The following is a 56,305-nucleotide window of genomic DNA, read 5'->3' on the forward strand; positions in this document are numbered from 1 at the left end:
TACGTGGGCAAGGAGCTCGAGGCGAAGATCATCGAGCTGGACAAGAACCGCAACAACGTGGTCCTGTCCCGCCGTGCCTGGCTGGAGCAGACCCAGTCCGAGGTCCGCCAGACGTTCCTCACGACCCTCCAGAAGGGTCAGGTCCGCTCCGGTGTGGTCTCCTCGATCGTCAACTTCGGTGCCTTCGTGGACCTCGGTGGCGTCGACGGTCTGGTCCACGTCTCCGAGCTGTCCTGGAAGCACATCGACCACCCCTCCGAGGTCGTCGAGGTCGGCCAGGAGGTCACGGTCGAGGTCCTGGACGTCGACATGGACCGCGAGCGCGTCTCCCTGTCGCTGAAGGCGACCCAGGAAGACCCGTGGCAGCAGTTCGCCCGCACCCACCAGATCGGCCAGGTCGTGCCCGGCAAGGTCACGAAGCTGGTTCCGTTCGGTGCGTTCGTCCGCGTGGACGAGGGCATCGAGGGCCTGGTCCACATCTCCGAGCTGGCCGAGCGCCACGTGGAGATCCCGGAGCAGGTCGTCCAGGTCAACGACGAGATCTTCGTCAAGGTCATCGACATCGACCTGGAGCGTCGCCGGATCTCGCTGTCCCTCAAGCAGGCCAACGAGTCCTTCGGTGCCGACCCGGCGTCGGTCGAGTTCGACCCGACCCTGTACGGCATGGCCGCGTCCTACGACGACCAGGGCAACTACATCTACCCCGAGGGCTTCGACCCCGAGACCAACGACTGGCTCGAGGGCTTCGAGGCTCAGCGCGAGGTGTGGGAGAACCAGTACGCCGAGGCGCAGTCCCGCTTCGAGCAGCACCAGCAGCAGGTCATCAAGAGCCGCGAGGCCGACGCCGCTGCCGCTGCCGAGGGTGGCGACGCCGCGGGCGCGGCTCCGGCCGCGGGTGGTGGCTCGTACTCCTCCGAGGGCGCGGACACCTCCGGCGCGCTCGCGTCGGACGAGGCGCTTGCCGCCCTGCGCGAGAAGCTGGCCGGCGGCCAGAGCTGAGCTCACCGCACGACCGGCGCTCACTGAGCGGTAGTCGATGACTGAGGGGCCGTACCTTTTCAGGTGCGGCCCCTCAGTCTTTTCGCGTATCCGGCCGCTTACGGGAATGCCGGTGCCCGCTTGGTCGTTGTGCTGTACGAACACGAGGAGGAGCGGTCCAAGTGCTTGATCCGCAGGGTTTGTACGCATGGGAGCCGAAGGGGCTGGCGGTCGTCGACATGGCGCTGGCCCAGGAGTCGGCCGGACTTGTCATGCTCTACCACTTCGACGGATACATCGACGCCGGCGAGACCGGCGACCAGATCGTGGAGGGCCTGCTCGACACGCTGCCCAACCAGGTGGTGGCCCGCTTCGACCACGACCGCCTGGTCGACTACCGCGCGCGGCGCCCGCTGCTCACGTTCAAGCGCGACCGCTGGCAGGACTACGAGGAGCCGTCGATCGACGTCCGCCTCGTCCAGGACGCCACCGGGGCGCCCTTCCTGCTGCTGTCCGGGCCCGAGCCGGACGTCGAGTGGGAACGGTTCGCCGCGGCCGTCAAGCAGATCGTGGAACGCCTCGGCGTACGCCTGTCGGTGACGTTCCACGGCATCCCGATGGGCGTTCCGCACACCCGCCCCGTCGGCCTCACCCCGCACGGCAACCGCACCGACCTCGTCCCCGGTCACCGCAGCCCCTTCGACGAGGCACAGGTCCCCGGCAGCGCCGAAGCGCTCGTCGAGTACCGCCTCATGGAGGCCGGCCACGACGTCCTGGGCGTCGCCGCGCACGTCCCGCACTACATCGCCCGCTCCGCGTACCCGGACGCCTCCCTGACCGTCCTGGAGGCCATCACGGGCGCCACCGGCCTCGTCCTGCCCTCCCTCGCGCACACCCTGCGCACCGAGGCGCACCGCACCCAGACCGAGATCGACCGCCAGATCCGCGAGGGCGACGAGGAGCTGACCGCCCTCGTCGAGGGCCTGGAGCACCAGTACGACGCCGTCGCGGGCGCCGAGACCCGCGGCAACATGCTCGCCGAACCCGTCGACATCCCCTCGGCCGACGAGATCGGCCGGGAGTTCGAGAAGTTCCTCGCCGAACGCGAGGGCGAAGGCTGAGCGGCCCGCTGTCAGTGCCGGGTTCTAAGCTGGCCGCATGCTGACAGTGGGCCTGACCGGCGGGATCGGTGCCGGCAAGAGTGAGGTGTCGCGGCTGCTCGTGGAGTCCGGCGCCGTCCTGGTCGACGCGGACCGTATCGCGCGCGAGGTCGTCGAGCCGGGGACGCCCGGACTCGCGGCGGTCGTCGAGGCGTTCGGGCCCGGGGTCCTGGGCGCGGACGGCGCCCTGGACCGGCCGAAGCTGGGCGCGATCGTCTTCGCCGACCCCGACAAGCTCGCGCTCCTCAATTCGATCGTGCACCCCCTGGTCGGCGCCCGCTCCCGCGAGCTGGAGGCGGCGGCGCCGGCCGACGCCGTCGTCGTCCACGACGTCCCCCTCCTCACCGAGAACGGGCTGAGCTCGCTCTACGACCTCGTGATCGTCGTCGACGTCGCCCCCGAGACCCAGCTCGACCGCCTCGTGCGGCTGCGCGGGATGAGCGAGGACGACGCCCGCGCGCGGATGGCCGCGCAGGCGACGCGGGACAAGCGGCGGGCGATCGCCGACATCGTGATCGACAACGACGTACCGCTGGCGGAGCTGGAGCGGCGCGTACGGGAGGTGTGGGAGGAACTGGCGCGGCGGGCGCGGGACTCGGCGCCGTAGGAAGAGCGGGCCCCGGGCGGGGCGTTGAACGCTCTCAGTGAGGGAAGGACTTTATCCGTGCCCGAAACCAGCGGTTCGACCGGACGCTCTCCGGAGACGCATGTCATCGACTTCCGCGCCGCCGAGCAGTTGCTCGCCGCGCGGGACCCGCGGGGTGCGGTGAAGCTGCTCGACGGGGTCATCGCCGCGCACCCCGAGAACACCGCCGCCCGCCTCCTGCGCGCGCGAGCCTTCTTCGCGGCGGCGCAACTGCGCCCGGCCGAGCTGGAGTTCACGATCGTCCTGGAGCGCGAGCCGGACAACGCCTTCGCCCACTTCGCGCTCGCGCGCACGTACGAGCGGCAGGGGCGCCGGGATCAGGCCACCCGGCACTTCCGGCTGGCCGCCGCGCTGGACCCGAACCCGGAGTATCTGAAGGCGGCGCGGTTCGACACGTAGGCGCTTCGCGGGGGTTGGGGGCTCTGCGGCTCTGCGGGCGGCTGGATCGGGCCGGGGTGGTCGGCCAGGGCTTGGAGGGGTGTGGAGGGGCGGCCGGGGCGTGCGCGGGGCCGCATGCGGCCGGGGGCGGTCGGGCGGGCGTGCGCGGGGTCTCTGGCGGCCGGGGCGGCCGGCCGGGTGCGCTCGGGCGGGCCGGTGCGGTCGGCCGGTGCGGTCCGGGGCCTGTCGCGGTGCGGGAGCTGTTGCCTCGCGGCGGGGGCCTGGCGCTCTGTGGGGTCTAGGGTCCCTCCGGTGGGCGGTAGGGCGGTATGTCGCGGCCCGGCTGGTAGTGGGGGCCCTGGTGGAGGTGGCGGACGATCTGGGTGAGGTCGACGGCGATCAGCAGCGTGAGCGCGCCGCATGCCGAGGCCCAGCCGGGGCGGCCCGCGACGGCGAACGCGACCGTGCCGAAGACGGCCCAGGCCAGGCCCCACAAGCTCAGCCACAGTCGCATCCGCAGCGCACTGCGCGCGGTCGTCGGCTCACTGCCCGTACGCATCGGGATCATCACTCCTTCCTGAAACGTACTCTTCGGGAGAGACGTTCTCCAGAGGTGCGTCCGTCCTGAACCGCAGGGGGTGTGTCCGTGGGATTCGACGACGGCGTGGCCGTGCTCGGCGAGGCCGACGCGCTGGTGGAGGTGCTGCTCGACCTCGGGGTGTCGCACCAGGACATCGAGGAGCCGCTGCGGCTCGCCCGGCAGGTCCTCGACGACCGTACGACCCGCGAGGCACTTGAGCGGGCCGTGGCGGAACTCGTGCGGGACATGGGCGAGATCACCGGCGGCATCGACCTCCCGCGCTACCCGGGCGCCTCACGGGCCGTCGCCCGCTGGTTCCCGCTGTACGTCTTCGCCGGCGCGCTGCCCCACGTGCGCGCGTACCACCGCGCGCGAGGCGTCTCCGACGACGTCAGCCGGCGCACCCTCGTCGACATCGGGCGCGGCGTCGCCGTCCACCGCCGCTGGCACGGCACCGGCGGGATCATGACCGCGCGCTGGCTGTCGCTGCATCTGCGCGGGGAGATCTACCAGTTGGGGCGGTTGCAGTTCCAGCGGGGGACGATTCCGCAGGGGCTGGGCGAGTCGGTCGCCCCGGCCGGGCTGCGGGCCGGTGATCCCGCGCTCTGGCTGCATGTCCCCGACTTCATGGGGCCGTTGACGCCGGACCGCTGCGACCGCTCCCTCGCGCGCGCCCGTGAGTTCTTCGCGGCGCACTATCCCGAGGAGCCGTACCGGGCCGTGCTGTGCGGGTCCTGGCTGCTCGATCCGCAGCTGAAGCGGTACCTGCCCGCCGAGTCGAACATCGTGCGCTTCCAGGAGCGGTTCGTCGTGCGTCCGCTGGAGGAGCCGAACGACATGACGCCCGTGCGGTTCGTCTTCGGGTCGACGCAGGTGGAGTTGGCGGAGCTGCCCCGGCGGAACGCGGTGGAGCGGGCGGTGGTGGAGCACCTTGAGGGGGGTGGGCACTGGTACGGCGGGGAGGGGTGGTTCCTGTGGGAGGGCGCAGGCGAGGGTGTGGGTGAGGTCGAGGGTGTCGGTGAGGGGCGGTCGGGGCGGTGAGGCCGTGGTGCTGAGGGGGGCCGGAGGGGACGCGCTCATGGGGCTGGGGGTTGAGCGCGGGGCGGGGGTTCGCTCGAACGAGTGGTGGTGTGGGGGAGGGGAACTGGTGTGTGGAGGCGGGGAGTTGGAGGGGCATGGAGATGAGGATGCGAGAGGGATACGAGGGCACGGGGCCCGGCGCGATCACGCCGGACGGCTGTGCGGTGGAGCTGTACTCACGGCTGCCGGCGGGGCCGGAGCCCGACGTGATCGCGGGCGCGGTCCCCGCCGGCGCGCGGATCCTGGAACTGGGCTGCGGCGTGGGGCGGATGACGCACCCGCTGCTGGAGCGGGGGTTCCAGGTCACCGCGGTCGACGAGTCGGCGGAGATGCTGGAGCGGGTGCGCGGGGCGCGTACGGTCCTGAGCCCCATCGAGGAACTGGACCTGGGTGAGACGTACGACGTGGTGCTGCTCGCCTCGTTCCTGGTGCACGCGGGGGACGCGGAGGTGCGGCGCGGGATGCTGCGGACCTGCGTCCGCCATCTCGCGCCGGGCGGCAGCGTCCTGATCCAGCGGGAGGGCGCCGACTACCACACGAACGTGCCCCGGCAGCGGGTCGATCCCAGCGGCTTCACCATCCACATCCGCGCCTCGACGCCGGTCGGGGACGGGGTCCGCTCGGTACACGTCGAGTACGACTTCCCGGACGCGGTGTGGACGCAGACGTTCTTGGCGCGGCCGTTCGGCGAGGAGCAGTTCGAGGAGGCGCTGGCGGAGGCCGGGCTGAGAGTGGAGGAGGTGCTGACCGAGGACGGGACGTGGGTGCGGGCGGGGGTGGTGTAGGGGTGGTGCGGGAGGGCGAGGGGGGACGGAGGTGCGAGCGGCAGGGCTGGGGCCGGAGTTCTACGGTGGAGGGATGGCGGTAGTGGAGCAGGAGGGTGTGAGTGCGCGGGGCGGCCGTAAGGGAAGAGACGCTGAGCTGTCGGCGTCCACCGAGTCCGTCGCCTCTGCTGCCTCCGACGCCGCCGCGCAGGCCCTCGTCGATCTCGACACGCGTGTCGCCGGCTGTCGGCTCTGTCCCCGGCTCGTGGAGTGGCGGGAGGAGGTGGCGCGGGTCAAACGGGCGGCGTTCGCGGAGTGGGAGTACTGGGGGCGGGCGGTGCCCGGGTTCGGTGCGGCGGACGCGCGGCTCGTGATCGTCGGACTGGCGCCCGCCGCGTACGGGGGCAACCGGACGGGGCGGATGTTCACCGGGGACCGGTCGGGGGACGTCCTGTACCGGGCCCTGTACGACGTGGGGCTCGCCTCGCAGCCGGAGTCGGTGCGGGCCGGGGACGGGCTTGAGCTGTACGGCGTCCGGATCACCGCGCCCGTGCACTGCGCGCCGCCCGAGAACAAGCCGACGCCGGGGGAGCGGGACGCGTGCAGGCCCTGGCTGGTGGAGGAGCTGAGGGTGTTGCGGCCGGGGCTGCGGGCGATGGTCGTGCTGGGGGCGTTCGGCTGGCAGGCGGTGTGGCCGGCGCTGGGGGCGGCCGGGTGGGAGGTGCCGAGACCTCGGCCGGCGTTCGGGCACGGGGCGCGGGTGCGGCTGGCCGGGCTGGACGTGTTCGGCTGCTTCCATGTCAGCCAGCGCAACACCTTCACCGGCAAGCTCACGCCGGAGATGCTGCGGGAGGTGCTGGTGACAGCCGCGCAGGCGGCCGGGCTCCGGACCGAAATGAGGTGAGGGAGGCGGCGTCCGGAACTTACGGTGCGGGGATGGGACTTTATCCGGAGACCGAACCGTACGACCACGGCATGCTCGACGTCGGGGACGGCAACCACGTGTACTGGGAGACGTGCGGGAACCCCCGGGGGAAACCGGCGGTGGTGCTGCACGGCGGGCCGGGGAGCGGATGCGGCCCCTACTTCCGGCGGTTGTTCGACCCCGAGAGGTACCGGATCGTCCTCCTGGACCAGCGCGGTTGCGGGCGCTCCACCCCGCACGCGAGTGAGTACGGCACCGACATGAGCGTCAACACCACCGAGCGGCTGATCGGCGACCTGGAGCTGCTGCGCCGGGAGTTGGGGGTCGAGCGGTGGCTGGTGTGGGGCGTGTCGTGGGGGTCGGTGCTGGGGCTGCGGTACGCGCAGACGTGCCCCGGCGTGGTCTCCGAGCTGGTGCTGACCTGCGTGGCCACCGGCTCCGACGCGGAGGTGGCGCTGCTCACGCGGGGGCTCGGGCGGATCTTCCCCGAGGCGTTCGCGGAGTTCCTGGCGGGCCTGCCCGAGGACGACCGCGAGGGCAACCTCGCCGTCGCCTACAACCGCCTCCTCGAATCCCCCGACCCCGGGGTACGGGAGCGGGCCGCGCGCGCCTGGACCGACTGGGAGACGGCGATGGCCCCGGCCCCGCCGCGTTCCGTCGAGCGGTACGAGGACGCGAGGTTCCGCATGGGCTTCGCCCGTACGGTCACCCACTACTTCGGCAACGACCACTTCATGGAGACCGACGCCGTTCTCCGTGACGCCCCCCTGCTCGTCGGCATCCCCGGCACCCTCGTCCAGGGCAGCCTCGACCTCGGCAACCTCACGGGCGTCGTCTGGCGCCTCCATCACGCCTGGGCCGACAGCGAGTTGGTGATCGTCGACGAGGTGGGGCATTCGATCGGGCCGACGACGATGGTGGACGCGCTGGTGGGGGCCACGGACAAGTACGCGGGGGTGTGAGGCTGGGGTGTGAGGCGGGGGTGGGGTGAGCCGGGCCGTACGGAACTCGCGCCCCGCACCTCGGACGCGCGCCCCGCACCTCGAACTCGCGCCCTGTGCCTCGGAGTTGTGCCGCGCCCGTGCCGACGCCCCGGCGCCCCGGCGCTGTACGGGGCTCGCGATCTGCCCCTCGCCGCCGTGCTGAGCCCGCCCCCCGCGCCCGGTGTCGTCCCGAATCCGCCCCCTACGCCCCTGCTTCCTGCGCCCCCGCCCCCTACGCCCCCGTGTTCACATCCGTGCCGAAGAGTCTGCGGGCCGTGGAGCGGTAGTTCGTGCGGACGTGGGTGAGGGCGTGGGCGCGGGCCTCGGCGGGGGCGCCGGAGGCGATCGCGTCGTAGAGGTCCTGGTGTTCGGCGAGGAGCTGGGTCCAGTCCTCGTTCTGGCGGGTGAGCCAGCGCAGGCGGCCGTCGACGGGTTCCATCACGGAGCTGAGGAGGCTGTTGCCGGCCAGCGCGAGGATGCGGTCGTGGAAGCGGGTGTTGACGTCGGTGATGGCTTCCGCGTCGGCCTCCTTCGTCGCCGTGGCCGCCTCGTCGAGCAGGGCGCGCAGCTCGGCCAGCGCCTCCGGCGTCGCACGGGACGCGGCGAGTCCGGCCGCGTACACCTCCAACGCCTCGCGCAGCTCGAAGAGTTCCCGCACGTCGTCGGGGGTGAGCCGGCGGACGACGGCGCGGCGCGCGGACGCGAAGTGGACGAAGCCCTCGGCGACCAGCGCGCGCACCGCCTCGCGGACCGGGACGCGGGAGACGCCGAACCGCTCGGCCAGTTCCCGTTCGACCAGCCGGTCGCCGGGGGCCAGCCGGCCCGCGATGATGTCCTGCCGCAGCGTCGCCAGGACGCGTTCACGGACCGCGCCGAGGGGTTCGCCGCCCGCGCTGTCCCTCGGCGTGGTCTTCGTCGTGGAGCCCATGGGGCCATTTTCTCCGACGCGAGGGGTCTTTTACCGGGCTGTAACCGCAGGGATATCGACAGGGGTGCTCGGCAGCGCGACCATGTCCGCACTTTGGTATACCAAAATACGCCGCGCGTCCCCGAGTTGCCCTCCCTGGAGCCCCTTTGTCCCTCACCGACCGCGCCGAAGCACCCGCGTTCACCCCCGATCCCCGGCTCGTCAACGAAGACCTCGCGCCTGCCGAGAAGCGCAACTGGAAGGTCTTCGACCTCTTCGCGATGTGGATGTCGGACGTCCACAACCTCGGCAACTACACGTTCGCGGCGGGCCTGCTGGTCCTCGGCATGAACGTCTGGCAGGTCTTCACCGCCCTCCTCGTCGGCTTCGTGCTCATCTACGTCGGCATGAACTGGATGGGGAAGATCGGCCAGCGCCACGGCGTGCCGTTCCCCGTCGTCAGCCGGATCAGCTTCGGCGTCTGGGGCGCCAACATCCCCGCGCTGATCAGGGCCGTCATCGCGATCATGTGGTACGGCATCCAGACCTACCTGGCCTCCGTCGCCGTCAACGTCATGCTCCTCGCGGCCTGGCCCGGCCTGGAGTCCTGGACCCGCCACTCCTTCCTCGGGCTCGACGCGCTCGGCTGGGTCTCCTTCGTCTCCCTCTGGCTGATCCAGGCGCTGATCATCCGCCAGGGCATGGAGGCGGTCCGCAAGTTCCAGGACTTCTGCGGCCCGGCGATCTGGCTCGTGATGATCGCGCTGGCCGTGTGGGTCCTCTCCAAGGCCGGCTGGACGATCTCCCTCACCACCACCCCGCACCCCGTCTCCGTCGGCGAGCAGTGGCGGCAGTGGTTCGGCGCGATCGGCCTGATCCTCGCCACGTACGGCACGCTGATGCTGAACTTCTGCGACTTCTCCCGCTTCGCGCCGGACTACAGGACCGTCCGCCGCGGCAACTTCTGGGGCCTGCCGATCAACTCGACCGCCTTCGTCGTCGTCTCCGTGATCGTGACGGCCGGCTCGCTGGAGGTCTACGGCCAGGCCATCACCGACCCCGCCGAACTGGTCGCCAAGGTCGGCAACACCTGGGCGCTGGTCGTGGGCGCGCTCACCTTCGCCATCGCGACCATGGGCGTCAACATCGTCGCCAACTTCGTCTCCCCGGCGTACGACCTCGCCAACGTGTGGCCGCAGAAGATCACCTTCAAGGTCGGCGGCATGATCAGCACCGTCGCGGCGCTGCTCGTCACGCCCTGGAACCTCTTCTCCAACCCGACCGTCGTCAACTACTTCCTCGGCGGCCTCGGCGCCTTCCTCGGCCCGCTGTTCGGCGTGATCATGGTCGACTACTACTGGGTCAAGCGCGGCAAGGTCGACGTCGACCAGCTCTTCGACGCGACGCCCGGCTCCCGCTACTACTACCGCCACGGCGTCAACCCCAAGGCCCTGTGGGCGTTCCTGCCCTCCGCCGCCGTCGCCGCCGTCCTCGCGCTGGTCAAGACGTTCAGCGACGTCGCCCCGTACTCCTGGTTCATCGGGACGGCGCTGGCGGCCGGCCTGTACGCCGCGATCTGCCGCGCCGAGCGCACGGCCCAGGAGGTCTGACGGACGTGCGGATCGTCGTCACCAACTGCAACACCACGCAGGAGATGACCGCCGAGATCGTCCGGGGTGCCCGCGCTGCCGCAGCGCCGGGCACCCTCGTCGACGGTCTCACCCCCGGCTGGGGGCCCGAGTCCGCGGAGGGCTGGCTCGACAGCTACCTCTCCGCGGCGGCGGTCATCGACACCCTGCGCACCTACGACGGGCCTGCCTACGACGCCGTCGTCATGGCCGGGTTCGGCGAGCACGGCCGCGAAGGCGTCCGTGAACTCGTCGACGTGCCCGTCGTCGACATCACCGAGGCCGCCGCGCACCTCGCGTGTCTCCTCGGGCGCCGCTACGGGGTCGTCACGACCCTGGAGCGCACCTGCGGTCAGATCGAGGACAGCCTGGAGCTGGCGGGGGTCGCCCGCAACTGCGCCGCCGTCGTCTCCACCGGCCTCGGCGTCCTCGAACTCACCGATCCCGCGCGCACGGAGGCCGCTTTCCTCAACGCCGCCGAGCACGCGCGCGCCGCCGGCGCCGAAGTCCTCGTCCTCGGCTGCGCCGGTATGACCGGCCTGCAACAGGTCGTCGCCGAGAAGCTGGGCATGCCGGTCGTCGACGGGGTCGGGGCCGCCGTCAAACTGGCCGAGTCCCTGGTGGCGCTCGGGCTGAGCACCAGCCGCGCGGGCAGCTACGCGAAGCCGATCCCGAAGGGCAGGGCGTGGGGGAGGGGCGGGTAGGGACTGGTCGTCTGCGGGGAGGGAGCGGGCGGTGCGTGGGGCAGGGGGCGGCTGTCGGAGTTGTGGGAGGGAGTTGTGGGGCGCGGTGAGCGCGGTACGGGGGGCGGTGCTGGGGGTTGCGGGCCTCCGGTGGCGCGTGCCCGCGCGGGCGCCTACTCCGGTACCACCGCCGTCGCCGTGATCTCCACCAGCTGGCCCGGATAGCCGAGGCAGGCGACGCCGAGGAGGGTCGAGGAGTGCGGGCCGATGGCGAGCCCGGACGACTGGACGACCTTCCAGACCTCCGCCAGGACGCCGGGCTCGGTGCTCACCACGTACACGTCCGTCACCACGACGTGCGCCAAGTCGCTCCCGGCCGCCCTCAGTTGCTCCTCCAGGTTGGCGAGAACCTGTTCCGCCTGCCGCACCGGGTCCCCCGCCCCCACGAGGTTCCCCTCGGCGTCGAGCGGCACCGCGCCGGCGAGGAACGCGAGTCTCGTGCCGGCCTCGACGATCGAGGCGTGGGAGTAGACGGGCGGGCGGAAGAGGTCCGGAGAGGTGACGCGGCGGATCATCGGGGCTCCATGGAGGTGGGGTGAACTCCCCATCTTGCGGAGGAGCTTGGTTCCCCGCACCTGATTTCTCCGCACGCGACTTCCGCGGACCCGACCCCTCCGGACCGTTCCCGACGCGCCCCCTCCGTCCCGCCCGAGCCCTCCGCGCCAGCACCACCCGCCGCCTGCGCCGCGCCTCGGCCCGCCCCGCCGCCGACCGCCGCAGGGCGGCCCGCCGCACCGCCCTGAACCGCCCACCCCGCTCGGCGGCCTCGACCCGTACGAGGCTGTAGAGACGGCCCGAGTCGGGATCTCCCAGCAGCTCCCGGACCAGTTCCCCGGGCCAGCCCCGGGCCCGCAGACCCGCGACCGACACCAGCCGTTCCTCGTGTGACGCCATCTCGAATCCCCCGTCGTCGTTACTCAGCGTGACGACTTCATTGATAGCGCACCCCACTGACAACGGCCCCTCCGCCGGTCGCCGCACGGCTCGCAGGCCAGACATGACGGGGCAGCCGGGTGAGGAGAGCGAAGTGCGGTTCGGCACCCCAGCTCTCCTGATGCCCGATGACGAAGAGCCGCCGCCGGGCCCGGCCGACGACGCCGTTGAGCAGGTTCGGACTCCCGGCGGCCCAGGCCCGCGCACGGGCACCGTCACGCGGGTGCGTGCCGAGGACGAGGACGACGACGTCGGACGCCCCACCCCGCACGGTGCGGACGGTCCCGATGTGCTCGGCGAGGAAGGCGGCGACCTGCCGCCGATGGGCGTCGGACGGCACCCCCGGCGGCACCGACGACTCCAGCTGCATCTCACGCACGGTACGCACGCACCCGGAGACCACCTCACGGAACGGACTGAGGATCCGCACCCGGTCGAGACCGACCCGCCACTCACGGTGCAGCAGCGTCAGCACCCGCTCCAGCGCGACGCCCTCCTCCGGCACCCACGCCCCGACCGCCCCGCCCGGCAGCACGTCCACCCAGCAGCTCAGCGGATACACACAGTCCCGGCACCCGTCCCGCCCGGCGCCCACGCACGCGTGACACAGCCGCCCGCCGGGAAACGGCCGCTCCTGCGTCCCGTAGACCAACAGGCCGTCGTACGCGATGTCGTTGCTCAGCTCGAACATCGTCCGCTCGCACCGCCGGTGCACCCGCAGCGGAGCACCCACCCACACGGCCCCGGCCGCCTCACCCGGCCGCCGCACGCGCACGGTCGTCCCCCGGACGCTCACCCGGTCCGCCACCGCCTGCGCGGACGTACGCGCGGGCAGCCACGCCCCGTCGACGCCGTACGCCTCGCGCAGCCGCCCGCGCACGGACAACGACAGCGGGACGACGGGCTCCGGCTGGAGCGGATCGCCGACCAGCACGGCACGGCGGGCCCGCCACAGCGCCCCGACGGCGGCCTGCGGGACGGCCTGCCCGGCCCCGTCGGCCAGGACCCAGCCCAGCGAACCGGCGCCCAGCGGCCCGAACAGCCGCCCGCAGGACGCGAACGTGGTGGACACCACCGGGACGGCCAGGAACAGCGACTGCCACACCGCGAGCGCCACGTCCGGCGGCGCGGCGCCCGCAAGCACCTCCTCCAGGGGCAGCAGATTCAGCCGTACGGTCCGGGCGTTGGCCGCGACGAACGCGCGGTGCAGGTTCAGCGCCGCCAGGAACACCCGGGTCCGCGCCGAGCAGAACTCCTCGTCCGCCCAGGGCGACGACAACTCCCGCTCCGCGTCGGTGAGATGGTCCTCGGGGACGTGCGCACCCCACGCGGTACGCGCGCGTGCGACGCGCCCCCGGACGTCCGAGACCGCCTCCCCGGCCCGCGCCAGCCGCTCACGCGCGTGCCGGTACAGCCCGGCGGCCTCGTCCCGCGCGCGTTCGGCCCTCATCGCCTCGCTCAGCGCCGCCCCGCGCGCGAGGTGCGCGCGGTTCAGCTCGCCCTGGAGCCACCGGTCGCCGTCCTGCCACTCCGTGAACACGCGCCCGGTGCCGAGCGCGCCGCGCAGCCCGCCGGGCCGGTTCCCACGGTGCCGTTCGGCCCGCTCGCGCGCGTTCTCGTACGCCGCCGTCGCCTGCCGCAGCTCCGCGCGTGCGGCGGACAGCGCGGCCGAGGCGTCGGCCTCGTTCTCCCGCGCGGTGACGACGGCCGCCTCCGCGTCCGCCACGCCCGCGTCGAGCCGGCCGAGGTCCCGCAGCGCGCGGGCGGCCGACGCGCGGTCGTCCCGCAGCGCACGCGCGTGGCGCACGGCCCGCAGGAACTCGGCCTTGGCGGCACCCCAGCCGGGCTCGGGCTCGGGCGCGGGTGAGAGCGAGGCTGGGGCTGGGGCGTCTGTGTCGCCCTCTGAGCGCTCGCCCCGCCACCAGCGGTCCAGGAACTCCCGGCGCTCGTCCGCGTCGCCCAGCGGCGCCGCCACGGCGCCCCACACCGGTGCCCCGCCGGGCAGCGAGACCGCCTGGCCGGCGCAGTACGACGCCTCGGCGTGCCACTCCTCGCCGAGTGCGGCCGGCGCGGACAGTTCGGCGGTGATGTCCCGCGCGGCGCCGTCGTCGGACGACACGACGACGATCTCGTGGCCCGTCAGCTCCGGGCGCAGCCGCGCCACACCGCGCGCGACCCCCTCCCGCCGCCACTCCACCCGTCCCGCGAACCCGTCCGCCGGGCGCGCGAGCGCCGCCAGCCGGGTCGCCCGCTCCACCACGACCGCCGCGATCAGGTCCCGCAGCATCGTCGTCGCCCCGGTCCCCGGCGGCCCGTGCACGGAGAACAGCCCTCCACCGTCCGCCAGTTCGGCCAGCACCGTGTTCACCGCGAACTGCTGGCCCAGCACGAGCGGCTGCCGCGCGGGCGCGGGCCAGCGCCCCAGGGGCGTCGACCCGGGGGCAACGGCCTCCAGGACGACGTCCGGGTTCTCGCGCACGTCGATCCGCGCGGACACGGGGACGTCCTGCGGGGCGGTCAGATACGCCGTCAGCGGCGCCCCGTGGTCGTCCGCCGCCGCGACCCGCTCCAGGTCCTGCGCCAACGGGCTGTTCAGGAGCGCCGGTTCGGCGTCCGGCAGGGTGCCGTCCGCGCGCCTGCGCACGCGCCGGCTGTGCACGCGGATGCTCGTGGGCGACACGAGGTCCGCGACACCGCACAGGTCGGCCACGTGCGCGGCGAAGGCGATCAGATCGGGGAGTTCCAGCGGGCGGGCGGGCCCTTCCCGGACGTCGAGAGCGGGGCTCTGGGCGAGCGCGACCCCGGCCGTCCGGTGGGCCGCCGGTCCGTCGGCCTGGGCGGCGCCTTGGCGTGCGAGGCGGGGTGGCGGGATCTCGTCGCGCGCGGGGACGACGGCCAGGGCGTCCGCGCGGGGGCGCGCGTCCTCGCCCCGGGGGCTCGTCGCCTCGTCCACCCGCTGTCCCGGCACCCCGGCCCGCGGTGTTCCGGCGGTGGTGTCCCCGGTCAGCGTGTCCAGGGCGTCGACCGCCGCCGAGCCGAGGAGGTCCAGCAGGAGCGCGCGCCAGCCGTCCGGAGCGTCGTCCACGCACGCGTAGGGCATGTGATGCCGGCTCAGCCTGCCGATCGCCCCGGTGCACGCGGACTCCGTCGCCGTGAACCCGTCGAGCCACCCCGCCCCGCTGCCCGGCCCCGGATGCCGGACGCGTCCGGTGGCCCACGCGCACGTGGAGAGCACCGCCGTCCCGTCCAGGAGCACCCCGTCGGCGTCCACGGTGAGGGCGAACACCGCCGTCTCGTCCCGTTGCCCGCGCACGCCGGAGTGGTCCTCACCGACGTGTGCTCCGAGCGCCCCGCGCGCGGCGGCCGGCGGGAACACGCCGCCGTACACGGTGTGCCGCCACACCTCCCGGCCGGCGTCGACCCGCCCGTCCGCGAGGGGATGCCCCTCCTGCCAGGGCAGCGGTGGCCACGGCTCTCCGGGACGGACGTCCACCCGCTGCACCCGCTCGCGCGTGGAGCCCCGGGAGCCGTTCGGGGGCGCGGACGGCAGCGGGGGCGGGCAGAACAGCTCCACGGCCCGCCAGTAGCCCACGACCTCCGCGCGCCGCCGCCGCTCAGAGCGCATCGGCCCCCCGATCTCGTACATGCCTACACAGAGTGAGCCAATGTACTCATTCGGGTACGGCACTCCCAGCCGCTCGCGCGTACGGGGCGCACAGCGGAAAGCCCCCGGCGGGTGGGAAACCTGCCGGGGGCTCTCTCAGTCGCTGCTGCCGTCACTGTCCCTCTGACCTGCGGGGGGGGGTGCCCCAATCCTGGGGAGCGGGGCGCCGGAAGGTCGATCAGGTCGCTGACGTCGGCGACCTTCTGGAGCGTGCGCGCGAGGGACGCGAGCGTACGGCGCACCTCGTTCAGCTGATCGCGCAGCGCCTCCGCGTGCTCCCAGGAACGCTCCCAGTCGACCGGATCGCGGCCTTCGGGACGCCGGGACTCGTAGGCGGCCAGGCGGGGGTGCCAGGAGGCCAGCAGGGGGCGCAGGACGCGGTTGAGGACGGTCACCGCGAGGACGCCGAAGCTGACGTGTCCCGGGGCCAGCGGCGGGGCCACGTCGGGCCCGTAGCGGCGCAGGATGTCACGCGTGGTGCCGAAGAACGTGTAGAGCGAGGTCAGCGCCTCGCGCAGGAACCCCTCGTCGGGACGCAGGTCCTCGACCGAGACCCGGGTCACCAGCTCCAGGTACAGCTCCCAGGCCGCGCTGCGCTCCGCGTCGGCCGGCTGCCAGGTGCCGGAGATCTCGCCCACGAACGGTATCGACAGGGTTGCCGTGATCTGCGACGGTCCGCCCGGTCCCCGTCGCCTGCGCTGTCTGTGTCCCATGATCGCCTCCCCGGTGACCACAGTAGGGTAAGGCGCCGTGTGGGACGTCTTCCTCAGCTACAGCCGCGCGGACGTGGAATCGGTCCGTCCCCTCGCGCGGGCGCTGCGCGAAGGCGGCCTGCGGGTGTTCACCGACGAGACCGGTGTCGCCCCCTTCGAGGGCATCAGCGACACGATCCGCCGTGAACTCGCCCGCTCGAAGGCCCTGCTGGCGTACTACTCCGCCGGCTACCCCGCGCGCGAGGCATGCCAGTGGGAGCTGACCTGCGCCTACCTCGCGGGCCTTGCCGAGGGCGACCCGAGGCGCCGGGTCATGGTCGTCAACCCCGAGCCGGCCGCCGCCCACATCCACCCCGTGGAGCTGCGCGACGCCCGGCACGCGGACCCGGCGGACCCCGCGGGGCTCGTCGCCGACGTCCGGGCCCACGTCGCCCGTCTGGACGGTCCCATGGGGCTGCCGGAGCCCGCCGAGGGGCGTTCCCGGCCCGGCCCGCACCCCGAGTTCGTGGGGCGCCTGCCGGAGCTGTGGCAGGTCCACTCCGCCCTGCACGCGCACGCCGCGCCCCTCACCGCCGGTCGCGCCGCCGCGCGGACCGTCCAGATCCGCGGCATGGCCGGCATCGGCAAGACCCTCCTCGCGCGCGAGTACGCCCTGCGGTTCGAGGCCGCCTACCCCGGCGGCGTCCACTGGCTCGACGGCCGCGCGTACGACGCCTCCGCGCGCGCCCTGGACGTCGACCCCCGCCGTTTCGACCGCCCGTTCCTGTGGATCGTCGACGGTGTCCCCACGGGACGCCTCACCGTCCAGGAGATCGTCGCGATGACCGCCCCACACCCCCTGGGGCACACGCTCTTCACCCTCCGCAGCCGCGCGTACGACGCCCTGGGCGCCGTCGTCGACCTGGAACCGCTCGACGCACCCCACGCGCGCGTGCTGCTCGGCGACGGGGACGACGCCACGGACACCCTCGCGGAAGCGGTCGACGGCCACCCCCTCGCGCTCGCGCTCCTGGGCCGCGCCATCCGCGCGGGACACCACCCGCGCACCCTCTACGACCACCTGCACGCGCGCGGCAGATCACTCCTCGACACCCTGGCCGAGGACGACGTCACCGCGGACGTCGTCGCGGACGTGGCCGGAGAGGAGGCCACCGACGTCCTGCGCTGCGCCGCCGCCCTCCACCCGCTGCCGCTCACCGTGCGGGACGCCGCCGGCGTCCTGGCCGCCGTGGACCGCGTGCCCCCGGCGGTCGCCAGGCGCCGGGCCGCCCAGGGCGTCGCGGAACTCTCCGTACGCAGCCTGCTGGACCCGGAGAACGCCGCCGACGGCGTCCGTGAGGCGTGGCGCCTGCACCCCGTCACCCTGCACGCCTGGCACCACCACGACCCCGCCCCGGCCCGCACGGAGGCCCTCAGGCACGCCGCCCTGCGCGCGCTGTGCGGGCGTCGTGGCCCGGATACCCTGGGTCTTCCCGGCAGCCGGAGGGAGGGCCTTGTGGCAGCGTCCAGCGAGTCCGAGCGGATGGCCGCGTTCGACATCCAGGTCGAACTCGTCACCCGGATCGGCGTCCAGGAACTCGCACCTGGGCAGGGGAGCCTGCGTGAGGCGCTGGCCTCGCTCAAGTCGGTGATCGACTTCACGCGCGCGACACTGCACACGTACAGCATCGGCCTCGCGCCCGGCGCGGGCGCGCAGACCGTGCAGAGCCTGGCCTACAGCCTGGTCAACGAGGTGATCCGGCCCTTCACCACCACCTGGCACCCGCGCCTGACGGCCTACGAGGCGACCCGCCCCGACGCCGTCAGCCCGCTCGACCACGAGGCCGGCTGGGCCGAGGGCGCGGCCATGCGCGCCGAACTGGCCGCGTTGCGCGAGCCGTTGCAGGAGATCGTGCGGGGGCTCGGCGGGATCTCCGGCGCCGGGTTCGGGCTGGCCGCGGCGGGCTGAAACCCGGTGGTGGCACCGGGCCGCCGCTCCCTAGCCTGCGGTCATGCCACACCTCACCGACGCCCAGTTCCTCGACACCGTCGCCGACCGGCTCGCCGCGCTCCCCACGGTCCGCGCCGTCGCCCTCGGCGGCTCACGCGCGCAGGGGACCGCGCGGCCCGACAGCGACTGGGACCTGGCGGTCTACTACCGGGGCGCCTTCGACCCGCGGGACCTGCGGGCGATCGGCTGGCCGGGGGAGGTCTCGGAGGTCGGCGGCTGGGGCGGGGGAGTGTTCAACGGGGGCGGCTGGCTGGACGTCGAAGGGCGACGCGTCGACGTCCACTACCGCGACCTGGACGTCGTCGAACGGGAACTGGCGCACGCGCGTGAGGGCCACTACCGGGTCGAGCCGCTGCTGTTCCACCTCGCGGGCATCCCGACCTACCTGATCGTCGCCGAACTCGCGATCAACCAGGTGCTGCGCGGCCAGGCGCCCCGCCCGGACGGCTATCCCGGGAAACTGCGCACCGCCGCGAGCGCGCGCTGGTACGACGCCGCACGGGCCACCCTCGACTACGCGCGCGCCTCGCACGCCCCGGCGGGCCGACGGACCGAGACGCTGGGGGCGATCGCCGTCGCCGCCGCACAGACGGGGCACGCCGTGCTCGCCGCGCGCGGCGAGTGGGTCACCAACGAGAAACGGCTGCTGGACCGCGCGGGCCTGCGGGACGTCGACTCCGTCGTCAGCGGGACGACGGACCTCGCGGAGGCCATCGACCGCGCCCGCGCGCTGTTCGAGGAACGGATGACGGAGGCGCGCCGCCCATGACGGGCGCCGCCCATAACGGGCACGCCGGGAAGCACGGAGGCAATCCAGGAGTTGCGTTCATAAAGAAACCCTCTGATCACACTCCGCTTCACCTCGGCGAAACGCGGCCGCCCCGCCCGTTCCGTACGGTGGAGAGCAGCCCGAAGCCCCGGCCGACGTCGCCCGACGGCACCCGTCCCGTCACGACAGGAGCCCTGTGTCCCCAAGCGCCGGTGTCGCCCTCCCGCCCTGGCTCGCCCACGCGTTGCGCGCGCAACGCGGCCCGGTTCCGTGGGCCGCGGTCGCGCGCGGGGCGCTCGCGGCGGGCCCGCTGCTGGCGGTCGCCGTCGCCCTGGACCGCACCTCCCTGGGCGTCGTCGCCGCCATCGCCGCGATGCTCGCCGGGATCAACGACCGTCCGGGCAGCAGGCGGACGTCTATCCAGCGGCTCGGGACGCCCGCGCTCGCCGGAGCGGCCGGACTCCTCACCGGCACCTACGCGGGCGGGCACGCGGGGCCCGTCGTCCTCACCCTCGTCCTGACCGCCCTCGGGCTCCTCGCCGGCGGCATGAGCGCCATCGGGCCCGTCGCCTCGGCGGCCGGCACCCAACTGCTCGTCGCCTCCGCGATCGGCGCGGGGATGCCGGTCGACGAGAGCGGCTGGCAGCGCGCCCTTGCCTACCTCGCGGGCGCCGGCTGGCTGCTCCTGCTGCGCCTCGCCCTGCCCACGCCCGGCTCGCTCGCCGGGGACTTCCGCTTCGACGGCGAACGCGACGCCGTCGCCCGCGTGTACGACGCGGTCGCAGCCCTCCTGGACGCCGTCGGCGGACCCGACGCCACCACCCGCCGGGCCGCCCTCACCGCCGCCCTCGACCACGCCCAGGACGCCCTCGCGGGCCCCCGCCTGCGCCGCTACGCCAGCTCCTCCGCCGAACGGCGGCTGCACGCGCAGTACGCAGCCGCGCTGCCCCTCGCCGAGGCCGCGACCGCGCTCGCCTGGGCCGGCGACCCGGTCGCCGAACGGGCCTCCGAAGGGCCCCGGCGCCTCGCCGCCGCCGTCCGCGAGAACACGCACACCGGGCCGCTGCCTGCGCCCTCCCGGTCCGCGCCCGCGCTGCGCGCCCTCGACGACGCGCTGCTGCACGCCGCCGAGGCGTTCGACCGGGGCCACGGCGACGCCCTGCACGCGCGCAGGCGCGGCGCCGCCGACCTGCTGCGGGCCGCCTTCGGCACCGGCGGGCGGGAGTACGGGCTGCGCGTCGCCCTGTGCTTCGGCGCCAGCGCGGCCATCGCCCAGGCCCTGCACCACTCCCACTGGTACGGCGAGCACACGCACTGGTACTGGCTGCCGGCCACCGCCGTCTTCCTCGTCAAGCCCGACCTCGGGCCGCTCGTCTCGCGCGTGCTGTGCCGGGCCGCCGGGACCGTCCTCGGGGCGCTCGTCTTCGCCGGCTTCGCCGCGTTCCTGCCCCGCCCCGAAGGGCTCATCGCCCTCGTCGCCGTCTGCGGCGCCCTCGTCCCCGTCGCGACCCGGCACTTCGCCGCGCAGACCGCCGTCGTCACCGTCCTCGTCCTCGCCCTCGTCATGGTCGGCGGCGAACCCCAGGCGTCCGCGGGGCGCATCGGCGAGACGCTGGTGGCCTGCGTCCTCGTCCTCGTCGTCGGCCACCTCCCGATGCCGGGGGAGCGCGGTGGCCAGGTGCGGGCGCGGCTCGCGGTGGCGACCGAGGCCGCGCAGGAGTACCTGGCGTACGTGCTGAGCGGCACCGAGCACGCGGAGCCGGGGCGTGGCGAAAAGCCGCAGAAGCGCGTCAGGCGGCCTTGGCGGCACGAGAAGCGGGAAGATGTGCACACGGGGCTCCACGGCGGCGAGAGTGGCCCTCAGGTGCCTCACAGCCCCCTTTCCGCCGCGTCCGGCACTCCGGGAGGGGACCGCGCCACCCGCTGGGCCCTGCGCCGTGAGGCGTACCGCACGCTCGCCGAAGCCCGCACCGCCATCGCCCTCTCCGCCGCCGAACACCCCGCGCTCGCCCGCCACACCGCCGGCACCGACGAGGTCGCCGCCCTCCTCGAACGGCTCGTCGACACGACCACCGCGAGCGCCGTGCAGATCGACGACACCGGGCACCTCGGCCACCGGCACCGCGAACTGCTCGACGAACTCCTCACCGCGCTCGACACGCACCGCGTACCGGGACCCAGGGCCCGGATCAGGCTGCCGCGCGCGGTCTGAACGCACGCGGGCGCTACGGGACCCGCACCCACACCGGCGCGTGGTCCGACCCCGGCGCGTCCCGCCGCTCCCTCGGGTCCTCGCCCACCGACGGCAGCCGCAGCACCCCGCCCTCGTCCGGCAACCCGGTGCCCGCCTCGGTCACACGGTGCACCAGACGGTGGCTGAGCAGCACGTGGTCGATCAGCTCGCGGCGCCCGGAGTTGACGCGGGAGTAGCGGCGGTCGGCGGGGATGAGCGGCGCGACGTTCCACAGGCGGACCCGGTCGCCCTGGTCAGGCACCTTGTAGCCGGGCGTGCCGATCTCGGACCCGGGAGGGCCGAGGAGGATCTGCGTGGTGGCGGCCTGGACCTCGTCGTTGAGGTCGCCCAGGACGACGACGTCACGCGCGCGCCCGTCGCCCGCGAGCAGTTCGTCCGCCAGGGCGCGCAGCGTCACCGCCTCGGCGGCCCTGCGGTACAGCGCGTACGCGCCGTAGCGGGCCCGCTCGCCCTCGTCGTGCGGGAAGAAACGGTTGCCCGGGTACGTCAGGAGCTTCGACTTCAGGTGGGCCACCGCGAGCAGCACCCCGCCGGCCCGCACCGCCAGGAGACCGCGCCCGGGCGCGGAGACGGCCGACCCGGCGTCGTCGACCTGCACGGGCCGCAGCTTGTGCGGGAACGCGTCGACGTCCGCGACGACCTCCAGGGGCGTCCGGCTCAGCACCCCGACACGGATGCCGCGGCCGTCGGGATGCTCGGACAGGGCGGTGTGCCACTCGCCGCCCACCGCGTCGACGAGGTCGCCCAGCGCGTCGGGATCGCCGACCTCCTGGACGCCCAGGAGGCCGGGGTCCAGCGCCCTGATCACCCCGGCCAGGTCGGCGAGTTTCGTGTCGTAGGTGGCCTTGTCCTTCGGCCCGAAGGGGCCGCCGGGCCGGTAGAGGTTTTCCAGGTTCCAGGTGCCGAGGAGCATGACGGGCTCCCTCCAGAGCGCTTCCAGGGCCCCAGGGTGCGCTCGGGGGAGACCGCCGCGACAGGTGCGGGACCGTGATGCCCGCCACGGCTCACGCAGGCCGAGGACCCCGTCGTACGGTGTCAGGATGACCCCATCCGCGGACCTCGTCATCTCGGGCTGCACGATTCTCGAACCGGGTCTCACTTTCCGCGACGGCGCCACCCTCGTCGTCCGGGACGGCCTGATCGAGACGGTCACCGGCGCACCCGCGCCCGCCGCCGTCCGGCACATCGACGCCCGGGGGCAGGTCGCCCTCCCCGGGCTGATCAACTGCCACACGCACGCGTCCATGGTCGCCTTCCGGGGCCTCGCGGAGGACCTGCCGACCGAGGAGTGGTTCAACGACGTCGTCTGGCCCGTGGAGGCCAACCTCACCGCGCGCGACGTCGCCCTCGGCGCCAGGCTCGCCTGCGCCGAGATGATCCGCGCGGGCGTCACCTGCTTCGCCGACCACTACTTCGCGATGGACGAGGTCGCCGCCGCCGTCACGGAGACCGGCCTGCGCGCGCACCTCGGGCAGGCGTTCTTCTCCTCCCAGGGAGCACGGGGCCGCGCGGAGTCCCTGGAGTTCGCCCTGCGCCACCGCGACGGCGCCGGCGGCCGGATCACCACCGCCCTCGCCCCGCACGCCCCCTACACCGTCACCGAGGCCGACCTCGCCGCCACCGCCGCCCTCGCCCAAGAACACGGCCTGCCCGTCCACCTGCACGCCGCCGAGAACCGCGACCAGACCGAGACCAGCCTCGCGCGCCACGGCGTCACCCCGATCGACGTCCTGGAACGCACCGGGATCCTCGACACGGACGTCCTGATCGCGCACGGCACCGGCATCCTCGACCGCGACCTGCCCGTCCTCGCCCGCGCGCGAGGGCGCGTGTCCGTCGCCACCGCCCCGCGCGGGTACCTCAAGTTCGCCTGGCCGACGACCACGCCCGTGCGCGCACTGCGCGAGATCGGCGTCCCCGTGGGGCTCGCGACGGACGGAGCGGCCTCCAACAACTCCCTGGACGTCTGGGAGGCGATGGCCCTGACCGCGCTGGTCCAGAAGTCCACGACCGGCGATCCGCGCTGGCTGACGGCCCGCCAGGCCCTCGACCACGCCGGCCCGCAGAGTGCGCGGGCGCTCGGCCTGGACGACCGCGTCGGCACCCTCGCCCCCGGCACGCGCGCCGACCTGATCCTCGTCGACCTCACCGGACCCCACACCCAGCCCGTCCACGACCTCGCCGCCACCCTCGTGCACAGCGCCCGCTCCGCCGACGTCCGCACGACGGTCGTCGACGGCCGCGTCCTCATGCACGAGCGCGAACTGCTCACCGTCGACGTCCCGGCCGTCGTCGAGGAGCTGACGGCCCGGCTGCCCGCGCTCCAGGAGCGCGGGCACGGCCGCCGCGTCCAGGAGTACGACATCTGAGGGGCCGCCGCGCGGGGGCCGGAAAAATTCTTCGCCCGCGACGATGAGTTCCGCGCACGTGCGCAGTCACCCCTTCCGACGGACCGTCACGCACGTCAGTACAGAAGGGGTGGGCGATGTCGCTCCCGGAGATCGTCTCGCGCGAACAGTGGCGCGCGGCGCGCGAGGACCTGCTGGCCAAGGAGGCGGCCGTCGCCCGCGCGCGGGACGCGCTCGCCGTCGAGCGGCGCCGGATGCCCATGGTCGAGGTCGACGCGGAGTACGTCTTCGAGGGCGGCGACGGCAAGGCGACCCTGCTCGACCTCTTCGAGGGACGCGGCCAGCTCGTCGTCCACCACTTCATGTTCGCGCCCGAGTGGGAGGCCGGCTGCCGGGGCTGCTCGGCCTTCCTCGACCAGATCGGCCACCTCGCCCACCTCAAGGCCCGCGACACGTCCTTCGCGGTCGTCTCCAGGACGCCCTACACGCGGATCCTGCCGTTCAAGGCGCGCCTGGGCTGGACGGTGCCCTGGTACTCGTCCTACGACAGCGACTTCAACGCCGACTTCGGGGCGACCGCCAAGGGGGCCGACGGCGAACTCCTGGAGCGGCCGGGGCTGAGCTGCTTCCTGCGCGACGTGGACCGCGTCTTCCACACGTACGCGGCGCACGGGCGCGGACTCGACGGGATCGGCTCGCTCAGCAGCCTCCTCGACCTCACCGCGCGCGGGCGCCAGGACGACGGCGTACCGGTTCTGCACCACGACGAGTACGAATTCTGATCGTTTCCTTCCGAATCGCGGCCCCTTGGGCGGTCCATGTCGTTTTCACAGTCCGTACGGACGCAGTGTCAGGTAGGTCTCAGTCCTGTCATATGCCGAGCCGATCGGGCCCGCCGCGCGTTCACTCCAGTACGGACGACGCTTTCGGAGGACGACATGATGAACGGGCGGACCGTACTGGAACGGTTTCCCGCGGGCGGCCCGCGCGGGTCGTGGCCGGCGGAGGAGTTCGCGCGCGCCAGACGCTCCGAGGGGCTTGAGGCCGAGGTCGTCATGGACCTCGCGAGCGACACGTTCCTGGTGATCGTGCGGGGTCACTCCGGCGAGTGAGCGGGCAGCCGCACGGTGAACTGCTCGGCCTGGAGCGCGTACAGCTCGGCGTACACGCCCCCGGTCGCCAGCAGCTCCTCCGGTGTCCCGGACTCGACGAGCTTCCCCTGGTCGAGGACGTGCACCAGGTCGGCGTGGCGGACCGAGGCCAGCCGGTGGGTGATCAGGACGACCGTCTGGCCGCTCCCGGCGAGCGCCCGGATCTTCTCGAAGACCTCCAGCTCCGCGCGCGCGTCGAGCGCGGCCGTCGGCTCGTCCACGACGAGGATGCGCCCGCGCCGGTAGGCCGCCCGCGCGATGCCCAGCCGCTGCCACTGGCCCCCCGACAGCTCGTGACCGCCGCTGAACTGGCGGGCCAGGAGCGTGTCCAGCCCGCGCGGGAGGTCCGCGACGACGTCCTCGGCGCCCGCCTGCGCGACGGACGCGGCCAGCCGCTCGTCGGTGAGCGGGGCGGCGGAGCGGCCGACGGCGACGTTGACCTTCGCGGTGAACGGCCAGCGCTTGAAGTCCTGGGCCACCATCGCGATCCGCTCGGCGAGCTGCCCGCGGTCGGCCTCCGCGGCGTCCACGCCGTCCCACAGGATGCGGCCCGAGTCCGGGCGGTACAGCCCTGCGAGCAGCTTCACCAGGGTCGTCTTGCCCGAGCCGTTCTCGCCGACCAGGGCGACGATCCGGCCCAGCGGGAGCGTGAGCGTGACGTCGTCCAGGGCGGGCCGGTGCTCCGGGGACGCCTCGCCCGGGTAACGGAACGTGACGTTCTCGAACCGGATCTCCCGGGGGTCCTCCGGAAGGTCCACGCCGCCCGCCGGGATCGCCCGCGCCGCCGCCTCGACGTACAGGCGTTGCAGGTCGCCGACGAACAGCGCCTCCTCGTGGAGCTGGTTCACCTCCAGGACCAGCGTGTTGAGGCTCGCCGAACCGCTGCGGATCGCGATCACGGCCGTCCCCGCGACGGACAGGGCCATCGCGCCGCCCAGCAGCAGCCCGCCCAGCGTCGCGTACGTCGCGCAGGTCGCCAGGCCCGTCCAGCCCGCCGCGATCAGGCCCGTACGGGCCTGTAGACGGGCCAGGCGGGTCTGTTCGGCCTCCGCGGTCTCCGACATCGCCCGGAAGTGCCGCAGCAGGAACGGGCCGACGCCGTGCACCCGGATCTCCGGGGCCGCCGCCGGTTCGGTCAGCAGACTCGCGATCAGCTGTCCCGCGCGCGCGTGCTGCACCCACGTGTGGAACGACTCGTAGTGGCGCCTGGCGTTCGTCAGCGCGCTCCAGGCGCTCGGCAGCGTCATCGTCACCAGCAGGGGCAGCAGCAGCGGGTGCAGGACCGTCAGGACGCTCGCGGCGGCGGCCAGGGAGATCACCGAGTTCACCACACGCGTGCCGTACCCGATCATCCTGCGGGCCGACCGCGCGCCGTACTGCGCGGTGTCCAGCAGCTTGTGGAACGCGTGGTCCTCGATCGCGGCCAGCTCCACGGCCGCGGCCCGCTCCAGGTACAGCTCGGTCGCCACCCGCTCGACCTTGGGCTCCAGACGGCCCGTCGCGTACGTCGACGCCGCGCGCAGCAGCGCCCCGAGGAGCAGGACGACGGCCATCGCGACGAGCGCCGGGACGGCACCGCGCACCCGGTCCTCGATCGGCCCCTCGGAGATCAGCCGGCTCAGGGCACTGTTCACCGCGAGCAGGCTGACGGCCTGGGCGGCGCCGTGGGTCACCTCGGCGGCCACGACGACCTTCGCCGCGCGCGGGTCCGCCTGCCGGGCCAGCCTCAGACTCACCGCGAGCAGTGACGGAAGCCGGGTGAGCATCGCGCGCAGGTTCAGTTCGAGGAAGGCGTCGTTGTGCTGGTTCCAGCCCGTGTCGTAGCTGAGCGGGCCGCCGAAGAGCAGCCGCTCCGAGTCGGAGACCTCGCGGTCGTCCAGGCTCTCCTTCTGCTGCCCGCGCGGTCTGCGCACGCTTCGCCTCCCCCGAGGTACGGCCCTTCGGCATATGCACGAACGGCCACTATGGCGCGGGCGGGCCGGGCGGGGGAGAGCGCGTGAGCAGAGGCGCGTGTGCGCGGGCGTGCGCCGTGGGGCGGGGCGGAAGCGAACGTGCGCGGGGCACTGGGACGTGCGGCCCTAAGGCTGCCCCGGAACGTGCAGCCCTAGGGCCGTTCTGGAAGACGCGCCCGCGCGGACGCGCCCCTGGAGGGCGGTTCAGGCGCTGATCGGCCGAGACCACGTGGGCGTCGCGCCCGTCAGCCGGCACAGCGTCAGGTACAGCGGTATCGGCGGCGTGTACGGGACGGTTCCCGCGGGCCGGTGGATGAGGGTCAGCGCGTCCGGGGTGCCGGGCAGTATCGCCCCCGTCGCGTACAGCGCGGGCGCCGGCCACTCGACGGCGTAGTCGGAGTCGGCCGGGACGAGCCACCACCAGTACGTGTCGTCGGAGTACACGCATCCCACGCGCGGCAGACGCGGCATCAGCAGCGGCCCCAGGCGCGCGGGTACGGCGACGGCGTCGCAGCCCAGCGGAACCGTCATGCCGTCGGGAACGGGCAGGCGCGCGGGTGCGCCGGGCGTGTGCGTCAGATGGCGGCCGACTCGGACGAGCGTGTTCATGGTGAGCACCGGACCTTCGGCGGACGGGGCGCTCACGCCCTGCCCCGCTCTCGGCCCCGCTCGACGGCGCCGGGAACCCCCGGCTGCCATGTCGCGGCGGTGACCGGACCGGGGTGCGGGCGCCAGCTGGTTAGGTCGCCGTCGAGGCTCTGGGCGTGCTGCCTGCCCGGACGGCTCGGGTGACCCGGGAGCGGGTGGGGGTCGGGGTGGGCGTGCGGCGGGTGGTGCGGGAACTGCGGCGACTGCACCGGACGGTACGGGTGCGGGGCGGCCTCGACAGGGCCCTGCACGGACCTCGCGGGGCGCGGGTGCGGCTGCGCGGGCTGCGGCTCGGTGCGCTGCGGGGCCGCGGGCTGCGGCGCCGGCTGCGCGGCGGGCAGCGGTGACCGGGACGGCTGAGCGGCGGCGTGCGGCGCGGGCTGGGCGGCGCCCTGCGGCCGCTGCGGCGCGCGCTGCTCCACGACGCGCTCGCGCGCGCTCTGGGAGGCGTCTCGCCGGGCGGCCTCGCCACGCTCGTCCTCGCCCGATTCCGCGCCGTCGCCGGGCTCGGGCTTGGGCCTGGCGCCCCAGCCGAGGTCCCCACGCGGCTCGGAGGCGCCCCGGGGCAGCTCCGCCCACACCAGGAGGCCGGGACCGTGCTCCTGGGCCCCCCAGGCGCGACACAGGGCGTCGACGAGGAGCAGACCGCGGCCGTGCTCCTCGTCGGGAAGCTGAGGCGACGGACAGGGCTCACCCGGCGCGCATCCTTCGTCACGCACGGCTATGCGCAGGGTCTCGGCGCCGTCGTGCAGCTCGCACACGACGACCCCGCCCGCGGTGTGCACGATCGCGTTGGTGACCAGCTCGGATATGACCAGGGCGGCCGAGTCGCAGGTGTCCTCGCACACCGCCCAGCCGGTCAGCCGGGCCCGCACCAGACGTCTGGCCTGGGCCGGAGAACCCGGGTGTGCGGCCAGCTCGAACCGGAACCGGCGCTCGGCGGAGGTCTGGTCGGAACCTGCTCCCGGCGCGGCACCGAGACCGGCGAGGCGGCCTGCGGTGGCGTCTGTTCCTAAGGGCGCGGACGGAATCACGCTTGCCACTATCGCCCCGCCGTGAACACTTGGCAAGTGTCACTCTGAAAATTGCAGAGTGCTGTGTGACGCGGTGAGGCGTCGTGGCACACTGCTCGCAACAGCACGTAGAGCGGCGCCAATTGGGACCGCCGGAGAACCGTCGCGCACGCGCGGACGTACCTGGTCGTACGCGCGCGGGCCGTCGTATCGGGACTCCCGCGGGTCTTCGAACGGCGCCGCAGGGCTGTCGGGACGCTTTCCTCGCCGACAGCCCCGCGGGGCCAGTCGTGCCGGTCGGGAGAAGAGTCAGCAGAACATTCGTGGAGCTTCGTGGAGGTGGAGCGTGAGCGAGCCGCGGTCCGCGCCGACCGTGGGACAGGTCGTCCTCGGCCGGCGCCTGCTGGACCTGCGGGAGCGCGCCGGGCTCAAGCGCGAGGAGGCCGCCAAGGTCCTGCGCGTCGCGCCCGCCACGATCCGCCGGATGGAGACCGCCGAGGTCGCGCTCAAGATCCCGTACCTCCAACTGCTGCTCAAGGCGTACGGCGTCGACTGGGACGAGGCCGACGCGTTCGTGCGACTGGCCGAGGACGCCAACAAGCCGGGCTGGTGGCAGCGTTACCACGACGTCCTGCCCGGCTGGTTCTCCATGCACGTCAGCCTGGAGGGCGCGGCGTCCCTGATCCGCCAGTACGAGCCGCACTTCGTCCCCGGACTGCTCCAGACCGAGGACTACGCGCGCGGGGTGCTCACCTCGGGCGCGATCGGCCGGACGCGGCCGGAAGACATCGATCGGCTGGTCGCCCTGCGCATGCGCCGCCAGGATCTGCTCACCCGTCCCGACGCGCCCCGCGTGTGGGCGGTCATGGACGAGACGGCGCTGCGCCGCGCGGTCGGCGGCCCGGAGGTGATGCGCGCGCAGATCGACAGGCTGCTCGACGCCACGAAGCTGCCCAACGTGGTGCTCCAGATCGCCCCGTTCGCCAACGGGCCGCATCCGGGCACGTACGGGCCCTTCGTGCTGTTCCGATTCGCCATGCCGGAGCTTCCGGACATGGTCTACAGCGAGTACCTGACCGGCGCCGTCTATCTCGACGCGCGCGAGGAGGTGGCGACCCACCTCGAAGTCATGGACCGCATGGCGGCTCAGTCCGCTACGGCACATCGCACGAAGGAGATCCTCCGGGATCTCCGCAAGGAGCTGTAAATGAAACGCATCTCGTCCTCTCCCGCCCCGCGGATCTACAACGGCATGCCCGCGCGGGAACTGGGCAGCGAGGGTTGGCACAAGCCGTGGAGCGGCGGGAACGGGGGGAACTGCCTGGAGGCGATGAAGCTGGAGGACGGCCGGATCGCGCTCCGTCAGTCCACCGATCCGGACGGGCCCGCGCTGATCTACACCCCGGCCGAGATGACGGCGTTCATCGAGGGCGCGAAGGCGGGTGAGGCGGACTTCCTGCTCTCCTGACCCCTTGGTTCACCGGTCCGAATCGTGTTCGGCGACTTCCCTTTTTGTTGGCTTTGTTGGCTTTTCCGCAACACTCTAAATTTGGATGCTTGGTTCGAATTGATCACTTACGACCGTATCGAACACCCTGGGGGCAGTACACCGGCAGCCGGCTAGAGCCATCTGCTTGACCGACGGCGGGCGGGCCCGGGATGGCTCTAGCGCGAGGGCAGCACGGCGCACAGTGCCCGCAACGCCGCCTCGTACGCGTGCTCGGACGGCGCGGCGTACCCGACGACCAGACCGTCACCGTGCGCCCCCTCGGCCCCCGGGTGCCGGAACGCGGCGAGGCCGTCGAGCGCGACCCCGCGCGCGGTGGCCGCCTCGACGGTGGCCCGCTCGGTGCCGTCCGGCAACCGCAGCACCGCGTGCAGCCCGGCCGCGACGCCGCTGACCCGGACGTCCGGCGCGTGCTCGGCGAGCGCCGCGACGAGCCGGTCCCGCCGGCTCCGGTACCGCTGCCGCATCCGGCGCACATGACGGTCGTACGCCCCGCACGCGATGAAGTCGGCGAGCCCCAGCTGCTCCGGGACGCTCACCCACGCCTCCCGCTCGCCCTTGGCCTCCAGCACACTCCCGACCAGATCCTCCGGAAGCACCATCCAGCCCAGCCGCACCGCGGGCGACAGGCTCTTGCTGACCGAACCGAGGTAGACGACCCGCTCCGGATCGAGGCCCTGGACGGCGCCGACGGGACGCCTGTCGAAGCGGAACTCGCCGTCGTAGTCGTCCTCGAGGACGACCGCCCCACGCGCGCGTGCCCAATCGGCCACCGAGGCCCGGCGCTCGGGGTGCAGAGGGCCGCCGGTCGGGAACTGGTGGGCGGGGGTGAGCAGTACGGCCCGCTCGCGCCCCAACCGCTCGACGCGCGCCCCGTGCTCGTCCAGCGGGAGCGGCACGGTCCGTACGCCGGCGGTGGTGAGCAGGCCCAGGTGGAAACCGAGCCCGTACGCCTCGACGCCCACGGGACCGCGCAGCACCCCGCCGCCCCCCTCGCCGAACAGCAGCCGCAGGGCGTGCGCGACGCCGGAGCAGATCACGATCCGGTCCGGGTCCGTCCGTACGCCCCGCGCGCGGGCCAGGTACTCCGTCAGCGCCTCCCGCAGCTCGCGCCGCCCCGCCGGATCCCCGGGACCGAACGCCTCGCTCGGCGCGCTCTGCAGGGCCCGCCGGTACGACGCCAGCCAGGCCGCGCGCGGGAACGACGAGACGTCCGGAGTGCCCTGCTTGAGGTTGTGCCGCGGACCAGGCAGACGTGGCGGGTCGCTCGTGGGCCGCTGCCCGGCGTGCCGCAAGGGCTCCGCGCGGTCGGCGACGCGCGTGCCCGACCCCTGCCGCGCCGTCAGCCACCCCTCGGCGACGAGTTCGGCGTACGCGTCCGCCACCGTGTTGCGGGCAACCCCCAGGTCGGCGGCCAGCGAGCGGTACGGCGGCAGCCGCGTCCCCGGCGCGAGGCGCCCGCTGCGCACGGCCTCCCTCAGCGCGCGGCACAGCGCGGCCCGGCGGCCACCCGGACCCGACACGTCGAGGTGCAGGTCGGAGCCGATGCGCTCCGCCGAATTGACCCACGATTCCGCCATGAAAGTGCACCCTACAGAGGGGCTTTGCGGAGCCTAGATTCGAGGACATGACGACGCACACCACCGCAGCTCCCGCCACCACCGCCGACGTCGACGCGGGCATCGCCGCCGCCGAGGCCGCCCGTGACCGGCTGGACTTCGGCTCGGCCGCCCGCGCGACCTACCGGGCGATCATCGCGTTCGGCGCCGCCGCCGGCGAGGGCCTTGACCCCGCCCTCGTCGAGCTGGTCCAGATCCGCGCCTCGCACCTCAACGCCTGCGCCTACTGCCTCCACATGCACACCAACGACGCCCGCAAGGCCGGCGAGAGCGAGGACCGCCTCCACCTCGTCCCGGTGTGGCGCGAGGCCCGCCACTTCTACACCCCGAAGGAGCAGGCGGCCCTGGCCCTGACGGAGGCCGTCACCCTGCTGCCCCAAGGCGGCGTCTCCGACGAGGTCTACGCCGAGGCCGCCGCCCACTTCGACGACCGGGAACTGGCCCAGCTGATCGGGACGATCTGCGCGATCAACACGTGGAACCGGGTGGCACTGGCGACGGGGAAGGTGGCGGGGACGGACGAACGCCGACGGCGCGCGTAGGGGCGTTGCGGGGCGGTGCCATCGCGGGTGCGGGTGCGGGTGCGGGTGCGGGTGCGGCGTCAGGGCGTGTGCCGGATGTTGTCAGGGCCTGCGCGGGACGGCGCTGCGGCCGGGCGGCGGGGCGGCCTGTGGGAACGCCGAGCCGACCACCTCGCGTCACGCAGGCGCCCATGCCCCCGGCCCATCGCCGCAGCGCCCCGCTGACCCCACTCACCCTGTAGCTCGCAGCGGGCCTCACCGCACTTCGGCTCCACCGCCACGGACGAGCCCCGTCCCTCCTCCGCCCTCCCACACCTCCGTCACCCCCGCGCCCCTGACCCTCACACCCCCATGGGCCGATCCCCCGGCGAGATCGGCGCGGGCAGGGTCGAACCCCCCGTCAGATACCGGTCCACCGACGCGGCCACCGCCCGCCCCTCCGCGATGGCCCACACGATCAGGGACTGCCCGCGCGCCGCGTCCCCGGCGGCGAACACGCCGGGGACGGACGTCGCGAAGTCCCGGCCGCGAGGGATGGTCCCGCGGGGCTCCAGGGGCACGCCCAGTTGGGCGAGGAGGCCGTCCGAGGGGTCGGGCCCCGAGAAGCCGAGGGCGAGGAGGACCAGGTCGGCGGGGAGGGGCCGCTCGGTGCCGTCCACGGGCCGCCGGCGCGCGTCGACCTCGACGAGGTGCAGCGCGGCGACCCGCCCCCGGCCGTCGCCGGTGAAGCGGAGCGTGGACGCCGCGAAGAGCCGCGCGTCGGCGTCGGCGGAGGGCGCCGTCCCCAGCTCGCCCGCCTCCTCGTGCGCGGCGGAGAGGCGGTAGATCCTCGGGTACGTCGGCCACGGGTCGGCGTCCGCGTCACGGTCGTCCCCGGGGCGGGCGTAGATGTCCAGCTGGGTGACCGACGCGGCCCCCTCGCGCACCGCCGTCCCCAGGCAGTCCGCCCCCGTGTCGCCCCCGCCGACGATCACCACATGCCGGCCGGCGGCCGACAGCGGGGAGGTCTCCGCGTCCCCCTCGCACACCCGGTTCGCCGGAGGCAGGTACTCCATCGCCTGGTGTATCCCCTCCAACTCCCGACCCGGCACCGAAAGTTCCCGCCACGCCGAAGCGCCTGTCGCGATCACTACCGCGTCGTGGCGGGCCCGCAGCCGGTCCGCCGGAACGTCCCGCCCGACGACCGTCGATGTCCGGAACTTCGTCCCTTCGGCCCGCATCTGATCGATACGGCGCTCCAAGTGGTGCTTCTCCATCTTGAACGCGGGGATGCCGTACCGCATGAGCCCGCCGAGCCGGTCGTCCTTCTCGTACACGACGACGGTGTGGCCCGCGCGCGTCAGCTGCTGCGCGGCGGCGAGCCCGGCGGGCCCGGAGCCGATCACCGCGACCGTCCGCCCGGACAGCCGCTCGGGCGGCCGGGGCCGCACGAAACCCTCCTCCCAGGCCCGGTCGGCGATCGCGCACTCGACGTTCTTGATGGTGACGGCGGGCTGGTCGATGGCGAGCACGCACCCCGCCTCGCACGGCGCCGGGCACAACCGGCCGGTGAACTCGGGGAAGTTGTTGGTCGCGTGCAGCCGCTCGCTCGCCGCCCGCCAGTCCGCGCGGGACACCAGGTCGTTCCACTCCGGGATCAGGTTCCCCAGCGGACACGCGTCGTGGCAGAACGGGATCCCGCAGTCCATGCACCGGTCGGCCTGCTCCCCGATGATCGGCAGCAGCGCCCCCGGCGCGTACACCTCGTCCCAGTCCCGCACCCGCTCCGCGACGGGCCTGCGCGGCCAGTCCTGGCGGGGGGTGCGCATGAATCCCTTGGGGTCGGCCATGGCTCGGTTCCTCGGCGTCTGTCACGCCTGTGTCGAACGGCACCTTTCCGCCACGATACGACGCCCCCGCCCCGTGTGCAGAGCGGCAGGCTCAGGCCAACGCCAGGACGTACGACAGGGCCGACGCGATCGACGCGGCCACCCTGACGTGGTTCCACATCGTCCACTCGCGCAGGTACCGCGGCCAGTACGCGCGCGCCTGCGCAGACTCCGTGCCCAGCCGCTGAAGCCGCTCGTTGCGCGGCACGTTCGCCACGACGGTCACCCCGAACGCGCCCACCAGATAGAGCCCGCTGCCCAGCAGCAGCTCCACGCGCCCCTCGGCGGGCCACAGCACGAACGTCACCACCGCGATCACCGCGCACACCGCCGCCGCGCCGCTGAACAGCCACATGAACACCGAGGTCAGCGCCACCGTGTTGATCGCGTTCATCGCCGCCGCCCCCTGCGGCACCGGCAGCGTCCCGAGCCCCCGCATGACCAGCACCGAGAACGCCCCGAACACCCCGGCCATCACGCCCGTCACCAGCACCCCGGCCACCGCCATCGCCAGGTACGGCCCTTCCACCATGAACGTCAACTCCCGCCCGTCACGGCGGAGATCCTGCCCCACCCGCCCCGTCACCACAAGTGATGCCCCGCACAGGACTGGTGACACACGGGATGCCTCACGTCACACTCCGTCCGCCCAGACCGCCCCTCGGCGCCCGCGTACGGTGGGCGCCGTCACCTCGTCCACGACGGCCGCCGCGAGATCCCCGTACGTCAACCCGGGCGCCCCGTCCGGCACATGGTCGCCCCCGATGACGTACCGTCCCCTGGCGGCGCCCTCCCTCAGCTCGCCACCGGGCGTCAGAACCGCCCAGTCCACCATCTCCCCGGCCGCCCGCAGCCGGGCCGGTCCCGCGGACAGGTGCTCCGGCGGCAGCAGCGCCGGATCGTCCATCACGGGCCGCCCGTCCGCCCCGGTCAGATCCGCGTCGAGTCCCGCGGCAGCGTGCACCACGGCCCACCGCGCCTCGCCCGCGCGCGAAAGCCGTACTCCGACGGCGCCGTCCCGCCCGGTGGTGACGTTCTGTCCGGCGACGGCATCCCGCCCGGCCAGGGCCTCCCGCGCGGTCAGCACTCCCCGCACCGCCTCCGCATCAGTGACGTCCCCGCGCACCACCGTCACCCCGCCCGAAGCCCCGGATCCCGCACCACCCCGATGACGGCCTGCCCTTCTGCCGACGTTCCGTTCAGGGTCGGAGATTGGGGGGCACCTCCCACGCCTTTAAGGCAGTGAGGGAGGGCGGGAATGGTCATCCGCTGTCTTGAGGGCGGCCCCCGCCGCTTCACCGCTCAGTGAGACCTTGCGCGCGATGCAGCGCGCCCCCGACCTCCTCGCCGCCCGCCGGACCACCACACCTGACGCATCATGACCCCTGTGCGACTAGAAGCGATCACTTGGGACCGGCTCTCCGACCACCTCGCGGAGCGCCTTTCCGGTCTGGAACCGACAGACGGCAGCCCCTGGCCGCGCGTCGCCTTCGACGGCGCTCCCGCGGCCCGCCCCGGAGACCTCGCCGCGCGGGTCGCGGAGGGGCTGCGGGTGCGCGGCCGGCCGTCGCGGGTGATCGACACGCACGGCTTCCTGCGCCCCGCCTCCCTCCGGTTCGAGTACGGCCACCAGGACGTGGACGCGTACTACGACGGCTGGTTCGACACCCGCGCCCTGTGGCGCGAGGTCTTCACCCCCCTCGAACCCGGCGGCACCGGCCGTGTCCTGCCCGACCTGTGGGACCCGGCGACCGACCGGGCGACCCGCAGCCCCTACGTCGAACTCCCGCCCGGCGCGGTCCTGTTGCTCCACGGACCGTTCCTGCTGCGCCACTGGTTCCCCTTCGACCTCAGCGTCCACGTCCGCCTCTCCCCGGGCTCCCTGCGCCGCCGCACCCCCGAGGCCGACCAGTGGACGCTGCCCGCCTTCGAGCGCTACGAGCGGGAGACCGACCCGGCCACGGCGGCGGACGTCACGGTGCGGGCGGACGATCCGCGCCACCCGGCGTGGAACGGCTGAAGCGCCACCCGGCGTGGAACGGTTGAGCGGCGCCCGGAGTGGAGGCTGGAGCGGCACCCCGAGGCACCCTCGGCGCCGTGGCCGGACCTCCCCTGCCGGACGTGCGCTCCGCCCGGTACGCGGCAAGAATGTAGGGCGCCGGGACAGCGGCGCGTCCGCGCCGTGCCGGCCGTCCGGCTAGGGAGGCAGCCCATGACCACCGCCGGAGACATCATGCACAGGGGCGCCCAGTGGATCCCCGCGCACGAGACCCTGGACCGCGCGGCCCAGCTGATGCGCGACCTCGACGTCGGTGCCCTGCCCATCAGCGACGCCGACGAACGGCTCTGCGGCATCCTCACGGACCGCGACATCGTCGTCGGCTGCGTCGCCATGGGCCACGACCCGGCCCAGGTGACCGCCGGTGAGATGGCCCAGGGCACGCCCCGCTGGATCGACGCCGGAGCCGACGTCGACGAGGTGCTCCGGGAGATGCAGGGGCATCGGATCCGCCGGCTCCCCGTGATCGAGAACAAGCGCCTCGTCGGCATGATCAGCGAGGCCGACCTCGCCCAGCACCTCACCGAGAGCCAGATCGCTTCCTGGGCCGAGAGCGTCTACTCCCGCGGCTGACCCGGCCCGCGCTTCCGGCGCACCGGCTCACAGCCAGCCGTTGCGCCGGAAGCCCCGGTACAGGGCCAGACACACGGTGGCGATCACCCCGAGCACCAGCGGATAGCCGAACCTCCAGCGCAGCTCCGGCATGTGGTCGAAGTTCATGCCGTAGATCCCGCAGACCATCGTCGGCACGGCGATGACCGCGGCCCACGCCGTGATCTTCCGCATGTCCTCGTTCTGCGCGACCGTGACCTGTGCCAGATGCGCCTGGAGGATCGAGTTCAGCAGTTCGTCGAAGGACGCGATCTGCTCGGTGACGCGCAGCAGATGGTCGGAGACGTCCCGGAAGTACGCCTGTATCTCCGGGTCGACCGCCCGTACCGGACGGTCCGCGAGGTCCAGCAGCGGACGGCCCAGCGGCACCACCGCCCGCTTCAGCTCAAGGAGTTCCCGCTTGAGCTGGTAGATCCGGCCGGGGTCGACCCGGGCCGCGTCCGCCGCGAAGACGTCCGTCTCCACCTGGTCGATGTCGACCTGCATCGCGTCCGTGACGTGGAGATAGTCGTCCACCACATGGTCCGCGATCGCGTGCAGCACCGCCGAGGGGCCCTTGGCGAGCTGGGCCGTGTCGGACTCCAGCTCCTCGCGCAGCGGGCCCAGCGAGCCGTGCCGGCCGTGCCGGACGGTGATCACGAAGTCCGGGCCGACGAACACCATGATCTCGCCGGTGTTGACGACCTCGCTGGTCGCCGTCAACTGCTCGTGCTCCACGTAGCAGACCGTCTTGAAGACCGCGAACAGCGTCTCGCCGTACCGCTCCACCTTCGGGCGCTGGTGGGCCTCCACCGCGTCCTCGACGGCCAGCGGGTGCAGGTCGAAGAGTTCGGCGATGCCCGCGAACTCGGCGTTCGTCGGCTCGTGCAGCCCCAGCCAGACGAAGCCGTGGCCCTGCTTGCGGACCCGCTCCACCGTCTCCACCAGATCGCTGCCGGACGGGGCCCGCACGCCGTCCCGGTAGGCCACGCAGTTCACCACGGAGGAGCCCAGCGGCGACCGGGCGGGATGGCTCAGATCGACCCGCGGACGCCGCCTCGCGAGCCGCGCCACCCTGCGCAGGCCCCCGACCCTGCCGAGGCCCGTGACCTTCCGCAGATTGCCCGCCATGGTCATGTGGATCTCCTCGCCGGTCCCCGTACGCTGCGTCATCGCGTCTGGCTGGCCAGTGTGCCAGCTCGACGCAAAACCTGGGTAAGCCTGTGGATAACTCCGTTTTCGTTTCCGCCGCCTCGTGTGGACACTCCTGTTCCCCGGGTACCGGAAGCCATGCGGGGCGCGGATTTCCGGCCGCGTCGACCGCCTTTCACAAGCGGGGTAAATGGGATGATCCGATCATGACGCGAACCGACGGGTATCTTCTCGACAACCGGCGAGCCGAGGCCGGAGAACGCTTCGACGCCTTCGCCACGCTCTTCGACCCCACCACCTTCCGCCACCTCGAAGCGCTCGGCGTCGGACCCGGCTGGCGGTGCTGGGAGGTCGGCGCGGGCGGCACCTCCGTCGCCTCCTGGCTCGCCAAGAAGGTCGGGCCGACCGGACGGGTCCTCGCCACCGACATCGACACCACCCACCTCGCCGCCGCCGCGCGCCCGCCCATCGAGGTCCGCGTCCACGACGTCGGCGCCGAACAGCCGCCGGGGGAGGGGTTCGACCTGGTTCACGCCAGGCTCGTCCTCGTCCATGTCCCCGACCGTGAGCGGGCGTTGCGCTCCATGATCAAGGCGCTGCGCCCCGGGGGCCGCCTCCTGATCGAGGACGCCGATCCCGCGCTCCAGCCCCTGATCTGCCCCGACGAGCACGGGCCCGCCCAGCACCTGGCCAACCGGCTGCGCCACGCCTTCCGCACCCTCCTCGCCGAACGCGGCGCCGACCTCGCCTACGGGCGCCGCCTGCCCCGCCTCCTGCGCGACGCCGGACTGCACCGCGTCGAGGCCGACGCGTACTTCCCCGTCACCTCGCCCGCCTGCGCCGCCCTGGAGTCGGCGACCGTCCGCCACCTGCGCGCCGACCTCGTCGCCGCGGGCCTCGCCACGGACGAGGACATCGACCGGCACCTCGCCAACGTGGCCACCGGAGGGATGGACCTGGCCACGGCGCCGATGATCTCGGCCTGGGGACGGAAGGCGTAGGTGCCGGGCGACGCTCTGACAGGTGATCGGTTCTCAGAGGGCGTTCGGTTCACAGAGTTCACAGAACCGTCGTCCGACCCTTGACGTCAGACCCGCCGGACCCCTTCACCGGCGGCCGAGCCCCCACCTCCTCCACCGCGCGTGCCCCGGCCCGGCAGCCCTCTGTCGCCGCGGCCTCCGGGGTGGCGCCGGTCAACAGGGTCGCCAGGAAGGCGCCGGTGAAGGCGTCGCCCGCGCCGGTGGTGTCGTGGAGGCGCGCGGGGACGGCGGGCACGCGCGCGAGAAGGGTGCCTTCGCGGGCCACCAGAGCACCCTGGGGACCGTCCTTGGCGATCACGACGGGGATACGGCGGCTGAGTTCGACCGCCGCCTCGGCCGTGTCCGCGCGACCCGTGAGCAGACACGCCTCGTCACGGCTGGGAAGCAGGACGTCGACGCCGGCGACGAGTTCCAGGAACCGCCGCGTGCCCAGCTCCGCGAGGAAACCGGCCGACGCGGGATCGAGGCTCACCGGCACTCCACGCGCGCGTGCGGACGCGACAGCGGCGCGGAACACCTCCCGCCCCGTGGCGGCGAACAGCAGATACCCCGACAGGTGCAGCCGTCCGACACCGTCGAGCAGCCCCTCCGACCAGTCGCCCGCCTCCAGCCGCAAGGCCGCCCCGCTGTCCGTCAGGAACGTCCGCTCGGCCGCCGCCCCCGAGTCGACCAGACAGATCACCGTCCCCGTCGGCGCCTGCGGGTCGACGACCAGCTGAGGCCGCACCCCGCACCGCGCCAACTCCCGTTCGTGCCACGCCGCCTCCGCCACCCCCACCCGCCCCAGCATCCGCACGTCCCCACACCCCCAGTGAGCGGCCCAGCACGCCACATTGGCCCCCGCGCCACCCGGCATCCGCCGCACGACAGCCGCCGTGTCGGTCCCCACGGCCAACGGCCCTCGGTACCGCGCGACCACATCGGTCACGACGTCCCCGACGACCAGCAACCCACCGCGCCCCTCCGGCACACCCTCCGCACCCTCATGGCCACGCGCCCGCCCGACGGCAGCCCGCCCCTCGCCCCGGACGACGTCAAGGCCACCCACCTCACCGGCACCCGTGGACGCGTTCGGCTCCCCGCCCCCACCTCGCGCGCGCCCGCCGCTCACCACGCCACTCCCGACCGCCCAGCCGCACGCCGCATGGCACCCCCTCCCACGCGCGCCGTCACCGCTCCGGCCCTCTCCAGGAGGCCGCCCGCACCCGACCGCCCCTCCCGCGCGCGGGACCGCGCCCGAGCCCTGCACGACCGGCGGGCACCTCTCCGCAACCCTCGCCGCCCGCGTACCCGTGCCGCCCCCGGCGACCCACCCCTGGCGCTCCACCACCCCGCTCCACCGCCGCCGAAGCCTCCCAGCCGACCTCGGCCAGCCCAGGACCCAGCCTCAACTCCACGCCCCCACACGCCCCTTCCCCCCTCAGCCCCCGCAGTCCCCTCAACCCTCCACCCAGGCCGCCGCGATACGCCCCGCCAGCCGCACATTCCCGCGCACCGCCGCCAAGTTCGCCTCCAAGGACGCCCCATCCGTATGCCGGACGAGATAGTCCAGCAGGAACGGCGTGACGGCCTGCCCGGTGACCTGCTCGGCCTCGCACGCGTGGAGCGCGTCGGCGAGCACGCGCGCGTGCAGCCCGGGATCCAGCTGCTGTTCCGGCGGCACGGGGTTGGCGACGACGAGGGCGGACCCGGGCGCGTCCAGATCGTCCTGGGCCCGCATCACCGCGGCGACCTCGCCGGGCGTCCGCAGCGTCCACTCCACCGGGTACCCGGAGTCGGAGAGGTAGAAGCCGGGGAAGCGGTCGGTGCCGTACCCGGCGACGGCCACGCCCAGCGTCTCCAGGCGCTGGAGCGTCGCGGGGACGTCGAGGATGGACTTGACGCCCGCGCAGACGACCGTGATGCGCGTGCGCGCGAGGAGCCCGAGGTCGGCGGACTCGTCCTGCGTGAGTGTCCACTCGCGGTGCACCCCGCCGAGCCCTCCGGTCGCGAACACCCGCACCCCGGCCAGCGCGGCGAGCCGCGCGGTCGCCGAGACGGTCGTCGCCCCGCTCGCCCCGGTGGCCACCGCGAGCGGCAGGTCGCGGTCGCCCAGCTTGCGGATGCCGTCCTCGTTCGCGATCCGCTCCAGCTCGTCCTTGCCGAGGCCCACCCGGGGCCGCCCGTCGAGGACCGCGACGGTCGCCGGTACGGCGCCCTCCGCGCGGACGACGGCCTCCAGCTCGCGGGCCACCTGGAGGTTGCGCGGCCGGGGCAGCCCGTGCGCGATGATCGTCGACTCCAGGGCCACGACCGGACGCCGTGCCGCGAGCGCGTCCCGTACCTCTTCCGACACCACCAGCACCATGGGCCCGCCTCCCGTCGGTCGGTCACTCTTGTCTCATCTCTGGCGGTCACTCCGGCCGGTCAAACCCTTGCGGCCTGTGGGAGACACCACGAGCCTGGGGTGCATGACCGACAACTCCGCACGTCTCGACCACGTCGTCCTCTGGGTGCAGGACCCCGTCGCCGCCGCGGGCTTCTACGCGCGGGCGGTCGGCCTGGAACCCGTACGGCTCCCCGAGTTCACCGCCGGCGAGGTCCCGTTCCCCTCCGTACGGGTCAACGACGAAACCCTCCTGGACCTGATGCCCCTCACCCTGGCGCCGCGGATGCGCATGCTCCCCGACTCCGCCGCGAGCGCCGGCCACCCCGCCAACCACGTCTGCCTCGCCCTGCCGGAAGCCGCCTACGACGCGTTGCGCGCCCGTCTGGAAGACCTCGACGTCCCCGTCTCCGAGGTCGCCCACGGTTCCTTCGGGGCCCGCGGGAAGGCGCCCCGCAGCTTCTACTTCCGCGACCCCGACGGGAACGTCCTGGAGGCCAGGCACTACGATTGACCGTCAGAACAGCGGCTCGGGCAGCACCCCCTCCAGCGCCAGCAGCCGCCGCTTGGTCTCCAGCCCGCCGCCGAACCCGCCGATGCCCCCGTCGCGCTCCACGACCCGGTGGCAGGGCACCACCACCGGCAGCGGGTTGGCGCCCATCGCGGCCCCGACCGCCTGGGCGGCCTCCGGCTGCCCCACGCGCCGCGCCAGGTCGCCGTACCCGACGACCGACCCGAAGGGCACCCCGGCCGCCAGCTCGCGCAGCACACGCCGGTTGAAGCCGGAGATCAGCGACCAGTCCAGCGGCAGCGCGAAGTCTTGCCTGCGGCCGGCGAAGTACTCCTCGACCTGGCGCACCGCCTCGGCCAGCCACGGCGAGCCGGGGTCCTCGACCGGGGTCGACCCCAGCCGCTCCGCGAGCCGGTCCAGGGCCCGCTCCCGCACCCCGTCCGTCGCGTGGAACACGACGTTGACCAGCCCCGCCCCGGTCGCCGCCAGCAGCAGCGGCCCGATCGCGCTGTCCACGACGGCCCACACGACCCGCTGCCCGAACTCCCCGTCTGCGCTCATGCCCCCACCGTACGACCCGCCACCGACAACGTCCCCGGCGTCAGCCCCAGGGCAGCGCGTCCCGCACCACGTCCGGCTTGTTGGTGATGATCCCGTCGACCCCGTACCCGGCCATCCTCCGCGCGGTCACGGCGTCGTCGACGGTCCACACGTACGTCTGCAGGCGCCTGCCGTGCGGCCCGCGCACCTCGTGCACGGCGGACACGTACGCGTCCGTCACGGTGGTGTGCGACGGGTTGATCAGATCGGCGAACCGCGCGTACGACGGCAGGTCGGCGACCGCCGGGGTACCGAGGAAACCGGTCCGCACGGCCGGTTTCAGACTGTGCACCGTACGGATGCTGTCGGCGCTGAAACTCTGCACGATCAGCTTGCTGGTGAGGTGGTGCGCGTCGAGCCAGCCCTCGTTGCCGAGCACCTTGACGATCTGCTGCTCGATACCGGGATAGAGCTGGGGATTCTTGATCTCCAGGAGGAGTTTCTGCCGGTGGTGTTCGACGCGGTTCACGAACTGCTTCAACGTCGGCACGCGCGCGCCCGCGTACCCGGGTCCGAACCAACTCCCCGCGTCGAGCCGCGCGATCTCCGCCGCCGTGAAGTCCTGCACTTTCCACGGAGAACGGCCGGGAAAGATCTCGGCGGCATTCGTGGTACGCGCGAGCGTGCTGTCGTGGATCACCACGAGTTCGCCGTCCTTTGTACGCTGGACGTCGTTCTCGACCCAGGCGACCTCCATTTCGGCCGCTTTGTCGACGGCGGCCAGCGTGTTCTCCGGGGCGTACGCGGAGGCGCCCCGGTGGGCCACCACGGCGGGCGAAGGACGGGCCTCCGCGCGCGCCTCGGAGACCGGCATCAGGAACGTCGCGGCGGCCCCCAGAAGGGCACCGGTCGTAACGGCGGCTACGCGCGCGTGCATGGCTGCTCCTCGCTTCCTGTGATCACGTAAGGATCCACTGTGACATCACGGGGGCGGCGTCGAAGGAGGCTTCGGATGGCCACAGAATGAATGGAGACAGCCACACGCGCTCACCCCAGGCGCACAAGTGGGGCAAGGGCGTGTTTCTTTGCCGGAAAATCGTTCGACCATTCCGGTGGGGGTCATACTCTCTGCGTCAACCCTGACCGCTCGTGCGGTCCTGGGAAGGGGCGCATTCCAGGGAAAACGATCAACGGGGCGGAAGGGCAACCGCGCATGCACGGCACGGTCGACGGATTCAGCTACGGTCTCGTCACCCCGCTGGTGGCCTACTTCATGGCCTGCCTCGGTGGCGCCCTCGGCCTGCGCTGCACGACCAGAGCCCTGCTCGTCTCGCACTCCTGGAGACCGGGCTGGCTCGCCCTCGGCGCGGCTGCCATCGGCTCCGGCATCTGGACCATGCACTTCGTCGCCATGATGGGCTTCACCGTCCACGGCGCGCCCATCCAGTTCGACAAGCCCCTCACGTACGCGAGCCTGGGCGTCGCGATCCTCATGGTCGGCATCGGGATCTTCATCGTCGGCTACAAGGGCGCCTCCGGGACGGCGCTGTTCACCGGCGGGACGATCACCGGTCTGGGCATCGCCTCCATGCACTACCTGGGCATGGCGGGCATGCGCCTCAACGGCAGGCTGGAGTACAACACGCTCACCGTCGCCGCGTCCGTCGCGATCGCCATGGGAGCCGCGACGGCCGCCCTGTGGGCCGCCGGACAGGTCAGGGGCTTCCTGTGGAGCGTCGGCGCGAGCCTCGTGATGGGCCTCGCCGTCACCGGCATGCACTACACCGGCATGGCCGCCCTCAGCGTCCACCTGCACCCCGGCGACACCACCTCGGGCGACTCGCCGGCCTCCCTCCTCGCGCCCATGCTGATCGGCCCCCTCGCGTTCTTGGCGCTCGCGGCCGTCGTCGTCGTGTTCGACCCCCTGATGGTCATGGGCAGGCCCGCCGTGCCGCCCGTCGAGCACAAGCCCGGCGTCCCCGCGCACCCGGCCGGCCACCACACCGGCCGCCGCCCCAGCGCCCGCGCCCGCCGCGCCGCCCGCCGGGACGTGCGCGCCCCGCAGCGCCACTGACACGTAAAACCCCTGATGGGACCCCGTTGTCAGTGGGGGGTCGTACGGTGGATGGCATGCGGCCCGTTTCCAGCATCGAACGTACGGTGGCGCCCTTCGAGGTCGTCAGCCCCTACCAGCCCAGCGGTGACCAGCCGGCGGCCATCGCCGAGCTGGCCCGACGCGTCGAGGCCGGTGAGAAGGACGTCGTCCTCCTCGGCGCGACCGGCACCGGCAAGTCCGCCACCACCGCGTGGATGATCGAGAAGCTTCAGCGCCCCACGCTGGTGATGGCGCCCAACAAGACCCTGGCCGCCCAGTTGGCGAACGAGTTCCGCGAGCTGCTGCCGAACAACGCGGTCGAATACTTCGTCTCGTACTACGACTACTACCAGCCCGAGGCGTACGTCCCGCAGTCGGACACCTACATCGAGAAGGACTCCTCGATCAACGAGGAGGTGGAGCGCCTGCGCCACTCCGCGACGAACTCGCTGCTCACGCGCAGGGACGTCGTCGTGGTCGCCTCCGTCTCCTGCATCTACGGCCTCGGCACCCCCCAGGAGTACGTGGACCGCATGGTCCCCCTGAAGGTCGGCGAGGAGATCGACCGCGACGAACTGCTGCGCCGCTTCGTCGACATCCAGTACACGCGCAACGACCTCGCGTTCACGCGCGGCACGTTCCGGGTACGCGGCGACACCATCGAGATCTTCCCGGTCTACGAGGAACTGGCCGTCCGCATCGAGATGTTCGGCGACGAGATCGAGGCCCTGTCCACGCTGCACCCGCTCACCGGCGAGATCATCAGCGACGACCAGCAGCTCTACGTCTTCCCGGCCTCCCACTACGTCGCGGGCCCCGAGCGCCTGGAGCGCGCCGCCAACGACATCGAGAAGGAACTCGGCGAGCGCCTGGCCGAACTGGAGAAGCAGGGCAAGCTCCTGGAGGCCCAGCGCCTGCGCATGCGTACGACGTACGACCTGGAGATGCTGCGCCAGATCGGCTCCTGCTCCGGCGTCGAGAACTACTCGATGCACTTCGACGGCCGCGAGCCCGGCTCCCCGCCCAACACCCTCCTGGACTACTTCCCGGACGACTTCCTGCTCGTCATCGACGAGTCGCACAACACGGTCCCGCAGATCGGCGCGATGTACGAGGGCGACGCCTCCCGCAAGCGCACCCTCGTCGACCACGGCTTCCGCCTCCCCTCGGCGCTCGACAACCGCCCCCTGAAGTGGGAGGAGTTCCAGGAGCGCATCGGGCAGACGGTCTACCTGTCGGCCACCCCCGGCAAGTACGAGCTCTCGCGCGCGGACGGCGTCGTCGAGCAGATCATCCGCCCCACCGGCCTCATCGACCCGGAGGTCGTCGTCAAGCCCACCGAGGGCCAGATCGACGACCTGGTGCACGAGATCCGCACCAGGGTCGAGAAGGACGAACGCGTCCTGGTCACCACCCTCACCAAGAAGATGGCCGAGGACCTCACGGACTACTTCCTGGAACTCGGCATCCAGGTCCGCTACCTGCACAGCGACGTCGACACCCTGCGCCGGATCGAGCTGCTGCGCGAACTGCGCTCCGGCGAGTTCGACGTCCTGGTCGGCATCAACCTCCTGCGCGAGGGCCTCGACCTGCCCGAGGTCTCCCTGGTGGCCATCCTGGACGCCGACAAGGAGGGCTTCCTGCGCTCCGGGACGTCCCTGATCCAGACCATCGGCCGCGCCGCGCGCAACGTCTCCGGCCAGGTCCACATGTACGCCGACAAGATCACCCCGGCGATGGAACGCGCCATCGACGAGACCAACCGGCGCCGCGAGCGCCAGGTCGCCTACAACACGGCCAACGGCATCGACCCGCAGCCGCTGCGCAAGAAGATCAACGACATCGTCGCCCAGATCGCCCGCGAGGAGGTCGACACCGAACAGCTCCTCGGCAGCGGCTACCGTGCGAAGAAGGACGGCCGCGGCACCAAGGCCCCAGTGCCCTCCCTCGGCGACAAGACGCTCAAGGGCGCCAAGGCGACCAAGGCCAAGGGGAAGGCCGGCAAGGCCGCAGCGGACGTCCCCACGGACACGCCCGCCGCCGACCTCGCCGAGCAGATCGAGGCGATGACCGAGCGGATGCGCGCCGCCGCGGCCGACCTCCAGTTCGAGGTCGCCGCCCGCATCCGCGACGAGGTCTCCGAGATGAAGAAGGAACTGCGCCAGATGAAGGAGGCGGGCCTGGCCTGACGCGCGTACCAGGGAGCGCCGCGCCGTACGCGCTGTGTTGCAGGACCGACACAAAACGCGTTCCCGGGTACGGCACTGTCAGTGCCCTTGCGTAGGGTTCTGGGCATCCGCGGAGCCCGCGGGAACAGGGGAAGTCGAGAGGGGAATCGGTTCGTGACCGTCAACATGACCAAGGGTCAGGCCATCAGTCTTCAGAAGAACGACGGAGGCAGCCTGAGCGCGGTGCGGATGGGTCTCGGCTGGCAGGCGGCCCCCCGGCGCGGCCTGTTCGGTTCCCGTACCCGAGAGATCGACCTCGACGCCTCCGCCGTCCTGTTCGCGGACAAGCAGCCCGTCGACGTCGTCTTCTTCCGCCACCTGGTGAGCGACGACGGCTCCGTGCGCCACACCGGCGACAACCTGGTCGGCGGCGTCGGCCAGGGCGGGGACGACGAGGCGATCCTCGTCGACCTCTCGCGCGTGCCGGTCCACATCGACCAGATCGTCTTCACCGTCAACTCGTTCACGGGCCAGACGTTCCAGGAGGTGCAGAACGCGTTCTGCCGCCTGGTCGACGAGAGCAACGGCCAGGAACTGGCGCGCTACACCCTCGCGGGCGGCGGCAACTACACGGCGCAGATCATGGCGAAGGTGCACCGCGTGGGCCAGGGCTGGTCGATGACGGCCATCGGCACCCCGGCCAACGGGCGCACCTTCCAGGACCTGATGCCCGCGATCCAGCCGGTCCTCTGAGGGCCGCGGCACCACAACCACACAGCACGACACAGGGGGACGACAGGCGATGACGGCCGAGCTGACGCGGGGGCAGAACCACCCGCTCTCCCAGGTCCGCCTGGTGATCAGGATCTCGGCCGCGACGCCGGTCGTGGCCGGGATCACGCTGGGCGACGACCAGGGGCACGTACCCGGCCCCGAGTGGGTCGCCCACCCCGGCGCCCCCGCCCTGCCCGGCGTCGAGGCCCCCCGCCAGGCCGCCCCCGAGCACCGCGTCGCCGTCGACCTGGACGCCGTCCCGGAGCGCGCGCACCGCGTGCACGTCCTGCTCGCCCTGCCGGCCGGTGCCGGGCGCTTCGGCGGCTCGGCGGCCCCCTTCGTCGCGGTCGCGGGCGCCGACGGCACCGATCTCGCGTCGTTCACCCTCACCGGCCTCGACGCCGAGTCCGCCGTCGTCGCCCTGGAGCTGTACCGCCGTCAGGGCGCCTGGAAGGTCCGCGCGGTCGGCCAGGGCTACGCGGGCGGCCTCGCCGAACTCCTCGCCGACCAGGGCCTGCCCCAGGCCCGGCAGATCGCGGCGACCGTCCACGAGGCCGCCGCCCGCACCCTCGCCCCACCGGTCCCGGCCCCGACCAGCCCGTACGACGCCCAGCCCCCCGGCGCGGCCCCCACGGGACAGCGCCCGTCGGACCCGTACCCGCCCGCGGGCGCGCCGGGCCCGTACGCGGGCCAGGCGCCCGTGTACGACGGCCAGGGCGGCCCCGTCGACTACACCCACCCCCGCCGCCGGACGACCCCTCCGCCGCCCCCTCCGACCGCGCCCCCGGCCGCGCCGGGGCAGCCCGCGCGGCCCGTCGCCGGGGACGCGACCGGGTGGTCGATGGAGGAACGGCTCTACAACCAGGTGTGGGGCATGTTCGAGGACCTGGCGCGGACGACGGCCGCGTACCGGAGCGCCGTGGACTTCGCGGACACGCGCATGGAGCGCGAACTCGACCAGGCGCTCGCGGACCCGCGCACGAGGATCAGCGGACAGGCCGACCGCGCGCGGGAGGCGGCGCGCGCGAAGCACACGCAGTTGGTCGACCAGGCGCGCGAAGCGCTCGACCGGGACCTGGCACAGCTCGCCGCCGAGTCCGACGTCGTGGAACCCGCGCTCCCGGCGGCGTACGCGGGCTGGGACAACCCGGTCTGGCACGCCTACCGGGTGCCCGAGGAACCGCCGATGGCCGTGCGCCTGGGCGATGTACGGCTGCCGGAGAGCGACCGGCTGCGCATCCCGATGCTGGTCAGGCTGCCGCTGGAGCGTGGCCTGTGGATCGACAGCGGGGCGGGCGGCCTGTCGGAGGGCACCTTCGCCGACGCGCACGAACTGCGCCGTCTCGCCATGGACACGGCCGTCGCGCACGCGGCCCGGCTGCTCGCGGTCCACCCGGCGGGCGCGTTCACGGTGCACGTCGTCGACGCCGCGGGCGCGGCGGCCGGGTCGCTGGCCCCGCTGGTGGCGGCGGGCGTGCTCGCCGGTCCGCCGGCCGTCGGCGCGGCCGGGGTTGCGGACGTCCTGGGGCGGCTCACGCAGCGCGTCGACCTCGTCCAGATGGCCGTGCGCGGGGGCGCGCCGGACGCGCTGCCGCCCGGCTTCGACCCCGCGCACCAGCTGCTCGTCGTCAACGACTTCCCGCACGGCTTCGACGACCGCGCGGTGACCCAGCTGCGCTACCTCGCCGACGAGGGCCCGAGCGTCGGCGTGCACCTGCTGATGGTCGCCGACCGGGAGGACGCGACCGCGTACGGCCCGCTCCTCGACCCGCTGTGGCGCTCCCTGCTGCGGCTGACGCCGGTCGCGGACGACCACCTCGCCGACCCGTGGGTGGGGCACGCGTGGACGTACGAACCGGCGCTCGTGCCGCCGGGCAGTGGGGTGCTCCAGCAGGTGCTTGAGCGGGTCGCGGAGGCTCGCACCAAGTCCGAGTAAAGGGCCCTGACCAGCTATTTTGATCTTTCTTTTGCCAATCGCTTTACCGTTCCTTGGTGATTGGGGTACTGTTTTCCGTACGGAGGGGAGTACTCCCTGACAACTGCGGCGTACCCGTCAATACGGATCAGGCCAGATCCCGGGGCGTCGGCCCATCCTTGGGTGGAAGAGACCTCCGGCAGCGCGACGCGACGCTGAGTATCTGCCGTTACGTACTGCCGGAGGCGCAGTGGATGTTTCCGTGACCCTGTGGGTCCTGACGATCGTGGGCCTGAGCGCCCTCATCGCGGTCGACTTCTTCATCGGCCGCAAACCGCACGACGTGTCCATCAAGGAAGCGGGCATCTGGACCGCCGTCTGGATCGCCCTGGCCGGGCTCTTCGGCCTCGGCCTGGCGATATTCGGCGGCGGCGAACCCGCCGGTGAGTTCTTCGCCGGGTTCATCACCGAGAAGTCGCTCAGTGTCGACAACCTCTTCGTCTTCATCCTGATCATGGCGAAGTTCTCGGTCCCGACGCAGTACCAGCAGCGGGTCCTGCTCATCGGCGTCCTCATCGCCCTGGTCCTGCGCGCGATCTTCATCGCCGCCGGAGCGGCCATCATCGCCAGCTTCTCCTGGGTCTTCTACATCTTCGGCGCCTTCCTCATCTGGACGGCCTGGAAGCTCATCCAGGACGCGCGCGCCGACGAGGAGGACGAGGACTGGGAGGAGAACAAGCTCCTCAAGGCCGTCGAGAAGCGCTTCGGCGTCGCCGACCGCTACCACGGCACCAAGCTGTGGATCCAGGAGAACGGCAAGCGGGTCATGACCCCGATGCTGGTCGTCATCCTCGCGATCGGCACGACGGACGTCCTGTTCGCGCTCGACTCGATCCCCGCGATCTTCGGGCTCACCCAGGACCCGTACATCGTCTTCACGGCCAACGCGTTCGCCCTCATGGGCCTGCGCCAGCTGTACTTCCTCCTCGGCGGCCTGCTGCGCAAGCTGGTCCACCTCAGCTACGGCCTCTCCGTCATCCTCGGCTTCATCGGCGTCAAGCTGGTCCTGCACGCGCTGCACGAGTCGGGGGTCCACGTCCCGGAGATCAGCATCCCGGTCTCCCTCGGCGTCATCTGTTCCGTCCTGGTCGTCACGACGGTCACGAGCCTGCGCGCCTCCAAGAAGAAGGCGGAGGCCGAAGCGGCCGAGAAGGACAGCGTCACCAGCTGACCCGCACGGCGGTGAACGGTGCCCGGCGACGACGCCGGGCACCGCTTCATGTGCGGACGTCCACGCGAGACCGACCCCTGGGAACCTCCACATGCGACTCCTCACCCCGTCTGCGACGATCGCCGCATGATCACTGGGCTTCGGGCACTCACCGCCCGGTGGACGACGGTCGTGCCGGTCCTCGCGGTCGTCCTCCTGGTGTTCACCTGGGGCCGTGACCTCCCCGGCGCGGTCGTCGCCCTGGTCACCCTCGTCCTCGCCGGAGCCGTCCTCGCGGCCGTCCACCACGCCGAGGTCATCGCCCACCGCGTCGGCGAACCCTTCGGCTCCCTGGTCCTCGCCGTCGCCGTCACGATCATCGAGGTCGCCCTCATCGTCACGCTCATGGCGGACGGCGGCGACAAGAGCTCCACGCTCGCCAGGGACACCGTCTTCGCCGCCGTGATGATCACCTGCAACGGCATCCTCGGCCTGTGCCTGCTCGTCGCCTCGCTGCGGCACGGCACGGCCGTCTTCAACCCCGAGGGCACCGGCGCCGCCCTCGCGACCGTCGCGACGCTGGCCACGCTCAGCCTCGTCCTGCCGACGTTCACGACCAGCAAGCCCGGACCCGAGTTCTCCACGGTCCAGCTCACCTTCGCCGCGCTGTCGTCCCTCGTGCTGTACGGGTTGTTCGTGGCGACCCAGACCGTGCGGCACCGCGACTACTTCCTGCCGGTCACCCACGAGGGCGCGGTCCTCGACGCCGACGACCACGCCGATCTGCCGAGCGTCCGGACGGCGTACGTCAGCCTCGGGCTGCTCGGACTCGCGCTGATCGGAGTGGTGGGCCTCGCGAAAGGGGTCTCGCCGACGATCGAGTCCGGCGTCGAGTCGGCCGGGCTGCACCATGCCGTTGTCGGCGTCGTGATCGCCCTGCTGGTCCTGCTGCCCGAGACCATCGCCGCGCTGCGCGCCGCCCGCCGCGACCGCGTCCAGACCAGCCTCAACCTCGCGCTCGGCTCCGCCATGGCCAGCATCGGACTGACCATCCCCGCCGTCGCCCTCGCCTCCGTCTGGCTCTCCGGCCCCCTCGTCCTGGGCCTCGGCTCGACCCACATGGTGCTCCTCGCACTGACGGTCGTCGTGGGGTCGCTGACGGTCGTACCGGGGCGGGCCACGCCGTTGCAAGGGGGCGTGCATCTGGTGTTGTTCGCGGCGTATTTGGAACTGGCGGTCAATCCGTAGGGGCGCGTGTGCGGGTGGGCGTGCGGGGTGGTTGCGGCCGGGTGGGCTGCTGTCCGGTGGTGGGACGGGGGACACCGGGGCGTGCCCCCTTCTGGCGGGCGCGCTGTGAGGCCGTGGGGCGGGGGTGGCCGCGCTGACCAGGCGTGCCGCCCGGCGGGCGCTCGCGCCAGGCGCCGTCCCCGGCCGAGCGGTGTGGTCGATCGGCGTGGCGGACGTCTGTGTCGGTCTGCTCTGTCGGGCACTGTGCCGCCCGGTGCGGGGCGGCCTGCTGTCCGGTGAGACGGCCGTGCGGGGCCGTGTTTCTTCCGACGAGCGTGCTGCGGGAGGCGGGCCGGGGGTTCCGTTCGGCGGGCGCTCGTGTCAGGTGCCGCCCTGTCGGCTCCTGCTGAGCTGCCCCGTCAAGTGGTGGACGTCGGCCCGGCCGCGCGCGTCGCCCGCCGCCGTGCTGCCCGGTGAGCGTCGGACCGGCTGTCCGGCGGGGCGCTTGCGCCGTGCGCCGGGTTCGGCCGAGCTGCCTCGTCGGGCGTTGCCCCAGCCACCCGCGTCCGCCGCTACCGCAGTCCCCGGACGGTCCGTCGTCCGCTGTCGTCGGCCTGGAGCCACCGGTGCCCCTGGGCCGTGCACAGCCCGTCGCCGGCGGCCGGCCCCGCCCTCGCCCGTCGCTACCCGTCCGCCGTGACCGGTCGGGCGGTCGGGACCGGGCGGGTTTCCGGTAGGAGGGCGAAGCAGGTGAGGCTGAGGAGGGCCACGGCTGTCAGGTACGCGCCGACGCCCCAGGGGACTCGGCCGGAGTCCTCGGCCAGGGCGGTCGCGGCGAGGGGGGTGAGGGCGCCGCCGAGGACTCCGCCGAGGTTGTAGCCGACGGCGGCACCCGTACAACGGACGCGGGGTTCGTAGAGTTCCGGGAGGTACGCGCCGATCACGGCGTAGGTCGCCGCGAAGGCGAGGAGCGCGCCCAGGATGCCGAGGAACATCAGCAGCGGCTCACCGGTCGCCAGGAGCGCGACCGTCGGGAACATCCACAGAGCCGTCAACGCGCACCCGGCCAGGCACAGGGGCCGACGCCCGAACCGGTCGCCCAGGTGCGCCGCGAGCGGCACGAGTGCGCCTTTCACGACGACGGCGGCCATGACGCAGACCAGCATGACCGTGCGGCTCACCCCGAGCCGTTCCGTCGCGTAGGCGAGGGACCAGGTCGTCACCGCGTAGAAGACCGCGTACCCGGCGGCCAGCGCGCCGGCCGTCAGCAGGACGAGCCGCCGGTGGTGGACGAACACCTCGACGAGCGGCACGCGCGCGTGGTCGTCGATCTCGAGGAACCGGGGGCTCTCCGTGAGGGACGACCGCAGCCACAGGCCCGCGACCGCGAGGACCCCGGCGGCCCAGAACGGCACCCGCCACCCCCAGGACGCGAACTGCGCCTCGGAGAGCCCGGCGGACAGCCCGAGCATCACCCCGTTGGCCAGCACGAACCCCACGGCGGGCCCCACCTGGGGGAAGCTCGCCCACAGGGCGCGCCGCCCGGCCGGCGCGTGCTCCGCCGTCAGCAGCACCGCCCCGCCCCACTCCCCGCCGAGCCCGAGCCCCTGGAGGAACCGCAGCACGAGCAGCAGCACCGGCGCGGCCACCCCGATGGCCGCGTACGACGGGACGCAGCCGACCGCGACGGTCGAGGCGCCCGTCAGGAGCAGCGACGCGACCAGCACGGGACGCCGTCCGTAACGGTCGCCGACGTGCCCGAACAGCACCGACCCCAGCGGGCGCGCGACGAACCCGACCCCGAACGTCCCGAAGGCCGCCAGCGCGCCCGCGAGGGGGGAGAACGTCGGAAAGAACAGCGGGCCGAGGACCAGCGCCGCCGCCGTCCCGTAGGCGAAGAAGTCGTAGAACTCGATGGCCGTCCCGGCGAGCGAGGCGGCGGCGAGCCGGGGCATGGACGGTGGTGTCACCGCGCGTACAGGCTGCATGCCTCGTCAACCTGCCGCGACCACGGTGAGTCACGCGGGCGCGCGAGGCACCGGGGGCGCGTCAGTACGTCACGACGATGCGCCGCGCGGGCCCGTCGACGCGCACGAGACCGCCGTACGGGACGACGAGCTGGGGGTTGGTGTGCCCGAGGTCGACGTCGAAGACGGCCATCGTGTCCGGCGCGTACGTCTTCAGCGCGCTCTCGACGGCGGCGCGCTGGTCGGCGGCGTACTGTGCGCTCGCCTGAGGGCCGTTGGGACGCTCGAAGGACCAGGTCTTGGCCCGGCCCATCAAAAGCGCCGGAAAGCGCCTCAGGAGGCCGCGCTCGCCCATGCAGCGCAGGACCTGGAAGACCTCCGTGGCGCTGGGCAGGCCCTCGGAGGTCTCCAGGAACAGCACGCCGCCGTCGTACACCGAGGGGTCGGCGGCGATCTCGCGGTCGGCCATCAGGAGCCAGGCCAGGATCTCCAGGCAGCCGCCCCAGCTGCGGCCCTCCACCACACGGTCGGCGTTCAGCCAGCTCCAGCCGGTGCCGGGACGGGTCTCCGGCGCACGCGTGAAGGTCCGCGGGTCGGCCCAGTCGCTCTCGACGTCGCTCCAGCGGTCCACGGGGCGCAGCTCGTAGGGGCCCGGGGTGAACAGGGCCGCGCGCAGGGAGTCCACGGTCCGCGCGTCCATGGCGACCGGGCGGCCGAGCTGCACCATGACGCTCCCGCCGTGGTAGCCGACGATCCCGGTGTTGTAGAGGTAGGCCAGCAGGTTGGTGTTGTCGCTGTACCCGAAGAACGGCTTCGCGTGCGCGCGGATCAACTCGCGGTCCAGGAAGGGCAGGACGGTGATCTGGTCGTCGCCCCCGATGGACGCGAACACCGCCTTGACGTCCGGGTCGGCGAAGGCGGCGTGCAGGTCGTCGGCGCGCTGCCGCGGGGTGGCGTTCATCGTGCGGGTCGACGGGTACTCGACCGGTTCGAGGCCGAACTCCTCGCGCAGGCGCGCGAGGCCGAGGTCGAAGGGGCGCGGGAACAGGCCGGGCAGCCCCGAGGCCGGAGAGACGACGGCGACGCGGTCGCCGGGGGAGGGCTTGGGCGGGTACACGGGAGCTGCCATAGGCGCACGTTACGGGCCTCACCCGAACGGCGCACCGTGATAAACCGGGGGCGAGCAGCGGCCTCTTCCGGGGCCGCCCCGAACGGACCGGAGGAACCGTGCCCCGCACCCTGGCCAACGCCCCGATCATGATCCTCAACGGCCCCAACCTGAACCTCCTCGGTCAGCGCCAGCCGGAGATCTACGGGGCCGACACGCTCGCGGACGTCGAGGCGATGTGCGTCAAGGCGGCGGGCGCGCACGGCGGCACGGTCGACTTCCGCCAGTCCAACCACGAGGGCGAACTGGTCGACTGGATCCACGAGGCACGGCTCGGCCACTGCGGCATCGTCATCAACCCGGGCGCCTACTCGCACACGTCCGTCGCGATCCTGGACGCGCTCAACACCTGCGACGGGCTGCCGGTGATCGAGGTCCACATCTCCAACATCCACAAGCGGGAGGCGTTCCGGCACCACTCGTACGTGTCCCTGCGCGCGGACGGGGTGATCGCCGGATGCGGGGTGCAGGGGTACGTGTTCGGGGTGGAGCGGGTGGCGGCGCTGGTGGGGGAGGGGACAGCGCGCGCGTGAGCGCGTGAGTCCGGGGTTCGGGCAAGGGGCGTCGGCCATGTCCGACGCCCCTTGCACCAGCCTCTAGAGGCGCCCGGCCTCCACGATCCGGCGCAGGAAGCGCCGCGTGCGCTCCTCCTGCGGGTCGCCGAAGACCTGCTCGGCGCTGCCGCGCTCCAGGACGACGCCGCCGTCCAGGAAGCAGACCTGGTCGGCGACCTCGCGCGCGAAGCCCATCTCGTGGGTGGCCAGCACCATCGTCATCCCGTCGTCCTTCAGGTCGCGGACGACGTTCAGGACCTCGCCGACCAGCTCCGGGTCGAGGGCGGCGGTGATCTCGTCGAGGAGCAGCAGCCGGGGCCGCACCGCGAGGGCCCGCACGATCGCCACACGCTGCTGCTGGCCGCCGCTGAGCCGGTCGGGGTAGGCGGATGCCTTCCCGTCCAGCCCCAGGCGCTCCAGCAGCTCCCTGGCCCGCTTCTCGGCCTCCTCGCGGGGCACGCCGTGGACGCGGCGCGGGGCGAGCGTGATGTTCTCCAGCACCGTCATGTGCGGGAACAGGTTGTACGACTGGAAGACCACGCCGATCCGGCGCCGCACCGCGTCCTGGTCGGCCCGTGGGTCGGTGATCTCCTCGCCGTCCAGCCAGATCGCGCCGTCGTCGATGTCCTCCAGCAGGTTCGCGCACCGCAGCAGCGTCGACTTGCCCGACCCGGACGCGCCGATCAGCGCGGTCACGGTGTGCGGGGCGACCTCCAGATCGACGTCCCTGAGGACGACGGAGCCGCCGAACGTCTTGCGGACCGACTCCATCCGCAGCACGGGCGCGCCGGTCATGCCGTACCTCCCTGGGACCGCTGCCGGTCCATCCGCGCCGTCACCCAGTCCGTGAACCGGGTCATCGGGATCGTCAGCGCCACGAACAGCAGCCCCGCGACGATGTACGGCGTGTAGTTCAGGCTCCGCCCGACGATGATGTCCGCCGCGCGCACGGCGTCGATCGCGCCGCCGATCGAGACCAGACCGGTGTCCTTCTGGAGCGACACCAGGTCGTTCAGCAGCGGCGGCACCTGACGGCGCACCGCCTGCGGCAGCACCACGTGGCGCAGCGCCTGCCGGTTCGTCAGCCCCAGCGAGCGGGCCGCCGCGCGCTGCGAGGGATGCACGGACTCGATGCCCGCGCGGAACACCTCCGCGACGTACGCCGAGTACGTCAGCGTCAGCGCCGTACCGCCCAGCAGCACCGGATCGACCGTCACCCCCTGCAGGCGCAGCGCCGGCACGCCCAG

At 73.1% G+C, this 56,305-nt stretch carries 51 protein-coding genes and 1 pseudogene (2 of these 52 cut by a window edge); 30 read left to right on the forward strand and 22 right to left on the reverse strand.

Going from position 1 to position 56,305, the window contains the following annotated elements:
• The 4 genes from rpsA to IAG44_RS30265 all read left to right on the forward strand — a co-directional run.
• Positions 1–999, forward strand: the 3' portion of a protein-coding gene (gene rpsA, locus IAG44_RS30250) for a 30S ribosomal protein S1 (RefSeq protein WP_055718046.1). Its footprint begins 498 nt before the window's first position; the window shows 999 of its 1,497 coding nt (coding positions 499–1,497); its start codon lies off the left edge, out of view; the stop codon is at positions 997–999.
• Between the two features lie 161 nt (positions 1,000–1,160).
• Positions 1,161–2,099: a PAC2 family protein gene (locus IAG44_RS30255; protein ID WP_187750246.1), complete on the forward strand. Its 939-nt coding sequence runs from the start codon at positions 1,161–1,163 to the stop codon at positions 2,097–2,099.
• Positions 2,100–2,136: 37 nt separating this feature from the next.
• Positions 2,137–2,745: a dephospho-CoA kinase gene (gene coaE / locus IAG44_RS30260; RefSeq protein ID WP_187750247.1), complete on the forward strand. Its 609-nt coding sequence runs from the start codon at positions 2,137–2,139 to the stop codon at positions 2,743–2,745.
• A 57-nt stretch (positions 2,746–2,802) separates the two neighbouring features.
• Positions 2,803–3,183 (forward strand): tetratricopeptide repeat protein, encoded by a 381-nt coding sequence (locus IAG44_RS30265; RefSeq protein ID WP_187750248.1) that lies wholly within the window; start codon positions 2,803–2,805, stop codon positions 3,181–3,183.
• A gap of 277 nt (positions 3,184–3,460) precedes the next feature.
• Here IAG44_RS30265 and IAG44_RS30270 read toward each other — a convergent pair whose 3' ends face one another.
• Complete coding sequence (locus tag IAG44_RS30270; RefSeq protein ID WP_187750249.1) at positions 3,461–3,730, reverse strand: DUF6343 family protein; 270 nt, start codon at positions 3,728–3,730, stop codon at positions 3,461–3,463.
• Positions 3,731–3,808: 78 nt separating this feature from the next.
• Here IAG44_RS30270 and IAG44_RS30275 point away from each other — a divergent pair, with 78 nt between their 5' ends.
• The 4 genes from IAG44_RS30275 to pip all read left to right on the forward strand — a co-directional run bounded on the left by IAG44_RS30275 (position 3,809) and on the right by pip (position 7,473).
• Entirely contained in the window at positions 3,809–4,783 is a 975-nt protein-coding gene (locus tag IAG44_RS30275) for an acyltransferase domain-containing protein (protein ID WP_246562182.1), read from the forward strand.
• Between the two features lie 134 nt (positions 4,784–4,917).
• Complete coding sequence (locus tag IAG44_RS30280) at positions 4,918–5,607, forward strand: class I SAM-dependent methyltransferase (RefSeq protein ID WP_187750250.1); 690 nt, start codon at positions 4,918–4,920, stop codon at positions 5,605–5,607.
• A gap of 73 nt (positions 5,608–5,680) precedes the next feature.
• Positions 5,681–6,490, forward strand: a complete 810-nt coding sequence (locus IAG44_RS30285; protein WP_187750251.1) for a uracil-DNA glycosylase — start codon at positions 5,681–5,683, stop codon at positions 6,488–6,490.
• Between the two features lie 32 nt (positions 6,491–6,522).
• On the forward strand, positions 6,523–7,473 hold the full coding sequence (gene pip, locus IAG44_RS30290; protein WP_187750252.1) for a prolyl aminopeptidase: 951 nt from the start codon (positions 6,523–6,525) through the stop codon (positions 7,471–7,473).
• A 253-nt stretch (positions 7,474–7,726) separates the two neighbouring features.
• Here pip and IAG44_RS30295 read toward each other — a convergent pair whose 3' ends face one another.
• The gene (locus tag IAG44_RS30295; RefSeq protein ID WP_187750253.1) at positions 7,727–8,422 is read right to left on the reverse strand and encodes a GntR family transcriptional regulator; all 696 of its coding nucleotides are present in this window, start codon (positions 8,420–8,422) and stop codon (positions 7,727–7,729) included.
• 146 nt (positions 8,423–8,568) lie between these two features.
• Here IAG44_RS30295 and IAG44_RS30300 point away from each other — a divergent pair, with 146 nt between their 5' ends.
• On the forward strand, positions 8,569–10,011 hold the full coding sequence (locus IAG44_RS30300) for an NCS1 family nucleobase:cation symporter-1 (protein ID WP_187750254.1): 1,443 nt from the start codon (positions 8,569–8,571) through the stop codon (positions 10,009–10,011).
• A gap of 5 nt (positions 10,012–10,016) precedes the next feature.
• Positions 10,017–10,733 carry an aspartate/glutamate racemase family protein gene (locus IAG44_RS30305; protein WP_187750255.1) on the forward strand — a complete coding sequence of 239 codons (717 nt, stop codon included), beginning with the start codon at positions 10,017–10,019 and terminating at the stop codon, positions 10,731–10,733.
• 152 nt (positions 10,734–10,885) lie between these two features.
• On the opposite strand, the gene IAG44_RS30310 is transcribed toward IAG44_RS30305, so the two are convergent.
• The 3 genes from IAG44_RS30310 to IAG44_RS30320 form a co-directional block, all read right to left on the reverse strand.
• On the reverse strand, positions 10,886–11,287 hold the full coding sequence (locus IAG44_RS30310; protein WP_187750256.1) for a RidA family protein: 402 nt from the start codon (positions 11,285–11,287) through the stop codon (positions 10,886–10,888).
• A 416-nt stretch (positions 11,288–11,703) separates the two neighbouring features.
• A complete protein-coding gene (locus IAG44_RS30315) occupies positions 11,704–15,351 on the reverse strand; it encodes a hypothetical protein (protein WP_187750257.1) in 3,648 nt (1,215 codons plus the stop codon).
• A gap of 2 nt (positions 15,352–15,353) precedes the next feature.
• Complete coding sequence (locus IAG44_RS30320) at positions 15,354–16,082, reverse strand: hypothetical protein (RefSeq protein ID WP_246562183.1); 729 nt, start codon at positions 16,080–16,082, stop codon at positions 15,354–15,356.
• Between the two features lie 37 nt (positions 16,083–16,119).
• Between IAG44_RS30320 and IAG44_RS30325 the strand changes: the two genes are divergently transcribed.
• The 3 genes from IAG44_RS30325 to IAG44_RS30335 all read left to right on the forward strand — a co-directional run bounded on the left by IAG44_RS30325 (position 16,120) and on the right by IAG44_RS30335 (position 21,053).
• The gene (locus IAG44_RS30325; protein ID WP_187750258.1) at positions 16,120–18,030 is read left to right on the forward strand and encodes a toll/interleukin-1 receptor domain-containing protein; all 1,911 of its coding nucleotides are present in this window, start codon (positions 16,120–16,122) and stop codon (positions 18,028–18,030) included.
• Between the two features lie 43 nt (positions 18,031–18,073).
• Positions 18,074–18,841: a nucleotidyltransferase domain-containing protein gene (locus tag IAG44_RS30330; protein ID WP_187750259.1), complete on the forward strand. Its 768-nt coding sequence runs from the start codon at positions 18,074–18,076 to the stop codon at positions 18,839–18,841.
• Between the two features lie 196 nt (positions 18,842–19,037).
• A complete protein-coding gene (locus IAG44_RS30335) occupies positions 19,038–21,053 on the forward strand; it encodes an FUSC family protein (RefSeq protein WP_187750260.1) in 2,016 nt (671 codons plus the stop codon).
• Between the two features lie 13 nt (positions 21,054–21,066).
• Here IAG44_RS30335 and IAG44_RS30340 read toward each other — a convergent pair whose 3' ends face one another.
• Positions 21,067–22,008 (reverse strand): endonuclease/exonuclease/phosphatase family protein, encoded by a 942-nt coding sequence (locus IAG44_RS30340; protein ID WP_187750261.1) that lies wholly within the window; start codon positions 22,006–22,008, stop codon positions 21,067–21,069.
• Between the two features lie 127 nt (positions 22,009–22,135).
• On the opposite strand from IAG44_RS30340, the gene IAG44_RS30345 reads away from it, so the two are divergent.
• From IAG44_RS30345 to IAG44_RS30355, 3 genes are all read left to right on the forward strand, one after another.
• Positions 22,136–23,464 (forward strand): amidohydrolase, encoded by a 1,329-nt coding sequence (locus IAG44_RS30345; protein WP_187750262.1) that lies wholly within the window; start codon positions 22,136–22,138, stop codon positions 23,462–23,464.
• 116 nt (positions 23,465–23,580) lie between these two features.
• Positions 23,581–24,225 (forward strand): DUF899 domain-containing protein, encoded by a 645-nt coding sequence (locus tag IAG44_RS30350; RefSeq protein ID WP_187750263.1) that lies wholly within the window; start codon positions 23,581–23,583, stop codon positions 24,223–24,225.
• A gap of 159 nt (positions 24,226–24,384) precedes the next feature.
• Positions 24,385–24,555 (forward strand): hypothetical protein, encoded by a 171-nt coding sequence (locus tag IAG44_RS30355; RefSeq protein ID WP_187750264.1) that lies wholly within the window; start codon positions 24,385–24,387, stop codon positions 24,553–24,555.
• Here the strand turns inward: IAG44_RS30355 and IAG44_RS30360 are convergent.
• The 3 genes and pseudogenes from IAG44_RS30360 to IAG44_RS30370 form a co-directional block, all read right to left on the reverse strand.
• Entirely contained in the window at positions 24,540–26,507 is a 1,968-nt protein-coding gene (locus IAG44_RS30360; protein ID WP_187750265.1) for an ABC transporter ATP-binding protein, read from the reverse strand. The genes IAG44_RS30355 and IAG44_RS30360 overlap by 16 nt on opposite strands.
• Before the next feature lie 243 nt (positions 26,508–26,750).
• Complete coding sequence (locus tag IAG44_RS30365; RefSeq protein ID WP_187750266.1) at positions 26,751–27,155, reverse strand: hypothetical protein; 405 nt, start codon at positions 27,153–27,155, stop codon at positions 26,751–26,753.
• 506 nt (positions 27,156–27,661) lie between these two features.
• Positions 27,662–28,237: pseudogene (locus IAG44_RS30370) on the reverse strand (ATP-binding protein); the annotation flags it as partial.
• A gap of 316 nt (positions 28,238–28,553) precedes the next feature.
• Between IAG44_RS30370 and IAG44_RS30375 the strand changes: the two are divergent.
• Together IAG44_RS30375 and IAG44_RS30380 are read left to right on the forward strand one after the other, a co-directional pair.
• Entirely contained in the window at positions 28,554–29,414 is an 861-nt protein-coding gene (locus tag IAG44_RS30375) for a helix-turn-helix domain-containing protein (protein ID WP_187750267.1), read from the forward strand.
• A complete protein-coding gene (locus IAG44_RS30380) occupies positions 29,415–29,675 on the forward strand; it encodes a DUF397 domain-containing protein (protein ID WP_187750268.1) in 261 nt (86 codons plus the stop codon). It abuts the gene before it with no gap.
• 197 nt (positions 29,676–29,872) lie between these two features.
• Here the strand turns inward: IAG44_RS30380 and pdxR are convergent, their stop codons facing one another.
• On the reverse strand, positions 29,873–31,294 hold the full coding sequence (pdxR, locus tag IAG44_RS30385; protein ID WP_187750269.1) for a MocR-like pyridoxine biosynthesis transcription factor PdxR: 1,422 nt from the start codon (positions 31,292–31,294) through the stop codon (positions 29,873–29,875).
• Positions 31,295–31,341: 47 nt separating this feature from the next.
• On the opposite strand from pdxR, the gene IAG44_RS30390 reads away from it, so the two are divergent.
• A complete protein-coding gene (locus tag IAG44_RS30390; protein WP_187750270.1) occupies positions 31,342–31,875 on the forward strand; it encodes a carboxymuconolactone decarboxylase family protein in 534 nt (177 codons plus the stop codon).
• A 320-nt stretch (positions 31,876–32,195) separates the two neighbouring features.
• On the opposite strand, the gene IAG44_RS30395 is transcribed toward IAG44_RS30390, so the two are convergent.
• The 3 genes from IAG44_RS30395 to IAG44_RS30405 form a co-directional block, all read right to left on the reverse strand.
• Positions 32,196–33,683 (reverse strand): glutamate synthase subunit beta, encoded by a 1,488-nt coding sequence (locus tag IAG44_RS30395; RefSeq protein WP_187750271.1) that lies wholly within the window; start codon positions 33,681–33,683, stop codon positions 32,196–32,198.
• Between the two features lie 91 nt (positions 33,684–33,774).
• Positions 33,775–34,254 (reverse strand): anthrone oxygenase family protein, encoded by a 480-nt coding sequence (locus IAG44_RS30400; protein ID WP_187752914.1) that lies wholly within the window; start codon positions 34,252–34,254, stop codon positions 33,775–33,777.
• Between the two features lie 102 nt (positions 34,255–34,356).
• A complete protein-coding gene (locus tag IAG44_RS30405; protein WP_187750272.1) occupies positions 34,357–34,848 on the reverse strand; it encodes an NAD(P)-dependent oxidoreductase in 492 nt (163 codons plus the stop codon).
• A 252-nt stretch (positions 34,849–35,100) separates the two neighbouring features.
• On the opposite strand from IAG44_RS30405, the gene IAG44_RS30410 reads away from it, so the two are divergent.
• Both IAG44_RS30410 and IAG44_RS30415 read left to right on the forward strand, forming a co-directional pair.
• Positions 35,101–35,742: a nucleoside/nucleotide kinase family protein gene (locus IAG44_RS30410; protein WP_187750273.1), complete on the forward strand. Its 642-nt coding sequence runs from the start codon at positions 35,101–35,103 to the stop codon at positions 35,740–35,742.
• Between the two features lie 192 nt (positions 35,743–35,934).
• Positions 35,935–36,354 carry a CBS domain-containing protein gene (locus IAG44_RS30415; RefSeq protein WP_187750274.1) on the forward strand — a complete coding sequence of 140 codons (420 nt, stop codon included), beginning with the start codon at positions 35,935–35,937 and terminating at the stop codon, positions 36,352–36,354.
• Between the two features lie 27 nt (positions 36,355–36,381).
• Here IAG44_RS30415 and IAG44_RS30420 read toward each other — a convergent pair whose 3' ends face one another.
• A complete protein-coding gene (locus tag IAG44_RS30420) occupies positions 36,382–37,509 on the reverse strand; it encodes a magnesium and cobalt transport protein CorA (RefSeq protein ID WP_187752915.1) in 1,128 nt (375 codons plus the stop codon).
• A 221-nt stretch (positions 37,510–37,730) separates the two neighbouring features.
• On the opposite strand from IAG44_RS30420, the gene IAG44_RS30425 reads away from it, so the two are divergent.
• A complete protein-coding gene (locus IAG44_RS30425; RefSeq protein WP_187750275.1) occupies positions 37,731–38,525 on the forward strand; it encodes a methyltransferase domain-containing protein in 795 nt (264 codons plus the stop codon).
• Positions 38,526–38,583: 58 nt separating this feature from the next.
• On the opposite strand, the gene IAG44_RS30430 is transcribed toward IAG44_RS30425, so the two are convergent.
• A complete protein-coding gene (locus IAG44_RS30430) occupies positions 38,584–39,534 on the reverse strand; it encodes a carbohydrate kinase family protein (protein ID WP_246562184.1) in 951 nt (316 codons plus the stop codon).
• Between the two features lie 468 nt (positions 39,535–40,002).
• Positions 40,003–40,911, reverse strand: coding sequence for a pseudouridine-5'-phosphate glycosidase (locus IAG44_RS30435; RefSeq protein WP_187750277.1), 909 nt, complete (start codon positions 40,909–40,911; stop codon positions 40,003–40,005).
• Between the two features lie 103 nt (positions 40,912–41,014).
• On the opposite strand from IAG44_RS30435, the gene IAG44_RS30440 reads away from it, so the two are divergent.
• Complete coding sequence (locus IAG44_RS30440; protein ID WP_187750278.1) at positions 41,015–41,443, forward strand: VOC family protein; 429 nt, start codon at positions 41,015–41,017, stop codon at positions 41,441–41,443.
• 3 nt (positions 41,444–41,446) lie between these two features.
• Here IAG44_RS30440 and IAG44_RS30445 read toward each other — a convergent pair whose 3' ends face one another.
• Positions 41,447–42,001, reverse strand: a complete 555-nt coding sequence (locus IAG44_RS30445) for a methylated-DNA--[protein]-cysteine S-methyltransferase (RefSeq protein WP_187750279.1) — start codon at positions 41,999–42,001, stop codon at positions 41,447–41,449.
• Between the two features lie 40 nt (positions 42,002–42,041).
• Complete coding sequence (locus IAG44_RS30450) at positions 42,042–42,917, reverse strand: glycerophosphodiester phosphodiesterase (RefSeq protein WP_187750280.1); 876 nt, start codon at positions 42,915–42,917, stop codon at positions 42,042–42,044.
• Between the two features lie 276 nt (positions 42,918–43,193).
• Between IAG44_RS30450 and IAG44_RS30455 the strand changes: the two genes are divergently transcribed.
• The 6 genes from IAG44_RS30455 (at position 43,194) to IAG44_RS30480 (ending at position 51,390) form a co-directional block, all read left to right on the forward strand.
• Entirely contained in the window at positions 43,194–44,054 is an 861-nt protein-coding gene (locus tag IAG44_RS30455; protein ID WP_187750281.1) for an MHYT domain-containing protein, read from the forward strand.
• A 56-nt stretch (positions 44,055–44,110) separates the two neighbouring features.
• Positions 44,111–46,264 (forward strand): excinuclease ABC subunit UvrB, encoded by a 2,154-nt coding sequence (gene uvrB, locus IAG44_RS30460; protein WP_187750282.1) that lies wholly within the window; start codon positions 44,111–44,113, stop codon positions 46,262–46,264.
• 153 nt (positions 46,265–46,417) lie between these two features.
• Complete coding sequence (locus IAG44_RS30465; RefSeq protein ID WP_187750283.1) at positions 46,418–46,996, forward strand: TerD family protein; 579 nt, start codon at positions 46,418–46,420, stop codon at positions 46,994–46,996.
• 49 nt (positions 46,997–47,045) lie between these two features.
• Positions 47,046–48,953, forward strand: coding sequence for a TerD family protein (locus tag IAG44_RS30470; RefSeq protein ID WP_187750284.1), 1,908 nt, complete (start codon positions 47,046–47,048; stop codon positions 48,951–48,953).
• Between the two features lie 229 nt (positions 48,954–49,182).
• A complete protein-coding gene (locus tag IAG44_RS30475) occupies positions 49,183–50,163 on the forward strand; it encodes a TerC family protein (RefSeq protein ID WP_187750285.1) in 981 nt (326 codons plus the stop codon).
• Positions 50,164–50,289: 126 nt separating this feature from the next.
• Complete coding sequence (locus IAG44_RS30480) at positions 50,290–51,390, forward strand: calcium:cation antiporter (protein ID WP_187750286.1); 1,101 nt, start codon at positions 50,290–50,292, stop codon at positions 51,388–51,390.
• A gap of 662 nt (positions 51,391–52,052) precedes the next feature.
• Here the strand turns inward: IAG44_RS30480 and IAG44_RS30485 are convergent.
• Positions 52,053–53,357: an MFS transporter gene (locus IAG44_RS30485; protein ID WP_425508480.1), complete on the reverse strand. Its 1,305-nt coding sequence runs from the start codon at positions 53,355–53,357 to the stop codon at positions 52,053–52,055.
• 61 nt (positions 53,358–53,418) lie between these two features.
• Positions 53,419–54,465: a S66 family peptidase gene (locus IAG44_RS30490; protein WP_187750287.1), complete on the reverse strand. Its 1,047-nt coding sequence runs from the start codon at positions 54,463–54,465 to the stop codon at positions 53,419–53,421.
• Between the two features lie 98 nt (positions 54,466–54,563).
• On the opposite strand from IAG44_RS30490, the gene aroQ reads away from it, so the two are divergent.
• Complete coding sequence (gene aroQ, locus IAG44_RS30495; RefSeq protein WP_187750288.1) at positions 54,564–55,037, forward strand: type II 3-dehydroquinate dehydratase; 474 nt, start codon at positions 54,564–54,566, stop codon at positions 55,035–55,037.
• Positions 55,038–55,100: 63 nt separating this feature from the next.
• On the opposite strand, the gene IAG44_RS30500 is transcribed toward aroQ, so the two are convergent.
• Together IAG44_RS30500 and IAG44_RS30505 are read right to left on the reverse strand one after the other, a co-directional pair.
• On the reverse strand, positions 55,101–55,853 hold the full coding sequence (locus IAG44_RS30500; protein ID WP_281404310.1) for an amino acid ABC transporter ATP-binding protein: 753 nt from the start codon (positions 55,851–55,853) through the stop codon (positions 55,101–55,103).
• Positions 55,850–56,305, reverse strand: partial view of an amino acid ABC transporter permease gene (locus IAG44_RS30505; RefSeq protein ID WP_187750289.1) — the 3' portion only. It continues 426 nt past the right edge of the window; only the last 456 of its 882 coding nucleotides appear in the window; its start codon lies beyond the right edge, outside the window — the gene reads right to left on this strand; it ends in the stop codon at positions 55,850–55,852. Before IAG44_RS30505 ends, IAG44_RS30500 begins: the two co-directional genes overlap by 4 nt.

The sequence above is a fragment of the Streptomyces roseirectus genome (genome assembly GCF_014489635.1).
GTDB classification, from domain to species: Bacteria; Actinomycetota; Actinomycetes; order Streptomycetales; family Streptomycetaceae; genus Streptomyces; species Streptomyces roseirectus.

What these genes read in the sequence shown, in the direction of transcription:
- coaE (WP_187750247.1), top strand. Translation starts at nt 2,137, where the DNA reads ATGCTGACAGTGGGCCTGACCGGCGGGATCGGTGCCGGCAAGAGTGAG.
- IAG44_RS30380 (WP_187750268.1), top strand. Translation starts at nt 29,415, where the DNA reads ATGAAACGCATCTCGTCCTCTCCCGCCCCGCGGATCTACAACGGCATG.
- IAG44_RS30415 (WP_187750274.1), top strand. Translation starts at nt 35,935, where the DNA reads ATGACCACCGCCGGAGACATCATGCACAGGGGCGCCCAGTGGATCCCC.
- IAG44_RS30330 (WP_187750259.1), top strand. Translation starts at nt 18,074, where the DNA reads ATGCCACACCTCACCGACGCCCAGTTCCTCGACACCGTCGCCGACCGG.
- IAG44_RS30500 (WP_281404310.1), bottom strand. Translation starts at nt 55,853, where the DNA reads ATGACCGGCGCGCCCGTGCTGCGGATGGAGTCGGTCCGCAAGACGTTC.
- IAG44_RS30425 (WP_187750275.1), top strand. Translation starts at nt 37,731, where the DNA reads ATGACGCGAACCGACGGGTATCTTCTCGACAACCGGCGAGCCGAGGCC.
- IAG44_RS30485 (WP_425508480.1), bottom strand. Translation starts at nt 53,357, where the DNA reads ATGCAGCCTGTACGCGCGGTGACACCACCGTCCATGCCCCGGCTCGCC.
- pdxR (WP_187750269.1), bottom strand. Translation starts at nt 31,294, where the DNA reads ATGGCGGAATCGTGGGTCAATTCGGCGGAGCGCATCGGCTCCGACCTG.
- IAG44_RS30345 (WP_187750262.1), top strand. Translation starts at nt 22,136, where the DNA reads ATGACCCCATCCGCGGACCTCGTCATCTCGGGCTGCACGATTCTCGAA.
- IAG44_RS30295 (WP_187750253.1), bottom strand. Translation starts at nt 8,422, where the DNA reads ATGGGCTCCACGACGAAGACCACGCCGAGGGACAGCGCGGGCGGCGAA.
- IAG44_RS30340 (WP_187750261.1), bottom strand. Translation starts at nt 22,008, where the DNA reads ATGCTCCTCGGCACCTGGAACCTGGAAAACCTCTACCGGCCCGGCGGC.
- IAG44_RS30320 (WP_246562183.1), bottom strand. Translation starts at nt 16,082, where the DNA reads ATGGGACACAGACAGCGCAGGCGACGGGGACCGGGCGGACCGTCGCAG.
- IAG44_RS30395 (WP_187750271.1), bottom strand. Translation starts at nt 33,683, where the DNA reads ATGGCCGACCCCAAGGGATTCATGCGCACCCCCCGCCAGGACTGGCCG.
- IAG44_RS30315 (WP_187750257.1), bottom strand. Translation starts at nt 15,351, where the DNA reads ATGTACGAGATCGGGGGGCCGATGCGCTCTGAGCGGCGGCGGCGCGCG.
- IAG44_RS30365 (WP_187750266.1), bottom strand. Translation starts at nt 27,155, where the DNA reads ATGAACACGCTCGTCCGAGTCGGCCGCCATCTGACGCACACGCCCGGC.
- IAG44_RS30445 (WP_187750279.1), bottom strand. Translation starts at nt 42,001, where the DNA reads ATGAGCGCAGACGGGGAGTTCGGGCAGCGGGTCGTGTGGGCCGTCGTG.
- IAG44_RS30420 (WP_187752915.1), bottom strand. Translation starts at nt 37,509, where the DNA reads ATGACCATGGCGGGCAATCTGCGGAAGGTCACGGGCCTCGGCAGGGTC.
- IAG44_RS30270 (WP_187750249.1), bottom strand. Translation starts at nt 3,730, where the DNA reads ATGATCCCGATGCGTACGGGCAGTGAGCCGACGACCGCGCGCAGTGCG.
- IAG44_RS30490 (WP_187750287.1), bottom strand. Translation starts at nt 54,465, where the DNA reads ATGGCAGCTCCCGTGTACCCGCCCAAGCCCTCCCCCGGCGACCGCGTC.
- IAG44_RS30450 (WP_187750280.1), bottom strand. Translation starts at nt 42,917, where the DNA reads ATGCACGCGCGCGTAGCCGCCGTTACGACCGGTGCCCTTCTGGGGGCC.
- IAG44_RS30285 (WP_187750251.1), top strand. Translation starts at nt 5,681, where the DNA reads ATGGCGGTAGTGGAGCAGGAGGGTGTGAGTGCGCGGGGCGGCCGTAAG.
- IAG44_RS30410 (WP_187750273.1), top strand. Translation starts at nt 35,101, where the DNA reads ATGACCCCTGTGCGACTAGAAGCGATCACTTGGGACCGGCTCTCCGAC.
- IAG44_RS30440 (WP_187750278.1), top strand. Translation starts at nt 41,015, where the DNA reads ATGACCGACAACTCCGCACGTCTCGACCACGTCGTCCTCTGGGTGCAG.
- IAG44_RS30280 (WP_187750250.1), top strand. Translation starts at nt 4,918, where the DNA reads ATGGAGATGAGGATGCGAGAGGGATACGAGGGCACGGGGCCCGGCGCG.
- IAG44_RS30400 (WP_187752914.1), bottom strand. Translation starts at nt 34,254, where the DNA reads ATGGTGGAAGGGCCGTACCTGGCGATGGCGGTGGCCGGGGTGCTGGTG.
- IAG44_RS30470 (WP_187750284.1), top strand. Translation starts at nt 47,046, where the DNA reads ATGACGGCCGAGCTGACGCGGGGGCAGAACCACCCGCTCTCCCAGGTC.
- IAG44_RS30480 (WP_187750286.1), top strand. Translation starts at nt 50,290, where the DNA reads ATGATCACTGGGCTTCGGGCACTCACCGCCCGGTGGACGACGGTCGTG.
- IAG44_RS30455 (WP_187750281.1), top strand. Translation starts at nt 43,194, where the DNA reads ATGCACGGCACGGTCGACGGATTCAGCTACGGTCTCGTCACCCCGCTG.
- pip (WP_187750252.1), top strand. Translation starts at nt 6,523, where the DNA reads ATGGGACTTTATCCGGAGACCGAACCGTACGACCACGGCATGCTCGAC.
- IAG44_RS30355 (WP_187750264.1), top strand. Translation starts at nt 24,385, where the DNA reads ATGAACGGGCGGACCGTACTGGAACGGTTTCCCGCGGGCGGCCCGCGC.
- IAG44_RS30390 (WP_187750270.1), top strand. Translation starts at nt 31,342, where the DNA reads ATGACGACGCACACCACCGCAGCTCCCGCCACCACCGCCGACGTCGAC.
- IAG44_RS30435 (WP_187750277.1), bottom strand. Translation starts at nt 40,911, where the DNA reads ATGGTGCTGGTGGTGTCGGAAGAGGTACGGGACGCGCTCGCGGCACGG.
- IAG44_RS30310 (WP_187750256.1), bottom strand. Translation starts at nt 11,287, where the DNA reads ATGATCCGCCGCGTCACCTCTCCGGACCTCTTCCGCCCGCCCGTCTAC.
- uvrB (WP_187750282.1), top strand. Translation starts at nt 44,111, where the DNA reads ATGCGGCCCGTTTCCAGCATCGAACGTACGGTGGCGCCCTTCGAGGTC.
- IAG44_RS30350 (WP_187750263.1), top strand. Translation starts at nt 23,581, where the DNA reads ATGTCGCTCCCGGAGATCGTCTCGCGCGAACAGTGGCGCGCGGCGCGC.